This window comes from Paenibacillus sp. 05T425 (assembly GCF_056396205.1).
This window is the reverse complement of record NZ_JBFTLA010000023.1, coordinates 1-57,671: the sequence shown is the minus strand read 5'-3', so window position 1 is coordinate 57,671 and position 57,671 is coordinate 1. Positions and strand designations below refer to the sequence as shown.

The window sequence follows — 57,671 nt, the reverse complement described above, 5'->3', positions numbered from 1 at the left end:
GTGAGAGCGAATCGCGTCAAACGGGAAATCGGGCACCTTTTCCAGTATTTCAAGCATCAGAAACAAGCCGAGCGCCTCGCTCCGAGTCAGCTGCAACGGCGGCAGGATGCGGTTCTCCAGCGCACGGTATCCGCCATGGGCACCTTGTTCGCTGTAAAGTGGAAAACCGATTTGCTGCAGGTAATCCAGGTCGCGCTGGATGGTCCGAACCGAAACGTTAAAGCGTTCTGCCAGCTCGCGAGCCGTAAACTTTTTTCGGGAGTCGATGATCCGCATCATGGTTAATCTCCGCTCGTTCATTTCACCCTCCTAATTACGTCAAGTTTTGTCATAATTATATTGTAACATACAGGATGGCGGGGACAATGGGTATGAGAAGTGTTCGAGCGAATCGAAATCACGAAAGGAGCAACAAATCATGAAAAGAAGAATAATTTTGGATTTAGCGGTTACTTTAGATGGCTTTATTGAAGGGAAAAATGGTGAAGTCGATTGGTGCATTATGGACGCTGAGCTGGGGTTTAATCATTTTTTAAATCAAATTGATACCATTTTATATGGAAGAAAAAGCTATGATTTATGGGGACAATATACTCCGGAAATTGAACATGAGGCTTCTGAAAAAGAATTTTGGGAATTGATTCATAGTAAAGAGAAATATGTGTTTTCCAGGACGCAAATAGGGACTGATAAGAAAGCAATATTCATAAATGATTGTATTCTTGAAGAAGTAAATGCATTAAAGAATAAGCCGGGTAAAGACATCTGGTTATATGGCGGAGCAAGTCTTATTACAACTTTTATTAATTTAGGAGTTGTTGATGAATTTAGATTATCTGTTCACCCTGTTGTATTGGGAGAAGGGAAACCGCTGTTCGTGGATATAAAACAGAGGTTGAATTTAAAAATGGTTCATACAAGAACGTTCTCCTCAGGCGTTGTACAACTCATTTATCATTTGGATAGGAAGTAATACTATTCCACGTTCCAAGTGTCGAACAAAGAAAATAGAAATCGGAGGTGGAGTCTCTGAACGTCAATGATATCGTAATAAAGGGAGCTCGCGAAAATAACCTAAAAAACGTAAATGTCCGCATCCCGAAGCGAAAAATCACGATCTTCACCGGCGTCTCGGGATCAGGCAAATCTTCCCTGGTCTTCGACACCATCAGCGCCGAAGCTCAACGGCAGCTTAACGAGACGTTTTCCGCATTCATCCGCAATCGGCTGCCCCGGTTTAGTCAGCCGGATACGGATCTCATCGAGAACTTGTCTACCGCAGTCGTAATCGATCAGAAAAGGCTCGGTGGCAACTCCCGTTCTACGGTCGGCACGATCACAGATATTTATGCAATGGTCCGGTTGCTATTCTCCAGAATCGGTAAACCATTTGCCGGCAATTCGCATGTGTTCTCATTTAACGACCCGGCCGGCATGTGCCCAGAATGCTCCGGAGTCGGAAAGGTGGTGCAGTTCGAAGTGGACAAGCTGCTTGACAGGTCCAAATCGCTGAATGAAGGCGCAATTCTGTTCCCCGCATTTAAAGTAGGAAGCTGGTACTTGAATACGTATACTCATTCCGGCTTATTCGAAAACAACAAGCGGCTCGCCGACTATACACCTGCAGAATGGGATACCCTCCTCCACGGCAAAGAAAGCAAGATCGTATACCACACCAAAGGCGGCGATATTGAATCGGATTACGAAGGTCTGCTGAACAAGCTTACCCGCCTGTAACCCGCCTGAACCATCTGGTATCTATCGGGCTGGAATATTTGAGTCTGGACAGACAGACCGCAACTTTGTCGGGCGGGGAATCGCAGCGCATCAAGATGGTCCGTCATCTGAGCAGCAGTCTTACCGACATGATCTACATTTTCGACGAGCCGTGCGTCGGGCTGCATCCGCGGGATGTCCATCGTCTGAACGGCATGCTGCTCCAGCTCCGGGACAAAGGGAATACCGTTCTCGTCGTCGAACATGACCGCGAGGTCATGGAGATCGCCGATTACATCATCGATGTCGGACCTCATGCGGGAACCCGCGGCGGTGAAATCGTCTATGAAGGTAACTTTGCGGGTTTACTCCGAGCGGATACCTTGACAGGACGGTACTTAAAGCAAAGCCTGCCCTTTAAAACTTCAACCAGGGTGCCCAAGGGTTGGATGACCGTAACCGGCGCAAGCTTACACAATCTGAAGGACGTGACAGTCGATATACCCGTCGGTGTGCTGACCGTGGTAACCGGTGTAGCCGGCTCGGGCAAAAGTACGTTAATTAACGGAGCATTTCTACCATCGCACCCAGAGTCGATTGTCATCGACCAGTCAGCAGTGGGAACATCCACCCGCTCCAATACGGCCACTTATACAGGGATGATGGACGAGATCCGGCGGCTGTTCGCAGCCGCCAACAAGGTTAGCGCATCGTTGTTCAGCTTCAACTCCAAGGGAGCCTGCTCCAACTGTCAGGGTATCGGTATGATATACACGGATTTGGCCTTTCTCGAGCCAATAAGGACGACATGTGAAATATGCGCGGGCAAGCGGTTCAGCGATGAAGTGCTGCAGTATAAATTGAACGGAAAATCAATCAGCGACGTCCTCGCTATGACGGTCCGGGAAGCTTCGGCGTTCTTCAGCGGGAAGGAACTGCTCCGTCAAATACGGACGCTTGAGGATGTGGGACTCGGGTACGTAACGTTGGGCCAGCCTCTGAGCACCTTGTCGGGCGGGGAATGCCAACGCATCAAACTGGCGGGAGAACTTAACAAGGTAGGTAGTCTCAATGTAATGGACGAACCGACAACCGGACTGCATATGTCCGATATCACTCGTCTGATGGACATTATGAACCGCTTGATCGACGGAGGCAACACGGTGGTATTTATCGAGCACAACCATGACGTGATTAAGAGCGCGGATTGGATTATTGACATGGGTCCCGAGGGAGGCCACCGGGGGGGGCCGAATTGTATTCGAAGGCACTCCTGTCCAACTTGCAGATGCCGAGCATTCGATAACAGGGGAATATTTGCGCAAGGCAGTAACCGGACAGGGAGCATCTTCCTGACGGGGGACGTTGCAACGAGGGGGGAAGAAGGTCGGCCATTTACGGTCGACCTTCTTTTTTTACCTACTTTAGAGAAAAGAATGGCAGGTTGGAGGAAAACTACTAGGTTTATTTATTAATATTAAGTTTAAAATTAGAAGGTATGATTAGTTCAGTTTATCTGGATAAGAAAGAGGGGACTCTTAATGGAATTATTAATGACCATCATATTGCTGCTCGTATGTTTAGTCATTTCGAACATTATAAGCCACTATGTGCCTTTAATACCTACCGCTTTAACACAGATCGCTATTGGGGTCGGCATTGCTCTCCTATTTAAGGAATTCCATCTAGAGATCGAAACCGAGTGGTTCTTGCTTCTTTTTGTTGCTCCGCTATTGTACAACGACGGCAGATACTTCCCAAGAGATGAACTGTGGAAAATGCGAGCTCCGATTTTCGGTAATGCGATCATTCTCGTTCTGCTTACAACGATCTGCGGCGGCTACTTTATTCATTGGATCATCCCTGACATTCCCATTGCAGCGGCCTTCGCCTTAGCCGCCATTCTGTCACCAACAGACCCGGTCGCGGTTAACGGTATCGCAAAGCGTATTCATCTCCCGGAAAACGTATTGAATCTCGTACGAGGAGAATCGCTGATCAACGATGCCTCCGGGCTTGTAGCATTCAATTATGCGGTAGCCGCGGTTGTCACGGGGTATTTTTCACTGAAAGAAGCTATATTTGACTTTACGTATATGTTTGTCGCGGGTGCTTTCCTCGGGCTCGTACTCAGCCTGCTAATGACATGGATCCGTTATAGCTTGCGCAAAAAAGGGATCAGTGACGTTACCCTGCATTCGCTGCTTCAACTATTGACGCCATTCCTTATCTACATCATTGCAGAAGAGTGGTTCCATGCTTCCGGGGTCATTGCAGTCGTTGTAGGTGGAATTGTTTACTCACTGCTTAGAGAGAAAGCGGAACCTTTGCAAGCGGAGGAGCAGGTGTTAACGGAAAATATATGGACCACGGTATCCTTTATCCTGAACGGAACGGTATTCCTATTGCTCGGCTTGATCATTCCTCCGTCTATACGGTCAACTGTCGAGAATCCAAACATACATAATACTCTTGCAGTCGGTTATGTTTTGGCGATCGGGATAGCGATATTGACAATACGATTCGTCTGGTCGTACTTGTTCTCCCATTATGAGTATCGATTTAAAAGAGATAAAGAAATGGCTAAACCAACGGTTAAAATGACGCTTATGGTCAGCTTGACTGGCGTTCGTGGAGCTGTGACCATGGCCGGGGTGTTATCCATACCGTTGCTGATCGAGAGAGGCGATGCGTTCCCAGAGCGTTCACTCATCCTCTTCTTGGCTGCCGGCGTTATATTGTTCACTTTAATTGCAGCTACTTTGTTTTTGCCTCTACTTAGCAAGGGAGAAACGCCTGAAGGGGAGTCGGCTAATCATTTGGACATAAATATAGCTAAGAGTAAGCTGCTGCTTGCAGCAATGAAAAAGGTTCGTACGGAAATGAACGAAGAAAATGAAGCTGCTGCATATCAATTGATGGACGAGCTTAGAGAGTCGTTCAAACAAACCAATGTTGAAATGAGCTCGAAGGAGAAAGAAAACAATGAGTTTGTACAAAAATTAGTAAAAGTTCGATTAATGGCATTAAAAGCTGAGAAAAAATACATGGAGGAGGCCATGGAATCAGGAGAGATGGATGAAGAGTTATTCGAATTTTTCGCGAGAGCCTTCGAAATGCGCGAAGAGTCACTGTCTCGAAATGATAGATCCCGATTTGGAATACTCGTACGAAATGAATTACGGGACTGGAAACGTTCGAGCGCCAGACGCCGCAAAGCCGGCAAGGGCAAGGCGCGAATCGCCCAACGTCTAGCGGGGAAAGAAATCCTCCTCAAAGCTTCAAATGCAGCTCTGGCGAAACTGGAAGAAAAAGCGAGGGAGCATGAGGTTGGCGACGTCGTATATAATACCGTCATTTTCGACTATAAACGGGTAATCGATAAGCTTAAAGGTCCTGAACAATTTAATGCTGCCGTAGAAGCACAGAAAGAGGAGCTGCGGATCATTGTGATGGATGTGGAAAGGTCGGAGATTCGCCGCATGTACGAGAACGGAGAGATCAGTAAAGAGCAAGTCAAAGATTTAAGAAGAATGATTAATTACATCGAGAGCGCAACCCTTTATGAGCATGCGGAATAAAGCAAATTCGAACGAATTCGAATTAGACTTTTAACTTACCGTGACTATATGTGCAGCGGATTTCGCACTTGGACCGTCTAATAAGGTGAAGGTGGTGATCACGTGATGCCGACCGGCAGTCGACATAAGGATGATTTTGCGAAAGACCCCGCGCAAGCACTGGAGCAACTCATGAACGAATTCGGCACGATTGTCATACGGACCGCGTTTTTCTATACGGGGGATGCTCATCTTTCCGAGGATATTAGCCAGGAGGTCTTCCTGCGCGCGTACCGAAAGTGGAACGCCTTCCGCGGCGACAGCGCCGTCAAGACGTGGCTGACGACGATCACAGTCAACGTATGCCGCGACAAAATGAGCGTTCGTATGTTCACGGAGCAGCCGACCGAGCCAGGTAAGCTCGCACTCGGCCGAACGATCAGCGTGGAAGATGAGGCGCTTGAACGGCTGAGGAAGAGCGAAGTGCTGCAGTATGTGCTTCAACTACCGTTACCGTATCAGGAAGCGTTGTACTTGTATTACTATGCGGACCTCAATACGCGGGAGATATCAGAAGCCATTAGCACGCCGGAAGGGACAGTACGCAACAGACTGCATCGGGCGCGAGAAATGCTCGCCCGAGAGATCGGTAAGGAGGGAATCATTCATGAATGATAGGGATCATAATCTGCGTCAACAGTTTAGAAAGGAGTCGGATGAAATGTTATTTTCGAATATGGAGATGAGCGAGCAACTGAAACGGAAGATTCGTCAAGAAGCGGTCGCTGAGAAGGCAGGGCGTAAATCGAAGCTTGCGAAATCATGGAAGGTAGCGGCGGTTGGATTGGCAGCAGCGGTCTCAATCGTTGTGGCCATCCCGCTGTTAGGTACACCGAGCGTTCCGGCGCCTGTGGATAATACGACGGAGAATGTGTCTCCGCCACTGACGAACGGAGGCATCGCCGGTTCAGAGTTGAGCCAATTGACGACAACGACCCTTGGTTCGATCGAAGAAGCAAAGGCGTCTTTTGGAGAAGGTCTGCTTCTGCCGTCTTTTGTACCGAATGGGTATACGTTAACGGAGATGGCAGCGGTGGGAATGCCGGATCAACCAGCTAGAGATATCATTTTTACGTATACATCGGGCGAACATACAGTGACATTCATGGCCAGCCGCATGGAGTCCGTCTATCCGGCCGAACTATTTACGAAGACGAAAGTGGGCGAAGCGGACGGATTCGTATTCGAACAGCCAAACATGACTGAATTGTTCTGGACGATGGAAGATGTCCATTTTGGCATAACCGGGTCAATTACAGGAGATGAAGCGCAGAAGATGGCGTTATCGGCATCGCTTTAAGTGAGAAAAGCTTTAACTCGAATGATGTCTAGGAACAGAATTACTATCGGGCGACAAGAACATATTTCATTAATTGCCGCGTAAATCGCGGCTTTTTTTATGGGATAATGACAAGAACCTTATCCTATTCCCACGGACATACCGATTGTTTAGAAATAACGAGTGGGCCACCGTGCTGAGATACGGTAGGCAGATTAACTTAGATACGTGACTAACTTAAAAAAAAGTTACTTTACTCCTACATTAAATGGTAAAATCAGGGCGAAGAGAAGGCTGGGGAAGGGCAAAATGATTTAAACAGGATTTCAAAAAAATGAAAATGGGGTCGAATGCGAATGGCGACAACTGACTGGGAAAACAAAATTACAGAAATCACATTGTTTGTGGAAGATTTGCATCGGTCGAAGGCATTTTACCAAGAGACGTTCAAACTTGCTGTCATATATGAAGATGCAAACTGCGCGGTGTTCGATTATGGCAACACAAGCATCAATCTGTTAAATCAATCGAATGCCCGCGAATTGATTGAGCCTGCGCAGGTTGGTCACCACGGAGATGGCGCGCGGTTTCAATTCACGATCCAAGTGTCGGATGTTGACCGGGTATGCGATGAACTGGAAGTGCGTGGCGTTAAGTTATTGAATGGTCCGATAACGCGTCCCTGGGGGCGGCGGACGGCTTGTTTTGCCGATCCTGACGGGCATGTGTGGGAGATTGCGCAGGTACTTCATTTTCAATAGAGCAGTTGTAATTTAAATGMCAAGAAAACGCAAATACCTTTTAAAGAGTTGAATTTTATTATATAGAAAGTTTCCCTATAATTTGAGTGTCATTTTTAGGTAAAATATGCTCAAAGTAGTGATGTATTAATGTTAAACAAGGTAGTTAACATTTAAGTCCACAGATGGACTTTTCATTTTTGAATTTCCTCTTGTGGTAATGTCAATGTAGGATGAGTTTCAAGAATATGAACTGGAGGAGATATTATAAATTATATCGAGACTGTTAAAATAAGTGATGAATATTTACTACCATTAGTATCAGAGTTTTACGGATTAGAAGACTACGAAATCCAACTAATTCCGGCACACAAGGGAGGGCGCAATGTCGTTTTTACCTGTGTGAAAGCAGGCGCTGACGCCAAAATACTCAGAATCGCTTTCTTACCTGACAGGAATCGGGAACAATTTCTTGGTGAAGTTGAGTATGTCAGATTTTTATTCGAGCATGGTGGAAGTGTCTCGGACGTAGTCAGTTCTCGAAAGGGAAATCTGCTGAAAGAGATTAACCATAAAAATCATACTTTTTTTATCTGCCTTTTTATAAAAGCCAAGGGAAAAATGCTTGCGGAAAATCATTATCAGTACCGAGAAGGAGTCCCAATTACCGAATACTATTATAATTGCGGTAAAGTCCTGGGGAAACTGCATCAAATATCGAAAGGGTATACGCCTGTCCACCGCAGGTATAGTTTTTTTGATAAATACAATGCCGGATTTATCGATAAAGTGATCCCCAACTCATTGCCTCTGCTGAAGGAGAAGCTGATAGAACTCCTTCAAACCTTAGAAGGATTGGACAGGAACAAGGATATTTTCGGTATGATCCATTTTGATTTTAACGACGGGAATTATTCGATAAATTATGACACCGGGCAAATCACCGTATATGATTTCGATAATTCATGCTACTGTTGGTATATGTATGATTTGGCAGATCTCTGGACACAAGGAGCGGGCTGGATTCAATTCGAACCAGACGCCGGTAAGCGTAAAAAGTTCATGGACGATTATTTTGAAACCGTCCTCGAGGGATACAGATCCGAGACCAAGATCGAAGGTTTGATGCTGGAGCGGTTGCCTTTATTTATCCAAGTAACTCTTATGGAAAATATTGTTGACGCATTCGAGGGAATGCACAATATTGGCAAGGAACCAGAATGTGACGAGGAGCTGTCGTATCTCATAAAATGCATGGAAGACGATATCCCTTATAAGGGGTTTTTTCATGAAATTTACTCGTGTGATGAACCCTTTGAATATGAGGTAATACGTATTTAGTCTTTACGCAGCTGATGCGTAAAGAGCTATACGAACTTCTACACGGCTATCAACGAACAAGCGGATGGATTACTTGGTAAAAATAGAACTTTAAATTTCAAGGCAGCCCATTTCATGGGTTGCCTTGATTCAGTTTAAATCACATAGGGTGAACGTGGAATGTCAGAAAAGCCAGCAGGAGCAGCATCATGCCGGATAGAGATTCACACTACATGCCTTCCGGTCCCATGCGTCATTCATTTTCCTTTTGCAGAAGTTTCAGTTTGAGGTTCACCAATGAAATGCCTGCGATAATTAGTACGAGTCCCGCCACCAGTTTGGAAGTGATCGTTTCACCCAAGAAAAGAACACTGGTCACGATCGCAATGAGAGGGACTAGAAAATTAAACGAACCGACTTTGCCAGCTTCGCCCGATCCGACAAGCAGAAAGAATATGAGCCAGGTCAAGGCAGTGCAGAAAATCGAAATAATCGACAAAGACGAAAGGAATGACGGGTTCCAAACGATATCCGTCCAGCTTTCAACGGTTGAGCCCGCAACCAACAATACGATTCCACCAAAGATCATCTGAACAGTAACCAACCAGATGGCATCGACCCTTGTCGCTGTTTTCTTTATATAGATGGTACCGAACGTCCAAGTGATCGTGCTGGCTAAACCGAGCAGGATGCCGACGGTGGAAATACTACCAGAGCCTCCGCTTACGCTGACGACAGCAACTCCAATAAAGCCGAGAATCAAGCCGACCATTTTCAAACTGGTCATGGATTCACCCAGCCACAACCAAGCGCCGACGCCTAGCAGAACAGGCTGCAAGAATACGATCGTTGAGAACAGTCCGGCTGGCATAGCTTTAAGTCCGTATGTTTGAAAGACGAAAAACAGAATAATATTCAGCAATGCGGAGATTAGGTAGATATGCCAAGTATGCTTCAAATTAAGCTTTTTGTAGCGGGGTAAAGCGAAAGGAAGCAATATGAGACCCCCAATAAAGATCCTCAAGCCGGCGAAAAGCAACGGAGGAGCGAATTCGAGCGCATATTTGGAGAGCGGCCAGTTCACCCCCCACATTGTAACTAGAAACGTTAAATAAACAATAGTACGTGTTCGCGAAAGTTGCATCATGTGTCTTCAGCTCCTGTTGTGGATTTGTTTTTACCATGATACAATGCCTCATAAGATAAATGAAATGAATGTTTTCTATAGAGGTGATATCAAAATTGTTATGACACATTCACAACTGATGTTATTCGTGAAAATCGCCGAGACCGGCAATTTTACAAAAGCTGGAGAGCAATTGAATATGACACAGCCTGCCGTAAGCCGAGCCATCTCCACGCTTGAATCGGAATTGGGGGTCATCCTCATGATTCGGGATAAAAAGAAAGGGATCATTCTCACCGATATTGGGAAGCGCCTGACTGTCCTATTCAGAGAGATTTTGCACGGCTACAATAAAGTGGAGCAGGAGGTAACGGCCGAGAAAGGGTTTGAAGTCGGTACCGTTCGCATTGGGACGTTCCCGATTGTGTCCTCACAGTTCTTGCCGAAAATGTTAAAGGTGCTCGGGGAGAAACACCCTGGGCTGACGTTCGAACTGTACGAAGGAACGATTGACGAGATTAAAGAATGGTTGTCTTCTAGAATAATCGATGTCGGTTGGATTATTCCACCGAACGGTGAATTGGAAGGGATTCCGTTCTTCAAAGACGAATTGTGTCTGCTTCTTCGGGACGATCATCCGTTGCAAAGCCGTACGACAATCCATATCACTGATCTGGACAATGAACCTATGATTGTATGCAAAGGCGGGTTTGTAACGCCGATTTATGAGTTGTTTCAGCAATTCGGAATCGTTTTGCGCGTCAAATATGACGGACACAATATAAGCACGGCCTTGAGCATGATTCAAGAAGGGCTGGGTGTGGCGATCGTATCGACAACTTCGTTGTCGTTGTCGGTGCTGCCACCTAATGTCCGCGTCCGGACAATTGAACCGCAGCCGTTCAGAGAGATTCACTTGGCGGTTCCGTCTCTGAAGGAGGCTCCTCACGGGGTGAAGCTGTTCCTGCAAACCGCAAGGGAGCTTTATTTATCCGGAGACCGGAACCGCTAATGTGCAAATTTGCATAGAGTACTAGTTTATCTCGCTTAACTAACGGGAGACGCTAGTGGAACATTGAAAGGGCTGCCAATGTGGTAGCCCTTAATTTCGCTGACAGGATAGTTCCAATTTGATAGTTGGGTAGCTTACTGTGTTAGAATAAATAAAAATAAACCTGGATGATGGCTCAGCGGGGGAAACGAAAATGAACAAAACCGACCGGCAGCTCGCCATAATGCTTGAACTGCAACGGAGCAAGATATTGAGAGCAGAAGATATGGCTGCTTTATTTGAGACGAGCGTGCGGACAATCTATAGAGATATTCAAGCCCTGAGCGAAATGGGGATTCCTATATTGGGAGCCCCCGGACAGGGTTATTCCCTGATGGAGGGGTATTTTCTTCCACCAATCGGGTTTTCGGCTGAAGAGGCGGTAACCCTGCTCATGGGTACAGATTTTATTGAGCAGCGGTTGGATGGTGATTTTGGAAATATAGCTAAGGCGGCTCGGCACAAAATTGAAGCCATTTTACCCGAAGCAGTGCGCGGTGAGTCGATGCGCGTTCGGGAAACCATGAGGCTTCTTCAAGCTAGCGAATCGGTAACCGGCTTGAGGGAAAAAGACTATCTCGGACAAGCACGGCGCGCGATTTTGGAACGGCGAAAACTAAGGATTTCATACCAGAAAAATATGCCGGAGACGGACGGCAATCGAAAGAGTATGCGTGAGGTCGCTCCGTACGGACTGTCGCTCGTTGAAGGTTATTGGATTTTAATCGGGCACTGCGACCTGCGGCAGGATATCCGCCATTTCCGCTTGTCGCGAATGACTGAGCTAGTCGTTCTGGATAAACACTTTGCAATGCCGCATGGCTTTAACTTAAGCCATTACCGTCCGCCGGACGACCGCAACGAACGCGTACTGGTTCGAGCCAATCCAGAAATGGCCGATAAAATTTCCGAAACCGCTAACTTTTATACGGAAGCGGTCGAAGAGCGGACCGACGGAGTCTGGTTCCATTTTCGCGTTCGAACGCCGGAGGAACTGTTGCACCTTATCCTCAGCTGGGGAGGAGACGTCGAGGTTCTGGAACCAGAGTCATTACGTTGCCGGATTCGGGAAGAGGCAGAAAAAATTTTTAAACGCTACTGACATGCTGTTGTCAGTAGCGTTTTTTTATACTGGGGTTATACCCCAGATGAATGAGGAGTGTTGTTTAAATGAGAAGTACAGCGGAAGCATTGCAGGCGTTTGAAGTGACGGTTGGAGGATATTTAGTTGAACTGGAAAACCTCACTATGGAGCAATTACTTGCAAAGCCTAACGAGGAGGAATGGTCAATTGGGCAAATGTATATGCATTTGATTCAGTCGGCTCAATTCATGCATCTGCATAATGTTGACCAATGTTTAAACGGAAGCGAGGCTGTACTGAGGAACACGGGGGAAAAAACAGTGAATGGGAGAGCCGCGTTCGAGCTTGGAAGCTTTTCGCCCATTCGGATACGAGTCCCGGCTTCGCCGCAGTACACACCGCAGCAGCCGGATAGTAAGAAGCAGCTGATGGAAGGACTTCGTGGCGTAGTGAAACGGATGAAACGTACTGAAATCGCTTTGAGTCAGGCGCCCGAAGGGAATAGAATACTTCATCCAGGTTTCGGCGCGTTAAACGCTACAGAGTGGTTTTTGCTGGTAGAAATGCATTACAGGCATCATCTATTGCAGTTGGAGCGGTTGCGTTGCTCCGCAAACGTGGTCATTCGACCGAACTGAATAGTGCATATGGGTAAGGGCAATACTGGTAATCGAACCATAAAAGCACATGCGGGCCGGGTGATACGATCATGGAGAGCAACAGCGGAAACAGCGATACCAATGCACAGCAAAGCTCGCCTCAAGCTTCCGGCATCCCGAGCGACAGTACGATGGGAAGTACGAATCTTAAGCATCCCGCCATTCCCATCTCGCACTCTCTCCAAGATAATCTGCGTTTTCTGGAGGATGTGTTTCGGGACAGCTCGGACATTAATTTCAAGCACTGGAGCTATGGGCCGGGTTTGGGGGAGAGGGCATGCTCCGTCTACTATAATTCGCTCGTGCAGGAAGATACGATCAACTATATGAAGCTGTCCCTCCAGGATTTGACGACGCACGAAATCGGGCCTGGAATGAACGTAACCCTGCACGACATACAATATTTTTTTGGGCAGCAAGGCGTATCCGAGAAAAAAGCCGAGCTCATAAACGATATGGAGGCAGTCGTCGATGCCATATCGAGCGGTCGGCTCATTATTATTTTCGATGGATGGGATCACGGGTTAAATTATAAAGCGGAGTCCGTCGAGACGCGGCAGGTGATTGAACCCGTCAACGAATCGGTCGTGCAAGGGCCAAGAGAGAGCACGGTCGAAAATTTGCAAAAAAACTTAGGTTTGCTTCGGCTCCGTCTGAAGACTCCGAAGTTCAAAATCGTTTTAATGTCGGGCGGCGGCGATACAAAGACAACGGTCGCGTACGGATATATTGAAGGAACAGTCGACGGCGAACTGTTGAAAGAATTCAAAACGAGGATGGAACGGATCCGGGATGTAGAAATTTTAGAAACGTCTTATATCGAGCAGCTTATCGAGGACTCGACATTCTCGCCGTTCCCGCAGCATCGATATACAGAAAGAACCGATATGGCGGTCGCCGGACTCTTGGACGGTAAGATCATCGTTCTTGTCCAAGGCACGGGAGGCATGCTGTTATGTCCCGGCCTATTTACCGAGTTTTTTCAGTCGAGCGAAGATTATTACCAGCGGACCGTTATTTCCACCTTGGTGCGCTGGCTGCGCATATTAGCCTTTATTATTGCGCTCTCACTGCCAAGCATTTATATTGCGCTGTCGACTTATCATCCCGAGCTTATTCCGACGGTTCTCCTGCTCGCGGTGCTGAATGCCAGGGAGGGAATTCCGCTTCCGGCTTTCTTCGAGGCTTTGCTCATGGAATTTTTTTTCGAGCTCATGCGCGAGGCAGGGGTTCGTTTGCCCCGTCCCATAGGTTCCGCGGTAAGCATCGTAGGAGCGCTCGTAATCGGGGACGCGGCCATAAGCGCTGGAATCGCATCGCCGATCATGGTCATCGTGGTAGCTCTAACGGGTATAGCATCGTTCTCCATCCCGCAGTACGGCATTGCGATTGCGCTTCGTATACTGCGGTTTCCCTTGATGGTCAGCGCAACGTTATTGGGCGGGTTCGGCATGATGGTCTGTTTCATCATCATCCTGCTTCATCTAAGCAAGCTGCGCACGCTCGGCCAACCGTATTTGGCGCCGCTTGCGCCGCTCCGGCTCTCCGAGTTGCGCGACGTCGTGCTGCGCGCTCCGCTTAAGAAGATGCTTCGAAAACCCCGCAACTTGCATAATCAGAAGCCGTAATGGAAAGGAACCGTATGAGAAAGCTTGGACGTGCGTTTGTACTTTTCATCGTCTGCGTTCCGCTCCTATCCGGCTGCTGGAGCAAATACGAGCTTACGGAGCGAGGCTTCGTTATGGGCGTAGCACTCGATCTCGGAGAAGAGGGGGATATCGAGATGCTGACCCAGATCTATCGTCCGCTCTCTTCCGAATCCGGAAAAACAACGACGACATCGCCGCTTAGCATCAACGTTAAGACGACTGACGATACCGTCATGGAATCAATACGCGATATTCCGATCCACTTAGGGAGGAAGGCGCAATGGAGCCACATGCGCGTCATCATCGTTGGAGAGGCTTTGGCAAGAAGTGCGGATGTGAGTAAAATACTCGACCTGTTTTTACGGGACCATGAGCCGCGCAGCAGCGTCAGCTTGATGATTGCACGGGGGAGAGCTTCGAAAATGTTCGAGAAAAAGCCGCTCATCGAGCAAACGACCGCTCAGCAATTTCTTCGTACCGAGGAATCGTCCTACCGCAATTCAGCCAAGACGATCGATACCTCGCTCCTTGATTTAGTCATGCAATTGAAGAGCGCGCATCCGGATGCCGTCGTAGCCTATGTATACGAGAACAAGAAATCCGGAGAAATTTTCTCTGCCGCAGGGCTCGCTTTGTTGAAGGATGGCGTAATGAAAACCGTGCTGCCTTCCAGCAAAGTGGAGGGTCTGGTCATGCTGCGCAACGAGTATAAAGCAGGCGTCGCCCAGATTGCGTGTCCCGGGCTGAAAGGGTTCAAAGAAACGGCTGAAGTATTGTCCCTGCATGTGAAGACGAAGCCGATCGTAAATGGTGACGAAATAAAGGTTGCCGTGAAGATGCGAGGCGAGATTGCGATTACCGAGCTGAGATGCTCGAGAATCGAAACGATTCAGGATGAGCGGAAATTTGTCGCTGCCGTAGAGAAAGCGCTCAAAAAACAGGCAATCGACTCGATCGCATTCGTTCAAAAACAAAAATTGGACGTAATCGGAATCGGAAACAGCATATACAGAAAAAATCCGAAAAAGTGGGAATCGCTTAAGCAAAATTGGGACGAGCAGTTCGCCGAGCTACCGTTCGATATCCAAGTCGAACTTAAATTGGTTACCGGTGGCACGATCAAGAGCCGGCCGGCTTACTAGTGATCGGATAACGGGGGGAAACCGAATGTGGGAGCGTCTGATTGTCGTGATCGCAGCTGTTGGCGGGATGCTGCTATACGACGGCGTAACGCTAAGGAAGAAAATAACGAGACGGGAAAAAGGAGTGTACGCCGTTATCGTGGCGGGCTGTCTGTATATGGGGATCGATTACGTTGTAAACCGCGATTGGTTTGACATGTACGACATCGTCGAATTCGCGCTTGGCGAAGCAGCGAAGCAGGTTGAAGCGACGTTAGGCGTAAAATGGTAGCATCGCCGCATTAACGAAGGAGGAGCGCCCAGTATGGAAACGGATAAGCAAAAAATCAGCCATTTTCAATTGGGCGTGCTGTTTTTCGTATACATGACAGGCTCTTCCATTATCAATATTCCCGGTCCGCTCATCGGCAAAGCCGGCAATGGAGCCTGGATTTCGTTGTTGGTATCCGGAGCGCTTGGCTATATGATGCTAATGATGCTGCTTTTTCTTCATAACAGGTTTCCAGGATTGAATTATGTCGAGTACAGCCGGAAACTCGTCGGCAACGTCATGACGGTCGTTATCGGACTGCTGGCGATAAGCTTTATTCTGCAAGAGCAGTCGGGCATCGTCATGGACGTCGGCTTGTTTATGGTGAGCTCTATGTTAAGGGAGACGCCGATATACGTCTTTACCATCCTTGTTTTTCTCGTAGCCGCGTTGACGGCGAGGGCAGGACTGGAGGTTATGGCCAGAATGTTTACTCTTATTATGCTGCTGACTTCGTTCTTCATTATCGTCATCCTGCTATTGGCTATACCCGATTATAATCCATTGCAGTTGCTTCCCGTATTGCCAAAGGGATTAAAGCCGGTCTTGCATGGCGCGTATTTCACGTTCGGTTTTCCTTACTCGGAAGTTTTTTTGTTCGGTATGCTGATTCCGTTCGTGGAGCGCAGTCAAAGAAAGCGAGTGCCGAAGGCGCTGATGCTTTCGTTAGGCCTTAACATATTCACATTATGCATGGCGACGATTTGCTCGATTATGGTATTTGGCGCCTATGCGGGAGATCGGCCTTACGTGCTCTTCAACATGGCCAGGCTGGTTGAATTTCAGGAAGTCATCCAACGAATCGAATCGATTATCGGGATGTCGCTCATTCTCGGCTCATACATGAAGGTAACGGTTACTTTGTACGTCCTCAGCTTGTTCGTAAGCGGGTTGTTCGGTCTCAAAGAAAGCTCGGCCATCGTCATGCCGCTGGCTTTGGCCGGATTTCTAATGGGGCTTGTTACGTTCGACGGCGCAACGCAGTGGGGCAGCTTTATAATGTCGATTCATCCCCTCTGGACGGGAGCCGCGTATCTATTGCCGCTGCTGTTGCTGACGATCGTGGCCGCCTTTCGCAAGCCCGAGTCTTCTGCTTGATGCGAGACAAGGCGGTCTATTCTCTTTTAATGAGTAAGGAAAAAAAGGATGATGGGGTTTGCCGGAACGAAGATAAAATCGTCTATATTCAGACTAATAGAAGAACCGGGAAGTCCAAGTAATTGAATCCATAAAATCAAAGCAGCCTAACTTCAATGTTAGGCTGCTTTAGGTTAGCAACAGGTGGCCAAGGTTAGTCGAAACAATTGCCGGACAACAAGTACTTTTATACAGCCCTGTGATCCCCGAAAATGCACGATATATTAAGTTAGACGGGCAAGTTAGTTACAATATATGGTATAATTGAGCCGGTCATATTTATTTTCGAAGGGGCCTTGGGTCGGATCACGTTCCCCATTCTATTATTTAGTAGATCCAGAGGACCGGAGGACAATAAGAAATGGAGGGTTCATGCGTGATGGCACGCATGGTTGCCGCAGCTGACAAAGGAGAACGAAACAATGAAAAAGTACATACTCTTCGATCATGATGGTGTTCTGGTCGATACTGAATTCTGGTATTACAAAGCGGGAGAACGCGCTCTGGCTGACATTGGATTTACCTTGGATAAAGATCAATACCTTCGCGACATGACCCAGTCATTTGGCACTTGGTCACAAGCTAGGGCGGCAGGTATTAATGAACAGACCATCAGCAAGCAGCGTGAGGTCCGCAACGTCTATTATCAGGAATATCTTAGAACAGAAGCCATAGAGATTGAAGGCGTAGTTGAAACGCTAGCCGAACTGTCAAAGTACGTCCGCATGGCCATCGTGACGACTGCAAAACGTGAGGATTTTCAACTTATTCACGAAAAGCGCCAGATTATACAATTCATGGAATTCGTCCTTGTTCGCGAAGACTATGAACGCGCCAAGCCTCACCCGGAACCATACTTGACCGGCCTAAAGCGCTTCGGAGCTACCAAAGAAGAGACCCTGGTTGTAGAGGATTCAAACAGAGGGTTGAATTCTGCCGTAGCGGCTGGTATCGACTGTGCTATTGTCCATAACGACTTCACAAAAACACATGACTTCTCACAGGCCAGCTATCGAATCAAGACTCTGATTGAACTAAAGGACATTATCCTGAATGTAAACTGAGAGAGCATTCGCCAGCATGTCCCATACTCACTTTCATCATCATAAGCATCAAACATAAAATATTCAGTTAGAAAGGAGCAAGACATGGTAAATATCGAGCACTTGCAAACCGTACATGTTCCAGCGTCAAAGGTGTATGAAGCTTTAACCACCGCTGTTGGGCTGTCAGAAATATGGACCAATGAACTCATTATTCATAATCAGATTGGTTTTATTAATGAATTTAGATTCGGCAGCAATGACATAACGAAGATGAGAATAGAAGAATTAATCACAAACAAAAAAGTCGTTTGGCAGTGTATAGATTCAGATCCAGAATGGATTGGAACGATTATTTCTTTTGATATTCAAGAGAAGAACGGGAAGACTTTTATTACGTTACGTCATAAGAACTGGAAAGAAATAACGCCATTTTATCGTTCCTGTAACTATAACTGGGCAATTTTTCTTTATAGTCTCAAATCCTACTGTGAAGATGGCGAAGGTCTCCCCTATCAAAAACGTAAGTTTTAATAATTTAAGTCATAATGCTCATTTCGCTAACGGAGAACGTTAGCGGAATTAAATATCCAACGCGGCAACCGGACAAATACGGTCGGTTGCCTTTTTCTTGAACTAACAGGCTGTATAGTGGGGAAACTTACTATTGCTCGCAATGCTTGGCATGACCGTCAGCATGCTGTTCACGCCCGTCATCGCCAAAAGCATGACGTTGAAGGCGATTAATATTTATTCGGGGCCGGTCGGCATCGTCCTTATGGCGCCGCTAACCGGAGGCGAGCAGTCAAGCCAACGCTTGGGTGCTCTTGTTGTTTTTAGGGGTTATTACGGGCGTTGTCAGGGATATGGTGGACTCGCGGCGTTGCGGTTGCCGGACCGGGAACGGCAGATGTGACGAATCGAAAGGACGAAGGGAAGAAGCCAGGCGGCAGTGTTTCAACTTAATAAAGCTTTTATGATTAAAAAAAGTGGCTGCCGTGTAATCGGAAGCCGCTTTTTAGTTTTGACGGGCAATATAAAGGCATATACCAGGAGTTAAGAGTTTAATTGGAACGATTAATCTGCAGCAATTCTGGAACAGTTCGAAAAGGAATTAGTAAAGTTTGTTAGAATAAATATCAAGGTGATCGGTAATGAATTTTTGCACATAAGGAGATAAAACGATGGAAAATAACAAATTACTAAGAATGGACAATGTTGGCATCGTTGTAGAATCCCTTGATGACGCAATCTCTTTCTTCGAGGAAATTGGCTTGAAGCTCGAAGGACGGGCTACTGTCGAAGGGGAATGGGCTGGTCGCGTAACCGGGCTGGGTTCGCAGTGTGTAGAGATTGCTATGATGGTTACCCCAGATGGCCACAGCCGAATTGAACTTTCGCGATTTCTCACCCCGCCTACTATTTCAGATCACCGAACTGCTCCCGTGAATGCTCTTGGTTATCTACGCGTCATGTTCACCGTCGAAGACATTGACGAATTGGTATCCAGACTCACAAATCATGGTGCTCAGCTCGTTGGCGAAGTGGTTCAGTACGAGGACTCGTATCGGCTCTGCTACATTCGTGGAAAAGAAGGACTTCTAATCGGTTTGGCGCAACATCTCGGTAATAAATAAGTGACGTGCAATGTGCGAGTATCCTAATTTAATCTATAAGTAGTTCATTTCGTTCATAACAACAAACCGGCAGCAGATCAGAGATCTGCTGCCGGTTCATGGACGATCCGATAAGCAAAGCAAGGTTGGTGCAGAAAACAAAATTGGATTCGCGGTATCCAGCAGAGCATATTTTGTAGAATCAATATKGGTGGCATGTCCACAAATGACTATACTCGGATTTATCGCACGAGTGCAGCCGTGGAGGGTTTAAAACACTAGGCTGCATGTGCATTGCAGCTTGGCTGCTGCTGCTGTACTCGAAAACATGAAGGCGCATCATGCACCGTCTCCGCAACAGATCTAGATTCAGAAACAAAATTAAAAAAGATCACCTTCGTCAAGTCAACAAGTCCGCAAATACCAGGAACAAAATAGATGCTTCTTATGTGAGATCGTGGTTCAATACGTATAGTCCAAGCATAGGGTAAGTTAAATAACGTTTTGTCACCGACGGAAGCTTGAATGTATAGCGGAAAGTAGACAAAGGATTATCGCATGAAACAGACCGACTGTTCATTCGCATTGAATGAACAGTCGGTCTCTTTTTTAGGTTAGATATAAAATATGAAGCAATAGATTAGAACTTAAACGAATGATTTATTAAGGGTTTGTGGCTGAGGAAGGTCAACCCAGGTGCGGTTTTCTCCATTGAACTGGGGCAGCCAAGGTGCTAGTGCGTCCAGCATTTCGTCAACCATGCTCCATACCTGTTCGGTACTGCAAATGGCTGCCGTTAACGGATCGTGCAGAACGGCCTGCTTCACCAGTTCGCGATTACCGGTTAGAGCAGCTTCTACGGCCATCTCCTGAACGCTGATGCTGGCACGGCAGGTAGCCGCGCAAGCAAGTGGGAGATCTCCAATCCAGGTAGGCGCAATACCGTTCCGGTCTACGTAACACGGAATTTCAATCGTACTATGATCCGGTAGGTTAGTGATCAGTTCCTTATTCTCAATGTTAAAGTTCCCACGGTATACCCGGCCGGTCTCCAGTGCCTCAATAATGTAAGAACCGTGTTCCTCCGAACGCTGGCCGAGTGGAATTGACTCTAATTCCCCGCTTAACCACTTCGGATACATCGCTTTATAATCCTCCAGACGGGTTCGGCAATGCTCCAAATAACCTGCGGTCACTCCGCCGATCCACTCTTTATCGTTTATCCACTTATCCATGTCCGCCGATTTCTTGCGGTACCACGGCAAGTATTCGCTTAAATGTCCGTTTGATTCGGTTGAATAATAGCCGAACCGTCGTAGGACGTCAATACGGCAGGGTTCAGTTTGCGGAAGTGTCGGATGGTTTTCGAACGCTTCGAGCAGCCTTGGCAGCATATCTTGCCCCTTATGGGTAAGTTTGACGAACCATGTCTGATGGTTGATGCCGGCGCAAACCTGATCCAATTCCTCCTGCGGCAGCCCCAGCGCTTCGGCGATTTGCTCATGGCCGTGCTGTACGCCATGACATAATCCTACGACTCGTACACCGCCCGCGCGGCGAACGGCCCAGGTGTTCATGGCCATAGGATTCGAGTAATTGAGCAGCAGTGCATCGGGAGCTAGCTCTCGCATGTCGCGGGCAATGTCAAGCAGCACCGGAATCGTACGGAGAGCAAAGAAGATGCCTCCCGGCCCCAAGGTATCCCCAACGCATTGTTCGACGCCGTATTTTAAAGGAATTTCAATATCGTGCCGGTAAGCTTCAAGCCCCCCAACGCGTGCTAGGCAAATGACGTAATCAGCGTCTTTAATCGCTTCTCTTTGGTCTATCGTAGGCACAAGGGTAACCGACTTCAGTCCATTAATATCAAGCATATGCCGACTGAGCGTGGTCACCATGTCTAGATTTTCCTTATCGATGTCCATTAATCGGAATTCCGTATCACGAAACTCCGGAACGGCCATGAGATCCATAATTAATCTGCGGGTAAAGCCGATACTGCCTGCGCCAATCATTGCTATTTTTAACATTGCAAACACCTCCGTATAAAATAATTGCTCTATAATTCCTCTCGGGAATAATCATAGATCCATATAGGGAGGGAGTAAATAGCAATATCTTTTCGCGATAGTCTAACAATATTGCTCATCAATCCGAAAGTGTTGGACATTCCAATCAATCGATGAAGAGATGGTTAGCCGGAATGTCGTCGTCCGTGTTTTCCCGGAATTGCTGCGGAGAATCCCCCATCATCCTGCGAAATACTTTTCCGAAGTAGCTGCTGTTATCGAACCCAGTGGCGGCGGCAATCGCAGCTACGGACTGATTTGTTTGACGAAGCAGCTTTGAGGCTTCCTCAATGCGAATTTTGGTCAGTTGGTGAATAGGAGTCACGCCGGTGCTTTTGACAAAAAGTCTGCAAAAATGATATTTGGAGGTGCCTGCCGCCTCTGCGATTTCTTCCAGCGTAAGGAATCTATGATATTGGCCTTCCATAAATTTTATTGCCGCGGATACCGAAGCAGGAACGGGTTGACCAGCTTCAGGTTTGCCATCGATGATTCGGTGGCAGGCGACAATCCATTCATAGAGGCGAACGGAGATGTCGTATTTATCCTGCAATGTCTTCTCGTTGGCGCTCTGCATCATCTCCCAAAGCATGGCGATCGGCTGTGCATTCGGTTTTAAGGAAATGACAGGCCCGTTGGTCTCGATAATTTCGTTCCAATGGGCAAAAACATGCGAGCCTGTCGCGGTTAAAAAAATGAATTCCCAAGGCGTTTTGGATTCCGAACTGTAGTAATACTGATGATTGCCTGGGATTCGAACAAAAAAACCGTGGTTCTTAGGTACGGTGTAATGTTTGCCGTCGTATACCAAGTGTCCTTCACCCGAGAGTGTATATTGAAAAACCACAAACTTATCGTCACGCGCCAATCCGTTCCAACTATAGCTTTCGTTCACGGTGCTTTCCCAGCCGATCGTTCGAATAGCCATTAAAGGATTAGATTGATCCGAATATCGAAATCCGTAATTTGTTCTAAGCAAAATAATACTACCTCCTACTCAATATTTTTCTATTGAATTCAGTGATGATATGCCGTAAATTCGGAATGAAGATGAAAGTTGATTGTTAATATTGTACTACACGAAACATATGAATGCGTTTAAAAAATTCCAGAGGTGATGATAGACATGCCGCTTATTGATATGCCGCTCGATCAATTGAAGACCTACGGAGGGAGTAATCCGCGCCCTTCGGATTTTAACGATTATTGGGATAATGCGCTTAAAGAGATGAGAGCGCTGGATCCGCAGCTCGAACTCGTCGAGAGCGAGTTTCAGGTTCCGTATGCCGACTGCTTTCACCTTTATTTCACAGGTGTAGGTGGGGCTCGGATTCATGCCAAATATGTAAGGCCAAAGCATGCGGTTAAGCCTCATCCCGCAATTTTGCAATTTCACGGCTACGCACACCATTCCGGCGATTGGGCGGATAAACTAATTTACGCGTCCTTAGGCTTTTCCATCGTAGCAATGGATTGTAGGGGACAAGGCGGGCTGTCTGAGGATAAAGGAGGCGTGAAGGGAACGACCTATAAGGGACATCTCATTCGCGGATTGGATGATCATCCCGACCGGTTGTTGTTCCGTGATATCTACCTCGATACGGCCCAATTGGCCGGTATCGTCATGGCGCTGCCGGAAGTAGATGCGAGCCGCGTTGGCGCAACTGGAGGTTCGCAAGGTGGCGGACTTGCGCTGGCATGTGGAGCGTTGGAGCCCAGGCTGAATCGGATTGCAGCTAGTGTGCCGTTTTTGAGCGATTACAAGCGGGTGTGGGAAATGGATCTGGCAAGGGATGCTTATGAGGAGTTAAGAACCTTTTTCCGTCATCACGACCCTCAGCATCTCAGGGAAGATGAAATATTTACGAGACTTGGCTACATCGATGTCCAGCATTTGGCGGAGCGAATCCGTGGCGAGGTTATGATGGGCGTCGGTCTGCTGGATACGGTATGCCCTCCTTCTACACAGTTCGCTGCTTACAATAAGATTATTTCAAACAAGCAATTGGAGATTTATCCGGATTTCCTGCATGAGCGGTTACCCGGCTTCGAGGATCAGGTTATCCGTTTTATGCTTGAGATGTAAGAGGGGCTTATTGCCTCTCTTTTTGTTGTCTCCCGGAAGACGGACGAGGTATGATTTAGTTAGCGAACTACGAGGGGGGAAACATGATGATAAAAATAATGAAATCGCTTACAATTTATCCGAAACTCGTCTTGTCCTTTTTGCTTATGATCATTCCCATCTACGTTTCCAGCCTCATGATGAATCAATCCGGCCAAGACGTCGTTCAGAAACAAATATCCGAGTCAATGGCTTCTCGCGTCCACTTTTACATGACGTCTCTTGAAACCGAGCTGGCTCGGCTGACGAGACTAAAGCTGGAATATGTGAACGATGATGACCTGTTGACGCTGGGGACGGTAGCCGAGAGACTAAATGATTTTGAACGTTCCCGTACGATATTAGCGGTGAAAAACAAACTCTATTTGCTCAAAAGCTCCAGCCCTTTCGTGAAGAACGTGCAGCTCTATATACCGGCTCTGGGTAGGAGCATAAATGCAAACAATTACGATGACACGATTCCGGAGGAAGAACTGAATGCCATTCTCGATCCGGTCAATATGAACTCCCCGATCTTCAGCCTACAGAACCGACTGCTTCTAAGCGGAGTATATCCGGATGCGGTATACGTGAATCGACAGCCTGTGTTGGCCATGGAGATCGAGCTTTCCTTGCCAGAGATTGAACGCACGCTCTCCAGCATGGCTGGCGGCGAGCAAGGTGGAGGCGCAGCATGGGTGAACGCTGATCTGCGGTGGCAAGTTTCCTCTGGCATTGAGGGAAAGCTGCTGGAGGAGTTTACCGATACGCTTCGTTCACAGCATGGAGAAGCGCTGCTTGAGCCGGGGCAATTCATGTTGGATTTGAATGGCATTTCATATTTCGTCGCGCATGAGTATTCATCCGTGCTGGATACGACGCTTGCTGTATTCGTTCCGGCGAAGACGGTGCTTCAGCCGCTTAACAAGCATCGCGACTGGATATGGATTGTCTCATTCGTTTCCTTGCTGTTAACCGTTATTTTCTCGTATTGGATACACAGGCTTATTCATAAGCCCATTAAGCGGTTGATCGGATCATTTCGCAAGGTCGAGAAAGGTGACCTGACCGTGAGGGTCTATCATCGGAACCAAGACGAGTTTCATTATCTTTACAATCAATACAACAATATGCTTGAGCGCATACAAGTGCTGGTTCATGAAGTGTATGAGCAGCAAATTCGGTCCCAGCAATCCGAGCTAAAGCAGCTGCAATCGCAGATTAACCCTCATTTTTTTTATAATAGTTTCTTTATTCTGCAGGGGCTCGTGAGGATGAGGGAACATGAGCTGGCGGATCGGATGTTCCATCATTTAGGAAGCTACTTCCAGTTCATTACCCGCAGTGGAGCGGAAAGCGTTCAGCTCAAAATGGAGATTCATCATGCCGTTTCCTATGTTGAAATTCAGAAGATCCGCTTCTCCGGTACGGTTGAGGTTGAGCTTGGCGAGGTGCCGGAAGCTTGGGAGAGAGTCATGGTCCCGCGCCTAATCGTGCAGCCATTAATTGAAAATGCCTATATGTATGGGCTCGAGAACAAGATCAGCGGCGGAAAGCTGCGAATTCGGTTTCGCGAAGCCACAGCGATCGAGCTGCATATCGAAGTGGAGGATAACGGCGATTCACTGGATGAGGAACAATTGTTTCGTTTGCAGAAATCGCTGGCTTCATCTGACCGTGCCATGGAGACGACCGGAATACTTAACGTGCATCGCAGGCTGCAATTGAAATTTGGGCAGAATTGCGGTTTAAGCGTTTCGCGAAGCGAGTTGGGCGGATTAAAGACGCAGATCATCATTCGTAGGATGAAGGAGGATTGAACATGATTAGGCTGCTAATTGTCGATAATGAGCGATTGATCGTAGAGAGTCTGCTAGATTTGTTCAGCCAGTCAGGCAAGCTGGAAATGGAGGTGTTCGGTGCTTATTCCGGCGCAGAAGCTATGGATGTACTTGGCCGAATGAAAGTGGATATCGTTCTTTCTGATATTCGAATGCCGGGAATGGATGGCCTCGAGCTGCAAAAGGAGATTGTCAGGCAATGGCCTTGGTGCAAAATCATATTTTTGAGCGGTTATGACGACTTTGATTATATTCAACAGGTGCTGCGCAACGGCGGCGTGGACTACCTTCTGAAAACGGAAGGCCATGATGCCATTTTGCGGTCGGTAGAGCAGGCTGCTGCTCAATTATTTGAGGCAGTGGAATCCAAGCAGTTGATTCGCAATGCGGAGCGCCAAATAAAACTTGCGAGGCCTTTGCTTCTGAATGGCTACATGCTGGACGTCATTCAAGGAGATCCKGATTCGCTTAGGAAGCTGGAACAAAGGTTCGTAGAGCTTCAAATCCCGCTTAGCGCGAAGGGCAAGGTGCTGCTAGTTATCGGACGGGTAGACGACTGGCATGATGAGTTTAGCAACGGGGATAGGGATCTTATGCTGTATGCGATCCAGAACATAGCCGAAGAGTATTTCGGTAAATCGACAAATTGCTTAACAGTGAGTTACGAGAGAAATAAGCTGCTATTGATTCTTCAACCGCTGGATCGCGGCGAAGCAGAGAATTGGACGGTCCGATTCGTCCAAGGCACAATCGAGACGATTCAAATGGCTTGCAAGCAGCTGCTTAAGCTTAGCGTTTCATTTGCAGCGGCTGGAGAAATGAGGTCGTGGGAACAAGCCCCGGGGCAGTTTAGTGCATTGAAACGATTGCTCGGCCGGGGACTGGGCATGGGCAAAGAGCTGATTTTGTTAGATGGACAAGGCTCCAAAGGGGGAGCCCCGGAAATGGAGGTCCAAACTCATGAAGTCCGCAGCCAGCTGGAGAAGCTCGGTACATTAGCGGTCTATTTGGAAAACGGGCAAAGACAACATTTCCACACAGAGTACAGCAAACTCATGGGAGTGGTTCGAGGCACCATGAAAACGGATGACTCTCTAAAGCTGGAGATTTATTACTCTCTCGTTTCTCTCTTCCTGTCTTATATGAACCGCTGGGGCTTGCATGCCGAAATAAGCACATCGTTGGATATGAGCAAGCTGGCAAGGTACGATGCGCATCGCTCCTGGGACGAAGCGGATGACTATCTGTCGCTGCTGTCGGAGAGGTTGTTCGAGCAGAAGCATAACGATCAGATTTACCAGGAAGACGATTTAATCAAGCATGTCCAATTATACGTGGAGCATAATCTGGCAGGCGATTTGTCTTTAACCCGCATTGGCGAGGTAGTGGGCTACAATCCTTATTATTTAACGAGGTTATATAAACGAATCACGAACGAATCGCTGACCGATTTCATTACGGACGCTCGGTTGGCAAGGGCCCAGAAGTTGCTTTCGCAAGGGCAGATGATCGTTCAGGATATCTCCAAAGCTATCGGCTTCATGACGGAGCAATCCTTCTACCGTTTTTTTAAGAAAGAAACGAATTTGACTCCTCAGGAGTATAGGGACCGGCATGAGATATCCAAAAAGGATAATCGAAAGTGAAAATCGGCGAGTAGAGAGCACGGATTCGAAGGACCTATAATTAGGCTAGCAGAGCGGGATGAAGCATCTGTATATGATCATAGGGGGTAAGTATATGAAACAAAAGAGCTTTAGTATGCTGTTGACAAGCGTGCTGGTTTTTACGCTTGTTCTTACGGCCTGCAGTAACGGAGCGAATGAGAAGCCGGTGAATACGGACGGAACGTCGCAGCCGGGTGCATCTCAAGGAGAAACAATTGAAAAAGGAGATCCGTTCGAGAAATATGATCCGCCCGTTGAGCTTCATATCGCACGTCCAATAGAACAAACGTGGACATATCCGCAAGGCGACAGTATCGACAATAACGTTTGGTATCGGGAATATGAGAGTCTGCTTGGCATAAAGGTTGTGCATGACTGGACGGCTCTTGCCAGTGAATATAACCGAAAGCTGAACGTATCGATTGCATCGGGAAGCTTGCCTGAGGTGTTCTCTGTATCAGCGAGCCAACTGAAGCAGCTGGCGGACGCTGGACAATTGGAAGATTTGACTGGAGCTTATGAGAAGTATGCTTCCGACCATACGAAGGAGCTTCAAATGGGAGATGGAGGTGCTGCGCTCGCTTCTGCTACGTTCGGAGGCAAGCTGCTTGCCATTCCGGTCGTAAATGCCCCGATCTATGAGCCGAACCTGCTGTGGGTGCGAACGGATTGGTTGGAAAAACTAGGCTTGCCCGAGCCCAAAACGATTGAGGACGTATTTGCAATATCGGAAGCGTTTACAAATAAGGACCCAGATGGCAATAGCAAGAACGACACGTTTGGCATAGCGATTAACAATTATTTGTACGGCCCGATTACATCCATTACCGGATTCTCCAACGCCTATCACGCTTATCCCCAAACCTGGGTAAAAGACGACAGCGGCAAGGTGAGCTATGGCTCCGTTCAGCCGGAGATGAAGCAAGCGCTTGCGAAGCTGCAGGAAATGTATAAAGGCGGTCAGCTGGATCGGGAATTCGGCGTAAAGGACAGCAACAAAGTGGCAGAAGACATTGCCGCCAACAAGTTTGGCATGGCATTTGGAGCCAATTGGAATCCGTATGTGTTCTACGATGCCGTTAAGAAAAACCCAGGCATGGAATGGAAGCCGTTTCCCGTGCCATCGATAGACGAAACGCCGACTAAGGCAAGCGCAGGATTCTCGGCCAGCGGATATGTCGTCGTACGCAAAGGGTTCAAGCACCCGGAAGCGGTCGTCAAAATGCTGAACCTGCACGAAGAAGTCGTTCATGGCTCGAGAAGGAATGAAGGCCAATTTATTACGGTTGAAGAGGGCGGGGAACGAATCAACACCTCAAGGCTCTCGATCGTACAATCGGGTGTGTCCAATCAAGGCGTGCTGGATTCATTGGTGCTGCTGCGGGAAGCCATCAAAAACGAGGACGAGAGCCTGCTGAAAGATGCGCTGACGGAAACGGATAAATACGGTCCTACCGTTGATTATCTGAAGACCGGCAATATGGAAAATTGGGCAGTTGCGCACCAATACTTCGGCTTTGAGGCCACTATGGATAACTATACCGGCGATAGACTGCTGATGACGGCTTTCGGAGGGCAGACGCAGACCATGACGGATAAGTGGGCTACGCTTGACAAGCTAGAGAAAGAGACGTTTACCAAAATCATTATGGGAGCTGCATCGGTTGATGAGTTTGATACCTTCGTCGAGGACTGGAACAAGCTTGGCGGAGAGCAGATTCTGCAAGAAATTAATGACTGGTTATCCTCTCAGAAGCAATAAGCAGGAGAAATAGATTGAAGTTTGACGAAGGGGAAGATGAAGGGTTGTCATCCTCCCCTTCAAACGTTTGGAAGGGTGGTGCACAGAGAGAAATGAAAGCTGCGAAATGGATGCGGGAGCTGCCGTTGCATCTGCTGCTGTTGCCGGGGCTTGTCCTGGTTCTTATTTATTGTTATGTCCCCATGCTGGGGGTAGTTATCGCTTTCCAAAAGTTTACGATATTCAGTGGTTGGTTTGGTTCTCCATGGATCGGATTCGACAATTTTAAATTCGTGCTGGATATGCCGAATACGGGGCAAGTGGTATGGAATACGATTTTCATCGCCTGTATGAAGATCATTGCAGGATTATTCGTACCGATCCTCATTGCGATATTGTTAAATGAAGTTACCCGCTCCTCCATAAAACGGGGGGTACAAACGCTAATCTATTTGCCCCATTTTTTATCATGGGTCATTCTCGGAGGCATTCTGATCGATTTGTTGTCTCCGTCAGAAGGAATCGTGAACGCGCTCCTGGGTAAGCTCGGAGTAGAACCTATATTCTTTCTTGCAGATAACCGTTGGTTTCCGGCGGTGCTCATTTTCTCGGACGTTTGGAAGGAGTTTGGCTTCAGCACCATTGTTTATTTAGCGGCGATTACGAGCGTCAATCCAACGCTCTACGAAGCAGCCGTCATGGATGGAGCGAACAGATGGAAGCAGACCCTGCATATTACGCTGCCCGGCATGATGCCGATTATCGTACTAATGGTGACCTTGAGCCTTGGAAATGTGCTGAATGCGGGGTTTGACCAAGTATTCAATCTTTCTAATCCGCTCGTATACGAGAGCGGTGATATTTTGGATACGATGATCTACCGGATCGCGTTTAACGATGCACAGTACGGAGTAGCAACGGCTGTAGGCTTGTTTAAGTCCGTCGTTTCCTTTCTGCTGATTTCGGTGTCCTACTGGCTGGCTTACCGGTTCGCGAATTACCGAATTTTCTAGAGAGGAGAGACTAACTTGCAGCATATTTCCTGGAGCAGACGCCTGTTCTTGGCCGTAAATTCATCGTTTCTGATTTTTTTGGCTTTCCTATGTTTTCTTCCGTTGATTCACGTGATGGCGGTTTCCTTTAGCGACAGCGCCGCGGTAGCAGCCGGACAGGTAACCTTCTGGCCGGTCGACTTCTCGCTTAAGTCTTATGATTTCATAATAAGCCGGCCGGAATTTCTCCGTTCGCTTGGTATCACGGTTGAGCGAGTAGTGCTTGGCACCTTTATCAACATGATGCTGACGATCATGATCGCCTATCCCTTGTCCAAGGAAGCGAGATCGTTCCGCTTCCGCACGGGCTACGTCTGGATTTTCGTATTTACGATTCTGTTCAGCGGCGGCCTGGTACCTTGGTATATGACCATCAAAAATACAGGGCTTCTGGATTCGATCTGGGCGCTCGTTATTCCTGGTGCCGTTCCCGTGTTCAACGTCATTCTGCTGCTCAATTTCTTCCGTGGGCTTCCCAAAGAGCTTGAGGAATCCTGCTTTATAGACGGCGCGGGACATGTAAGAACCTTGTGKAGCATCTATGTGCCGTTGTCCCTGCCTGGACTTGCTACCGTAGGCTTGTTCACGATCGTCGGGCATTGGAATGGTTGGTTCGACGGTCTTATTCTCATGAATAAACCGGAGCATTACCCCTTATCGTCCTATTTGCAGACGATCATTATCAATTTCGATTTCTCGCAGGTTAAGCAGGAGGATATTCACAAGCTGTCGCAAATATCCACGCGAACATCCAAGGCTGCGCAAATTATTGTAGGAGCGCTGCCGATTTTGCTGGTTTACCCTTTTTTGCAAAAGTATTTTGTCAAAGGAATCGTGTTAGGGAGCGTGAAGGAATAGCATGGGTAATTTCTTTTATAAACCGGAGGATGGCTGGCTGGCGGATGTCATACCGTTTCATGAAGACGGGGAGTTCAAGCTGCTTTATTTGAAGGATTGGCGGGATAAGGAAACGTTTGGCGAAGGCACGCCGTGGTTTCTGATTGGCACGAAGGATTTTGTAACCTATACGGAGTATGGCGAGGTGCTTTCAAGAGGAGGGGAAACGGAGCAGGACCTTTATATCTATACGGGATGTCTGATTAAAGTAGGCGAGGTGTACCATATTTTCTATACCGGCAACAATTTTCATTATCCCGCTCAAGGCAAGAAGCAGCAGGCGGTTATGCATGCGGTCAGCAGTGATATGATTCATTGGGAGAAAATACCTGAAGATGCTTTTTATGCGCCTGCCGACCGGTATGAGGAGCATGATTGGCGAGATCCGTTCGTGTTCTGGAATGAAGAAGCGGGCGAATATTGGATGCTGCTGGCCGCCCGGTTAAAGGAGGGGCCTTCCAAACGCCGCGGATGCGTTGCTTTATGCGCCTCGAAGGATTTGAAGAGCTGGGAGGTTAGGGAGCCGTTCTGGGCTCCTTACTTGTACACAACCCACGAATGCCCGGATCTGTTCAAGATCGGGAAATGGTGGTATCTGGTCTATTCCACATTCTCCGACCGGACGGTGACCCATTACCGCATGAGCGAGTCGCTGCAGGGCCCATGGATTGCGCCAGAGAACGATGGTTTTGACACACGGGCCTTCTATGCGGCTAAGACGTGGACCGACGGAGAGCGGCGATACGCATTCGGATGGAATCCGACGAGAGAAGGGGAGCATGATGGCGGCACTTGGCAGTGGGGAGGCAGTCTTGTCGTTCACGAAATCGTTCAGCAGGGCGACGGAACCTTGCTGGTAAAGGTGCCTGAAACCGTAAATGCGGCATGGACCAGCGAGAGGCCATTCTCTTTCACGGAAGCGCTTGGCCGCTGGGAGTTGAATGGGGCAAGAGCCGCCGCTGAGGCTGAAGACTCCTTTGCCTGTGCCTATGCAGGGATTCTGCCTACGCAATGCAAACTCACGGTGAATGTTGCATTTGGCGCGAACACACGCGGCTGCGGAATTATTTTACGAGCGGACGAACAGCTGGAGCAGGGATATATGATTCGGCTGGAGCCGGGAAGGAACCGGATTGTACTGGACCAGTGGCCAAGAAAGGGAGATGTACCTTACGTCGTAGGCATGGAAAGGCCGGTGGAGCTTTTACCGGGAACCGATTACGAACTCCGCGTGTTTCTTGACGGATCGGTGTGCGTGGTTTACGTGAACGATGCGATTGCTTTGAGTACGCGGTTATATGATTTTCAGAAAGGGGGGTGGGGAGTATTCGTAAGCGAGGGAAGCGCAAGCTTCCAGACAAGGTTGCTTGAGTCTTAACCACGGAGAAGCAGGTATCAGGAGAGGGGATTCATAATGAAATTTCATGTCAAAAGGCAATTGGTGGCATGCATGGCATTGATCCTTGTATTCGGCATGCTTAATGGATTCGCTTCCGCCAGCAGTGCGCTGGTCACTTTGAATTCAAGCACAGGGGCCATAAACTTTACCTACGGCAGCGTMAGCCTGGCACTTGGCAATAGCAGCCCGTTAACGGGCATTCGTCACCTGTCTTTAACGAATCTGTGGAATAACTCCTCTGTTTCCAGTTCGGCTATCAAGAAAGGGCATACGACCTTCGGGCAAACCTGGGGAGCCGGCTCCACCAGAGCAGAATTAGAAACGACCGTTGCTGCGAAGTATGACGGCACGCTTACCGTCAGCCAACATGCGGATTCGGCCGCGCAGGGGATCTCGGGTATTCAATGGGGACTAATTGTGCCCGATTCGTATGACTTGATTATTCCGGTATTGGGGGGCATTCGCCTTACTGCGGATTCGCCCGATGCGGCCTATGGCTTCCAGCAGTTCGACTATCCCAACATATGGGAAGCGCAGATGTTTATCATTCAGGGCGAGGGCGGCGGCATGCTCGTGCATGCCAACGACGATGCCCGATTTTTCAAGACACTGCACGTCAAGCATGAAAACGGGAATTTCTACGTAGGCATGGAAACGCACAGTCCCGCGCCATTCCAGGAAACGACCCGTGCGGTGTCTACCGATTGGCGGCTCCGGGCTTATGAAGGAGATTGGGTGAATGGCGCAACAAAGTATCGCGAGTGGGCGGACAAGAAGTTTGATCTGTCCAAGCTGGCAAGGCTTCAGCCGGAGTGGGCGAAGGACATCGCGTTCACCGTTCTGACGGACTTAGAGGACAAACCGCTGCTAGAGTCATTGGCGCAACAGGTAAATGCTGAACAAACGCTCCTTGTCGTACCTGGCTGGCGATCCGATCCATACGATGTCAATTTTCCGAACTATTCGCCAAAACCGGACATTGCGGATAAAATCGATGCCGCACAAGCGCTTGGCTTCAAGGTCATGCTCTATGTCAATATTTTTGGCGTGACTCCTAGCAATCCTGCTTATGCAACCATGCAGCCTTATCAGGTTAAGGATCCGTTTACTCTTGATCCGATTTATTCGGAGTACACCGCAGGCTCGGATCAGATTAAATTCGCACAGATTAATCCGGCTTCGCAAGCCTGGCGCGATCTGTTTGTCGGCAAAATGGTCGATCTCGTCCAAGAGGTAGGCCCCGATGCGATCCATCTGGACCAATCGCTGCTGATGTATAATGACGCCAACGGCTTGATGGACGGCATGAACATGATGCAAGGGAATATTGCCCTGCATAAGGAATTAAGAGAAGAGCTGCCGACCAATATTGCGCTGGGTGGCGAGAGCCTGAATGAAATTACTACGCGGTACGAGGCCTTCGCGCAGCGCCACGCTTATGGCATTTTTGCTSCAACGGGTACTTGGGATAATAACAAGATCGACCAAGTCGTGCCGGCGAGCTCGGCTATTTTCGCTCCTTACACAACGATCTACGGTCATCCCGATCATGCAAACCCGTTGACCGAGGACTATTTTATCGCTTGGCATAAGGTTGTCCAGAACCGTCTGGGTGCCATTCCCATGCTTTCAAGGCCTAACTATGATCAAGTCGCGAATGCAACGCCACTCATGGAGCAGTTTCTGGATGAGGTTCGCTGGTACCAAGCCGAGAAGCCGGCTGCGGATTTTACGAACTGGTCGGATACCACGTTATTTGCGTTCCGAACAGCCGATGGGGAAGCGGCCAAATATGTGAGAGATGCGTACGGTGAGAAGCTTACCGATTACAGCTTGGGAGCTCCCGCTGCAGGAGAGGACGTGCTTCGCTATTTATACGGGAACGAAACAGTAGAGCTTCCTGGCCGGATTCCGGATTGGTATCTATATGACACGACAAAGCTGTTCGGCCTGAATCCGGAAAAAACATATCTTTATAGCAAAGAAGCCCGTGACCCCGATGCGTTCCATGTCTATGAATGGCCGTCCGACGTAGCGATGAAGCGGCTATCTCTCAAAACAAGCCACGCCGTATTATCGCTGGAGGACAAACAGCAGCCAGCCACCATCGATTTTCTGAATTATCCGGGCCCGATCCGGGCAGGCGAAAAGCTTGGCGACGGTACTGTTCATTAAACAAGCGCGCCTTTCTCGTCTGAAAACGGGTTTTCCCATACGTTTGCACAAGGCGGAACCGTGCAGCACTGGGGAGACCGAATGCTCGCCCATCCTCCTTATTCAGGGCAATGGGAAGGAGGACATACGTGGTTGGAATTCGACGTGCTGCTTCCAGAAGATCGTACGTCCGTATTTAAGACGGGCGTTCAACTAGGCTCCGAGCAGAATGTGCTAAGCAGCGACGGCGTAACCTTCAAAGCGTTCGCTTGGGAGAAAGCAGCTCCAGCTGCGACGCGTCCCGTTCTAAGCGAGGAACAATTCAGCAGAAGCGCGTCTCCTATATCCGTGGAGCTGGATTTGGCTTCACTCGCAGGCAAGGAAGTTACGATCCGGTTGGAGACACATCCAGGCACCACCGTAGACAACGACTCGGCCGTATGGGTAACGCCGCGCGTCGTGATTGATCCTGTGGCAGGTACTGCACGTACAGTAAATCTGAAGCTAGTGAGCCCGCAGACGATTACATCCGTGGAATCGTTATCCGGCTTGGCTCAATATACGGATCTTGGCAATCATCGTTACCAGGTTACGGCTCCTGCTACCGATATGCTGTATCTCATTTACGGTACTTCTGCTCCGGTACAGCTTCCGCTTGCTTTGTCCGATGAACCTTTCGATTCGAGTCTCCTGTTCGAGAATGGTACGGAAGGAGCACCGCAAGGTCCTTTCGGAGGAAGTGCCGGTGAAGGCTCGGTGCTAGGTATCGAAAAGCAGGGACTGGACGCCCACCCGCCTCAGCGGGGGCAGACGCATATCGACTACGCTTTAACGCTTCCGGCAGGCGTTGATACAAAAATTAGCGGATATATAGGAATCAAGGACGGCGCGGATGATTCGCAGGGAGTCGGCTTCCGTATTGCGGTAAACGGGCATGTGCTATGGTCGGAGGACCTTATGCCTGGAGGGGCATGGACGCCGTTTAGCCTTGCTTTGGACGATTATGCCGGAAAGTCCGTTGTCATTACCCTGATTACGGACTCCCTTGGGGATTACGGATATGATTGGGCTTTCTGGGGAGAACMAACACTTAGTCTGAATTAAAGGGGCTGGCATGCCGCGGAATAATTGAGGGAAGTTATCCTCTCTACAAAGGCAAGGCGTTACAAGCAGTGATATCAGGCTTGCTCTGACATCACTGCTTATTTCGTTACGGGGTAACACTCAAAAAAAGAAACATTCCGACATTGCAGCTTGGCTGCAGCATCCTGGAATGTTTCTTTTTCAAACTTATAAGGTGGAAATTGCTCGTGAAAGAGCTTTGTATTTCTCATAGCGCTCCTGATAGAGAGACGTATTAGGCTCACTTGGGTAAAACACGCGAAGCGGTTTGACAAGCACGTTCACGGCTTCCTCATATGACTGGTAAACACCGGAAGCTTTTCCTGCAAGAATGATGTTGCCCATCGTTCCAGCTTCGCTAACGTTTAATCTCTCTACTGGACAATTCATGATGTCTGCCTTGATCTGCAGCCACACGTCGGATTTAGCTCCGCCGCCTACCGCACGCAGCGTCTCAATAGGGATGCCTGCTTCCGCAAGGCATTCGAGGTTGTAGCGCATTTCGTACGTAACCCCTTCCATTAATGCCCGGTACAGATGGGTGGAATCTGTATCAAACGATAATCCATAAATGGTACCTTTGGCTTCGGGATTCATGTAAGGCGTACCCGATCCGGCAAAATGAGGAATTACGAGCAAATCGGTAGGCGAGGCTGCAGATGTTGAATTCAAAAAGTCGTAAACGTTAATGCCTAATTTGCGGGCTTCTGCTTCGGCTATTTGACCGAACTTGTCTCGGTACCACCGAATAAGGGAACCGCCGGTAAAATTGAAGGCATACGTCAAATATAGTCCTTCAATGACATGCGGTGCGCAATTGAATTGATACTGGAGCATCTTGGTATCCAGGATCGGTGAAGTATAGGCAGGCGTAATGCATTCCACGGTTCCAATGCCGTCCACCGCATKGTTGTTATGTAGAATGCCTGCACCGAGAGCTGCACAGGCTTGATCATGGCCGCCTGCTACGACTAACGTTTCTGAACGAAAACCTAGCGAATGTTTTATTTCATTGCGAACGTGGCCAATGATTTGGCCGGACTGAATGAGATCAGGAAATTTGTCTACTTCAATACCGGCGGCATCAAACATATCGGAGTCCCATTCTTTTTTGGACACATTAAAGGCCATAGTGCGGGAGGCTAAGGTGTAGTCCGTAACGGAAATACCCGTGAGTACAAAAGCGATGAAATCGCCAAACGGCATGAATTTCCATACTTTTTGGTAAATCTCAGGCTGGTATTGTTTGATCCACATGACCTTTGGAAGGGAGAACATCGGATGCAAGGGGACTCCCGTAAGCTCCATCGTCCGTTCCTTGCCGATTTTTTGTTCAATGATTGCAGCTTGCTCAATACCTCTTGGATCCGTATACAAGATGGCATTGCTTAATACATGTCCATCATGGTCAACGGGAACAACCGTCTCGCCCAAGGAAGAAATGCTAAGTGCGCGAACATTGATGCCGGGAACGGCTAAGAGCACATCTGCGATAACCCGTCTGACGGATTCCCAGACTCGTTCTGGATTTAACTCGAAAGCTCCTGGTTTCGGCTGTTCCAAAGGATATTCCATATAGGCGGCTGAAAGAAGAGTTCCTCCCTCATCAAAAAGCGAAGCCTTACATCCAGTCGTTCCAATGTCGAGTCCCATTAGTGACAATTTGTTATCCCTCCAATATAAGTATATGTTCATTATAAACAATTTTTGTTCATTTGCATAATATAAATTTTAAGAATAATATTTAAAATAAAACGGCTGAAATCTTTAGTTTTAATGGGGTTTTGATTGGAAGATTCCAATCGGTTGTTATTTCGAAAAAGAGAAACAGCGATTAATATTTTAATTTCGTAGTTGCGTATTACACTTCCATTAACTATAATATGTTTGAAACGAACATTTGAAATTAAAGACTGAACAGAAAGGCGGAAGGTAATTTGTCTAAAATCTCCATGGGTGAAATGCTGCGGGATGCCTCTCGCAGAGGCTATGCCGTTCCTTGCTTTAACGCAATAAATTTAGATATGGTTCGCGGAATCATTGAGGCCGCTGAGGAAGAACAGTCACCAGTCATCCTGTGCCATGCTGAAATTCATTTTAAGTATACGCCGCTCGAGCAGATTGCCCCCATCATGGTAGAAGCGATGAACCGTGCCAAGGTGCCGGTCAGCATCCTTCTTGATCACGGAAAGAGCTTCTCCGCGGTTACGAATGCGATGCATTTAGGCTTTAACGCAATCATGTTCGATGGCTCCGAGTATGAGTATGAAGAAAATGTTCGCAGAACCGCAGAGGTCGTTAAGATTGCTAAAACGCTTGGCGTTTCGGTTGAAGGTGAGCTTGGTTATGTTACTCGTCCCAAGAGCGGAGGAGCGGAAGGCGAGGACGATGATTCCATCATCGACGATGTTTCGCTCTATACCGATCCCGAGCAAGCAAGGGAGTTTGTTGAGCGAACCGGTATTGATGCGCTTGCCGCTGCATTCGGCACTGTCCACGGTGTTTATTTAAAAAAACCGGTTCTGGATTTAAAGCGATTGGAGCAAATTCGGAATACGGCTGGCGTTCCGATTGTGATGCACGGTGGGTCTGGGTTGTCGGAGGAAGACTTCCACAAGTCCATCGATCACGGTGCGTCTAAGATCAATTATTACACGGGGATGGCGCTTAAGGTTGTCGACCGGGCCAAAGAACGTTTTATCCAGTCGGAAGAAAAGACGTTTTATCACGAATTTATGATGAATGTCATTCAGGACTTTAAAGAAGACGCGCAAGAAATCATGCGTACGTTCCGCAGCAGCAACAAAGCGTAATTACCAATAAAACAATATATGAGGTGTGTCAAATATGTCCGTTACCGCTCGTTTAAATCGTTTATTTAGTGAACAAGGCAAGTGCTTTGATGTCGCGATCGATCATGGCTTTTTCAATGAATATTCATTTTTGGCAGGCATTGAGAATATGAAAGCAGCAATCGAGACGATTGTACGCGCCAATCCCGATGCGATACAGCTTAGCGTTGGTCAAGCAGAGCATCTTCAAGCTATTCCAGGTAAAGGGAAGCCCTCACTCGTGCTGCGCACGGATGTTGCTAACGTATACGGGACGAAGCTTCCCTCACACCTATTCAGTGAACTCATTCATAATCCGGTTGAACAAGCAGTTCGCTTGGACGCAGCTTGCGTCGTTGTAAATCTGCTGCTGCTGCCGGGACAACCAGAGCTTCATCGTCAATGCGTACAAAATATATCGAAGCTGAAAACGGAGTGCGAACGTTATGGCATGCCGCTTATGGTAGAACCGCTTGTTATGCTTCCGAATGAGCAAAAAGGCGGCTATATGGTCGATGGCGACATTACGAAGATCGTTCCGCTTGTTCGTCAAGGTACGGAGCTTGGCGCGGATATAATCAAAGCCGATCCATGCGATAACGTAGAGGATTACCATAAGGTCGTAGAAGCGGCATCAGGTAAGCCGGTATTGCCACGGGGCGGCGGACGGGCTTCGGACGAAGAAATTTTATCAAGAACTTATGCTCTTATGGAGCAGGGAGCTTCAGGAATTGTATACGGACGCAATGTCATCCAGCATGATAATCCAGAGGCGATGACTCGCGCATTTATGGCTGTCGTTCACCAAGGCGCGACGCCTGAGCAAGCGATAGCTATTTTGAAAGGAGCGTAATCGGCATGCCGAAAAAAGTCATTCGCTTCGGTGTCATCGGCTGCGGGTTAATGGGAAAAGAATTTGCAAGCGCCGCGGCGCGTTGGTGCCACTTGACCAATGTGGATTTTATTCCTGAAATTACACATGTATGCGATGCGCACCTGCCTGCGACAGAATGGTTCAAAAACAACCTGCCTAGCGTGAAGAAATCCACTTCCGATTACCGAGAGCTCATCGCCGATCCGGACGTGGATGCTGTCTACTGCGCAGTGCCGCATAACCTGCATGAGCAATTATATACAGATATCATTAAAGCCGGGAAACATTTGCTTGGCGAGAAGCCATTTGGCATCGATGCGGAAGCCAATCGATCAATCATGAAGGCAATCGCGGAGAACCCGGACGTGATCGTTCGCTGCTCCTCTGAATTTCCATTCTTCCCGGGAGCCCAGCGGATTGTCGAATGGGTTAATCAAGAAAGACTCGGAAAAATTATCGAGGTTGAGGCCGGGTTCTGGCATAGCAGTGACCTCGATCCAAACAAAACCATCAATTGGAAGCGTCGTATCGGAACCAATGGCGAATACGGCTGCATGGGTGATTTGGGGATGCACGTCGCGCATTTGCCGTTCCGGTTCGGTTGGAAGCCGGCGAACGTAAGGTCGCTGCTTAGTAAAATCGTAGAGGAGCGTCCGGATGGAAAAGGCGGCATGGCCGCTTGTGAAACATGGGATAATGCGATTCTGGCATGTGAGGTCAAAACAGAAAAGCATGATTTCCCGATGGTGCTTTCCATGAAACGGATTGCCCCGGGTCATGCCAATACTTGGTTTATCCGGATTAACGGCACAAAAGGGTCTGCAGAGTTCACGACCAAGAACCCGAAGCAGGTCGCATTCCTTCCATATGAGCCAGGCGGCGAGCAGGCATGGCATATTTCAGATGTTCCTTATAAATCAGCCTATGGAACGATTACCGGAGGTATCTTCGAATTCGGTTTCTCGGACTCGATTTTACAGATGTGGGCGGCGTTCTGTGATGAAATCGCAAACGGCAAAGACAATCAAGCTTCCTTTCAATGTGCGAAACCGGAAGAAGCGGCAATGAGCCATMATCTATTCACAGCGGCTTTGGAGTMAGAGAAAACCGATCAAACGGTTTCGCTGAACTGGGAATAGCACTGCCGAAGGGGGGAGGAAAACGTGAAGCTTTACGGAAGAGACTGGAAACGTCGCGAGCTGGAAGCGAGAGTCGGCCGCATCGAGCAAATTGGCGGTGTTGAGCGTTTTACCAGAAGTGAAGGGCCTGAAGCGGGAATAGACACGTTCCGAGTGCGAACCGGAGGCGGGTTATCTTACTGGGTTACGCCAAGCAAGGGGATGGACATCTCGCTTGCCGAAATGCATGGCGTACCCGTTAGTTGGTCTGCGAGCAACGGAGAGCCTCACCCTTCTTATTACGATCAGCGTGAAGCGGAATGGCTGCGAACGGCATCCGGCGGCTTGCTTATGACATGCGGATTATCACAGGTAGGATCGCCGGGTAAAGACAGCGACGGCGCATACGGTCTTCATGGTCGAATTCATCATACGCCAGCACGTCAAATTTCTTCTTGGTCAGAATGGGATGGCGATGAATATGTGCTGCGAGTCCGTGGAGTCATAGAGGAAACCTCGATTTTTGGTGAGCATCTACGCCTGACTAGAACAATTACTAGCCATTTAGGTGAAAATCGCATAGCGATCCAGGATTCCGTTCGGAATGTTGGATTCCGTCCTGCGCCTCATATGATGCTATATCATTTCAACTTCGGATTTCCGCTGCTTTCCGAGGACACGACAGTGGAGCTCCCCAAAGGAGAAGTTTCAACGCGCGACAACGATATGGATATGAGTAGGATAGGGGAATGGCAAGCGCCTGATCCTTCCTTTAAGGAACAAGTGTATTATCATAGGCCGGATGAAGGCAAGGAAACGGTCCGTGCACGCATTCATAGTCCCTCATTTCCGGCTCGTCCTGCAAACACCAATTCGCATGGCCTATCGGTAGAACTGGAATGGGATCCTGTCACGCTTCCGAAATTCGTTCAATGGCGCATGCCAGGATCAGGCGAGCATGTACTGGGACTAGAGCCTTCTAATTGCTGGACGAGAGGAAGGGCGGGCGAGAGGGAGCTAGGATCGCTCCGTATATTAGAGCCGAGTGAAACCGTAGATTATCGATTGGAATTGCGATTTATTTGAACACATATTAAGGAGGATACAGGTATGCTGCAGACTAAGCCTTATGTATTTTGGTTCGTAACCGGAAGTCAGGGACTGTATGGAGAAGATGTTTTGTCAAAAGTGGAGGACAATGCGAAGGAAATGGTCGCCGGGCTGGATCATGACGATGCTCTTCCTTATCAAATCATATTTAAAGCAGTCGTAACGACGCCGGAAGCTATACGTCGTGTCTGTCTGGAAGCGAATTCAGATGATCGTTGCGCAGGAATCATCACTTGGATGCATACGTTCTCGCCAGCAAAAATGTGGATCTCAGGCCTCACCCAACTGCGTAAGCCGCTGCTTCACTTTCATACGCAATTTAATGTAGATATTCCATGGGACAGCATCGACATGGATTTCATGAATTTGAATCAAGCGGCACATGGCGACCGGGAATTCGGATTTATTGGAGCCCGTCTTGGCATTGCCCGTAAAATCATTGCAGGTCACTGGAAAGACGTGCAAGTACGCGGCAGAATCGGTTCTTGGATGAGAACGGCTGCCGGCTTTACGGAAAGCCAAACGATGAAGATCGCTCGGTTCGGAGATAACATGCGTTATGTCGCCGTCACGGAAGGCGATAAAGTTGAAGGACAAATCCGCTTCGGGTGGTCGGTTAACGGTTATCCTGCGGGTGATCTGGCGGAACGCGTGCAGGATGTCACGGATGGACAAGTCAAGGAATTGATGGGTGAATACACAGAGCTTTATGACTTCACAGAGAACGGACAACGTGAAGGTACCGAACGTGATGCGATTCGAGAACAAGCTCGTATGGAGATTGCATTGAAAGCGTTCCTTCAAGAAGGCGGTTACAGTGCATTTGTAACAAGCTTTCAGGATTTACACGGCTTGAAACAGCTGCCTGGACTAGCAGCGCAGCGTCTTATGGCTGCCGGATACGGCTTCGGAGCCGAGGGGGATTGGAAAACGGCCGCTCTTGTTCGCATTATGAAAATAATGGCCGAAAACAAAGGCACGTCCTTCATGGAAGATTATACGTATCACATGCAGGAGGGCAATCAGCTTGTCCTCGGCGCTCATATGTTAGAGATATGTCCGACTGTTGCCGTCAGCAAGCCGAAAATTGAGGTTCATCCGTTGTTCGTAGGCGGTAAAGCCGATCCTGCCCGTCTCACTTTTAATGGAAATAGCGGTAAAGCAGTCAATGCTACCGTAGTTGATCTTGGTGACAGATTTCGTCTGATCGTGAACGAAGTAACGGCCGTGAAGAACGAGAAGGAAATGCCGAACCTGCCGGTAGCGCGGGTTCTGTGGAAGCCTGAGCCGTCGTTGTCGGATGCGGCGGAAGCGTGGATTTTGGCTGGCGGCGCGCACCACTTCGGTTTCTCTTTCCATGTTACAAGCGAGCAGCTGGCGGACTGGGCTAAGATGGCCGGTATCGAATGCATCATTATCAATCAGACGTCTACGATGACGAACCTGGAGAACGAGATTCGCTGGAATGATCTATATTACCGTTTGAATCATAAATAATAGATGTGTTTATGACGAGAAACAGACGCTCCTTACTGCCTGTACGCTATAAAGAGCCGTTTGTGTTTCTCGTCCATTTTCATTCCGGGGGGACTTGCAATGTTGAGCATCGAAGTTAAGGACGAATTAATAACGATAGTAGGCAACTCCTATTTTAAAGACGATCCCCAGTCGCTGATTACCCATTCCTATGACGGCACGCCGATGCAGCAAGCTCTGCCTGACGGTGTCATTTATCCGGAAACAACCGAGCAAATATCTGCAATCATGAAGGTTCTCCATCGTCATCGCATTCCCTTGATCACCCGCGGCTCGGGAACKAACTTATGCGGAGGAACTGTTCCTGTTACTGGCGGCGTTGTTATGGTTATGCACAGAATGAATCGGATACTGGAGATTGATCTTGAAAATTTGACGGCTGTTGTACAGCCCGGCGTGAACACGAAGCAGTTTATTACTGAGGTCGAAAATCTAGGGCTTTTTTACCCGCCTGATCCGAGCAGTATGTCCATTTCCACAATCGGCGGAAACATTGCGGAATGCTCCGGTGGTCTCCGCGGCCTCAAATACGGAACGACCAAAGATTATGTTCTCGGACTCGAAGCCGTTTTAGCCAATGGCGATATTTTGCGTTCAGGCGGAAAGCTGATGAAGGATGTGGCTGGTTACGATCTTACGAAGCTGCTTGTCGGCTCAGAGGGGACGCTAGCTGTGATTACGGAGGCCACACTTAAGCTTATTCCGCCTCCAAAAACAAAAAAAACGATGCTGGCGATGTACAAGGATATGAATGGAGCTGCTAGAACGGTATCGAAGATCATTGAAAACCGGATTATTCCCGCAACGCTGGAGTTTATGGACAATCCGACTATTCGGGTAGTCGATGATTATGCGAAGCTCGGATTGCCGAGGGACATGGAAGCGATTTTGCTTATCGAGCAGGATGGCGAAGCGGAGACGGTAGAGCGAGACATAGCCATGATTGAACAAATATGCCGAAGCGAGCAGGCTGATCGTATTGATGTTGCGGAAACCGCAGAGGAGGCACTGAAATTAATGACAGCGCGCCGCAGTGCGTTCACGGCGCTAGCGAGGCTGAGGCCTACGACGATACTTGAGGATGCAACTGTTCCTCGTTCAAAGATTGCCGACATGGTACTGGAAATTAACCGTATTGCCAAGAAGCATAATGTTCAGATTTGCACCTTCGGACATGCAGGCGACGGTAATCTGCATCCTACGGCGACTACGGATGCTCGTGATCTTGAAGAGGTACACCGCGTGGAGGCCGCTTTCGAGGAAATCTTCGAAGCAGCTATCCGTTTGGGAGGTACAATTACGGGGGAGCATGGCGTTGGTATCGTAAAGGCTCCTTTCCTGGAATGGAAAGTAGGTACTGCAGGTATTGAAGTGATGAAAGCGATCAAGATGGCTTTCGATCCGCTGAACATCCTTAATCCCGGAAAAATGTTCGCGAAGGAAACGAGGAAAAGGGTGGTAATCGGAAATGGTTGAGCAAAGCATCGAAAAAACGAGAAGTCCGATGGCTACTAAACTGGCAGCCAAACTGGACTATGAGCAGCTAACGAATTGCATGCGCTGCGGATTCTGCCTCCCTGCTTGCCCGACTTTCAGGGAAACCGGTATTGAAGCTGAGTCGCCAAGAGGGCGAATCGCATTAATGAAAGCGGTTGTTGACGGCATAATGGAGCCCGACCAGCAATTTGAGGAGCAGATGGATCATTGTCTCGGCTGCCGAGCGTGCGAACCTGCTTGTCCCGCCGATGTGAAATACGGGCAGCTTATCGAACAAACGAGGGATGCGATTGAAGAGCATACCGATCGGCATCGTTGGTGGGTGAAAGGGATTCGGCGAGCGGTACTAAAGGAGATGTTCCCTCATCAAAAACGGATGCGACTGCTGGGCGGCGCTCTTAAGGCCTACCAAAAAACAGGGTTGCGCAAAGTTGCTTACGCCAGCGGGATGATGAAGCTGCTCCCCTCGCATTTGAGGGAGATGGAGAGCATATTGCCTGACACATCCTATAAAGGAGTGGCCGAGAAAATCGGGACCAAGCACTTGGCAAAAGGGGAAAGAATTGCTACCGTCGCGCTATTTCGAGGCTGCCTCATGGATATGATGTTTACGCAAACCAACATCCATACCGTTACATTGTTAACGGAATCGGGATTTGATGTGATCATTCCCGTGACTCAAAATTGCTGCGGAGCCTTGCACGCCCATAGCGGGGAGTCCGAAGAAGCCAAATCCCTGGCTCGGGGGAATATAAGTGCCTTTAAGGATGCAAACGTCGATTATATCGTAACAAACGCGGGAGGCTGCGGAGCAATATTGGTCGAGTATGATCATTTACTCCAAGATGATGCCGATTGGAAAGCGGATGCCAAATGGTTTGCCGAGCGGATCATTGACATATCCGATCTTCTGGTTCGGATGGGCCGCAAGCTGCAGTTCTCGGAACGAGGCGAAAGCAAAGAGGAGGACTCGCTCCGTATAACCTATCAAGATTCTTGTCATCTCCGTAATGTCATGCGTGCATCGGATGCACCAAGAAAGCTTATGGGAGAGATTGATGGCGTAACCTACATTGAAATGAAAGAATCGGATCGCTGCTGCGGCTCTGCAGGTATTTATAATGTAACGCAACCGGAAATGGCAGGACAAATACTGGAGCATAAGATGGTGTACACGAACAATACGCAAGCGGAATATGTAGTGACCAGCAATCCCGGCTGCTTGCTGCAAATGAAGCATGGGATCGAGAAGCATGGCTCTCCTAAACGAATGAAAGCAGTCCATATCGTGGATTTTCTATATGATCGACTGAAACGTTGATAGCAATGAAGCAGTGACAAGCAGCAGAATGTTTGAAATAGACGAAAACATTATGAAATGAAACATAGTATGTTGATTTCCATAAATTCATCCCATACAATTAAAGTACAACCTAACGGAAATGGAATCGTTTATTGCTTTTGTTTAAAAACCATCTGCTGGAGATATGAGGGAGTGCCATGAAGGACGATTTGAATGACAGACAAAAACAAATTATTCAGCAGTTACAGACTAAAGGCGAGGTCAAAATAGCGGAATTGAAGGAATTTTTCGACGTAACGGATATGACTGTACGAAGAGATCTAGAGAAAATGGAACGCAGCGGCCTGCTTAAAAGAACATTCGGCGGTGCCATTCTTGCATCGAAAGACGTTGCGCTGAGAGAACGTTCAATTGTACGAGGAGTAGAGAAAGAGCGAATTGGGCGACTTGCAGCCAGCTTAGTACAACCTGGCGAGTCGATATTTATTGATGGAGGTTCTACCACGCTTCAAATTGCGCGGCATCTTCCTGAAGATGCCAATATCACTGTTGTTACGAATGCTATTAACGTAGCTGCCGAGTTGTCAGAAAAAAGGATTCCGACAATAGTTCTTGGTGGAATATTAATGGATACGACCAAGTCAATGGTAGGGCCTGTTACGCTGGAGACAATTTCTCGCATGGCATTTGACAAGGTGTTCTTAGGAGCAACGGGGCTTCATCCCCAGCACGGATTCAGCAACTCCAATATGCATGAAGCAGAAATCAAGCGTGTTGCCATTCAAAAGGCGAAAGAGTCGTATATCGTAATGGATCACTCTAAATTCGGTACGAGCATGCTGGTTTCTTTCGCGGATTTGAACGTCGTAACAGCCATAATTACCAACGAGAGTCCGAATCAAGAAATGGTTTCGATTTGTCAAACTGCTGAGACAAGCATCATCTTAGCATAATAATAATTAGCTTAAATTGAAATGTGGAGAGATTAAACAAAATCAACAATGTGTTTCCTGGGAATGGTACCAAGTTCTTGTCGTCCGATATTTAACTAACCTTGGCTGCCATTCCACTGAGCTAACTTTCATAGCTGCAGAAAATACTGGACTTATCGTTCCGGAAAAGGATATACTGTACCTACGGAAACGGAGGGAGAACCATGGGACGCTACAAAGAGTTTGATAAAGAAGCGGTGCTTCATAAAGCGATGCTCGTTTTTTGGAAGAAGGGCTACGAAGCGGCAAGCATTCCCGATTTGCTGGAAGCGATGGATCTTAGCAGATCAAGTCTGTACGAAACGTTCGGGGACAAACAAACGCTTTATATCGAGGCGATCAACTGGTATAAGAAGTGGAAGCAAGCCAAACGGGACATCCTCGTCCATGCGATATCCGCAAAATCGGGAATCAGGCAGTACTTCGAGATACACATCGATTCCGCATTGGACGGCGAGTCGCCGAAGGGCTGTCTCATTACTAATGCGGCAGTCGGCATGGATTCGCCAGATKAGCAACTGAATGCGTTGATCAGGGAGCGGTTTGACGAGTTGGAGAAATCCTTCTACGAGCTGCTCCGCAAAGGTCAGGAGTCGGGAGAAATCATGCCTGAGAAAGATATCAAGACTTTATCTTATCTGCTATTAAACCTGAATCATAGTATAAATATCGTTGCGAAGGTGCAGGKTGACCGCAGCAAGATGCAGCAGATGATAGACATGATGATGGAAATGCTATAAAACATTTTTTTTGCACATTCCGGAACGACTGTTCCAGAAAATTTCTGGTGAGCAAAGGGGACTTTCTATGAATTCAGCTTCCATTCCAACGGAAAAATCGGTTTCGCCATCGCTGATTTTTATCCTGGCAGCCGCTTGCGGTATCATAGCGGCAAATCTTTATTATGCTCAACCATTGATAGGCACGATCGGTTCGACCATCGGGCTCTCCTCCGGGGCTGCCGCACTCATCGTTACGTTGACTCAAGTCGGCTACGGGATCGGCTTGTTATTTATCGTACCGTTGGGAGACATCCTGGAAAATCGTAAGTTGATCCTTTCATCATTGCTCCTTACAGCCGCCGTTTTGACAGTTGCCGCTGTAATCAAAAGCGCCATCCTGTTCCTCACCGCTTCACTCGTGATCGGAGTAGGTTCCGTAGCAGCACAAATCCTTGTGCCGTATGCGGCTCATCTTTCGCCTGAAGCCGTGCGCGGTCGCAATGTGGGCAACGTAATGAGCGGGCTACTTCTGGGGATTATGCTCGCGCGTCCTATTTCAAGCTTGGTGGCGGAGTATATGGGCTGGCGCGCCATATATTTCATCTCCGCAGCATTGATTTTCGCGCTGGCTCTTGTATTGGCAAAGGCACTACCCTCAAGGAAGCCTTCGTCCGCTACAGCTTACCCGGCGCTGCTGCACTCCATGCTGCATCTGCTGAAGGCGACACCGGCATTGCGCCGCAGGGCAATTTATCATGCTTGTGTATTCGGAACGTTCAGTTTGTTTTGGACTACAGTACCGTTGGCATTGACAAGTCCGCCGTTCCATTTCACTCAGAAGGAGGTCGCTTTGTTCGCATTAGTCGGGGTAATGGGGGCAATTGTGGCGCCAGCGGCGGGCCGTATGGCAGACCGTGGATGGGTTCGCCCGGCTACGGGATGGGCTTTGGCCATCGTCATCTTTTCCGGGCTGCTTCCCTTGCTGGTTCCATCAAGTTCTGCACTCGCAGTTCCCATCCTCGTACTTGCGGCGATTTTACTTGACATGGGGGTTTCCGCCAACATGGTTCTCGGGCAGCGGGTGATTTTCTCTTTAGGAGCGGAATATCGCAGTAGGCTTAACGGTTTGTATATGGCCATTTTCTTTTTAGGGGGCGCTATCGGCTCAGCGGCAGGGGGATGGGCTTACGCAACGGGGGGCTGGGAGGCGGCACTGCTGATTGGAATCGCTTTACCGGCCATCGCCATGGCGTATTATGCGACGGAGTTTTCGAGATTAAGGAAGGAAAACCTCACTGATTGAGGAGTACAGTTGAGTAATCCACACGTTCTAGGCTAACGATGAACGTTAGTTCAAAACCAACACGACAGCAGCCGAGAGTAATCGGCTGCTGTTTTTGCTGAAGTAAAGGGCAGGATTGCTTAATCACTGCATGAATACCTTAGATATGACTGCTATTACTATGTTGCAAAAAAGACGACGTTATCTGAAAATGATTATTTTTTGATGCGTGATTAAATTGAAGCAAGGATTAATAGTTTTTCTAAATGGAACTTCAAGTTCCGGAAAGACATCCATATCGACAGAACTATTAAATCAAAATGCAATCTCATTTCGTCAGTTAAATTAATGTCGGCAAAAGGATCAATGTAGTTGTAGATACAGTAAATGATAGTGACGAGAGGTTTAATACATGTCTAAGTTCATTAATCGATCATCCTGTACTATTTGTAGGAGTAACTTGCTCTAAAGATGAACTTATTAGAAGAGAAGGACTAAGAGGAGATAGAGAGCGTGGATTAGCAATCTCACAATATGATAAAGTTTATTGCTCTAATGAGTATGACATTGAACTAAATACTGAAACCTTGTGACCAAACGAATGCGCCAATTTGATTTTAAATTTTATTAGATCAAATCGTGAATGCTCTGCTTTTAAGAAGATAAATAAAAGAAGTGTTGGTGTTTCATAGAAGCCGTATCCTTCAGAGAACAGCAAGTTCACGCTTCGGCTGCCGGCAAGATCGGTGGCCTCATGAATAATTTAACGAACGAGGTAGAAGCAAGGATGATGGATTAATTGAAGTTAATTGAAGTAACTGGGAACTTTGTTCAATGAGTAATGACAACAGCCGGTCAGACGATCGGCTGCTGTATCGATGTTCTTATAACATCGATCCCTTTCTATGCCTTGCCAAGCATTCGCAACATTATAGATAAAGTTGGGGAGAAAGTCGTCGTTGTAGACATTTCAAATTATTATCCTCAAATCAGCGGTAAAATCAAAGACGTGGTGGACGTAATGGTTGAAAGTGTTTGGGTGTCCAATCATTTGGGAAGACCATCATTAAAGCGTTCAACAATTTTTCAGCCTATACGCTAGAGCATCATGGAACTCCCGAAGGGACCGATGGACGCATTGCTATAGCGGTTGCTGGCGATGACCTATCCCATAAACAAATCATCATGGGTGTAGCAAACGATCTAGGCTTCGATGCCGTGGATAGCGGTTCTTTAAGCGATTCGTGGAGACAACAGCCAGGAACCCCTGCGTACTGCACCGAACTTACAAAAGAGGAACTAACCATAGCCTTAACGAAAGCGAATAAAGAAAAAGCGCCATTTCTTCGCGATAAGGTTATGGAAAAGCTGGTAGCTTCAGGTGGTACATTTTCCATTCATGATGTTGTTAAAACAAATAGAGAAGTATTCAATTCATAAAACTCTACCGACACATATCAACAAAAACTAGTCCTTGGTACATATTAACAAATTATGATCCAAGTAGGATAATAAACTCAATCTTTAGTTGGGGGAGAGTGAGTGTTGGATTTGAAGAGAATAAAAATGTTTATGGCCGCTGCGTTGGTTGGGTTTAGTCTGTTTTCGATGTCAGCGGGAACGGCTTCCGCTTCTTCTGGTTTATGGCTCGACGAGAAACCGGGAGATTACAATCCGGAAGTCCGCACCTCAAAGCACCGTACCATTGGGAGAATTGGGTATTTTACGGACTATGGCCCTATAGGTGATTGGACAAACATTAGCGGCAAGCCACTTAAGGTAACAATAAGAATTTTCCCACCACCAGGAGATTTGAAAATACGGGCTTGGGTTTATGATGCTGGAGGCATACTGGATCCAAATCCGAAGCCAATTTCGGGCGGCGTCGCACAAGTATATAACACCATAGTCCAGCCTAATGATAAACTTGTATATTATTTAGAGGCTTATGATTACGAAGAAATTGAGGAGCTAAGAAGAAAACCTATAATAGTAGTAATTGATGCCATACCGTTAAGCTAATGCAAAAATCCCCGCAGCCGAAGTCAGCGGGGATTTCGCTTTACAATAGACCGCGGGGCGATCCGCGGCCGGCCATTAAGTTTCGGCAAACATAGCAATATCTTCAGTGATTGTCATATTTGATATTCACATAGACGAAAACTTTCTTATCCGGACTATAATCTTTGTCCGTATGTCCCTTAATCCTCCACTCCGCAGTGTAACCTACGGGTACCTCAGTAGCACTGTACTCGGTACCATCTGGGAGTTCCGTCGTATCTTCCGGCAATCGGTTACCCTCGCCTACGTTCTCCAGACTAAGGTCATAATCTTCTCCTTCAGGGGATACCATGGAGACCTTAACGACTCCATGGAAACCTTCAGGAGGGCTCCAAGATCCGCTCAACTCTTGTCCTGAGGACGAAATGTACCCGTAATATAACGAATACTCATAATTTGATCCGCCGGCTTGATAAGATTTGGAATCGGAAAGCTGGAGTTGGTTCGGATCAACCTGATACAATGATCCGCCGTCAATCCGGTTCCATACGCCATCCCGGTAGTGCAACTCCCCCGGACCGCTGAAAGAATACAAGAGTCTGCCCTCTTGTGCGGAATAAAGGTAAGTTGTATCTTTAAACGTGTACGCTACCGTGCCGTCGGGTCCCAATTGCTTGATGGAGAGCGGAACGCCGGTCAACTGCCACCATTTAGGGGCCGCATAAACTTGTTTTGACTCGCCTTCCGGCGACCGGACTTTCAAAGTCCAGCGCTCTATTTCCTTGTTGTATTCCTTATAAGCAATCCATCCATTATTGATCTGGTACGATGTTCTCGGGTCGGTCAAATAATAATCCGCATTATCAATTGGGTTATAGGCTATCTTGGTAACCTGGCCATCGGCGCTGCGAACTTGGAGAGACCACTTAGAATAACCTTCATACTCCGTGTATGCATTGTAGAGTATGTTTTTTCCGTCCGTCAAAGGCCCGTTATATTTATTCGGGTATTCGGGTGAGGGCGGATAAAACGTCGTGAACGTATCGTCGGGGAGGTGGCGGCGAATACCGGTATGAAACTCATAAATTACCGTTCCGTCAGCCGACAGATCAAATGAGTTCCTATTATTAAAACTCGAATTAAGAAGGTAACGAGACTCTCTCGTCTTTACATTCACAATATTGTGGCTAAATACCGTAAAATTCCCTTTTACTTCGTATGGGCTCGCATTGTCCCAACTATTTTGAACCGCTCCGTCCTTCCAATAACGAGTCCCAACACCGGATATGGAATACACAACGCCGTCAGCGGATAACTTTGCTGTACTTAAGGTATACTTGGACCCGTTCGCATCGTAAACTTTTACTTGGCTTTTATCAGCACGGTTATACATCCAGAGCGCTTTATCGCCGGTCTCTTTCCAAATGATACGGCTTTGGTCAAAGTCGAGAATGGTACCGTTAAACCGGTAAAGCAGCGTTTCTGCTTCTGGTACCGGATGGTTTGCAGCAGTAGTGACCGTCTCTTCTTGTGTCACGCTTTGGTTGCCATCGGCATCGACGGCGACCAGTGATAAGAGGTAGGACGAATTAGAAGACAACCCATTCACTTCATAGCTGTGCACTTCCCCGTCAAGGGTGGCCAGCAGCGTGTTGTCTTGGTACACCAAGTACTTTTCTACACCTGTATCATCCGTGGCATGCTGCCAATTCAGCTGTACGCTGTTGTAGGTCACATCGGTAACCGTCAGCACGTCGTACTCAGGCCACTGTGGCGCATCAGTATTCGCAACTTGTACGGGAGAATAACGGTTTATCGTGGTTCCATCACCGAGTTGACCAGAATAATTATCGCCCCACGCCCAAACGGTTCCGTCGCTTTTCACTGCCAAACTATGCGAACCATCATTCGTCGAGATGGAGGACACCGAATCGAGCTCGGATACTTGAACGGGGGAAGAACTGCTGGTCGTGCTTCCATCGCCCAGTTGACCGGAATAATTATGGCCCCATGACCAGACGGTTCCATCGCTTTGCATCGCCAAAGTATGCGAATCACCCGAAGCGATGGCGGACACCGAACCGAGATTGGTTACTTGAACGGGAGTATAACGCGTTGTTGTGCTTGCATCGCCAAGTTGACCAGAAGAATTATATCCCCACGCCCAGACGGTTCCGTCGCTTTTGAGTGCCAAACTATGCGAATAACCCGCCGCGATGGCTACCACCGAATCGAGACCCTGTACTTGAACAGGAGTATCACGGTAGGGGGTTGTGTAGGGTCCATCGTAAATGATCAAGCCACCGGGCACCCCGTTTTGGCCTAATTCATTGCTTCCCCACGCCCAGACGGTTCCGTCGCTTTTAAGCGCCACACTATGGAGATGACCCGCAGCAACGTCGACCACCGAACCGAGGCCCTGTACTTGAACAGGAGTATCACGGTCTGTCCTGCTTCCATCGCCCAGTTGACCGTGGATATTCCACCCCCACGCCCATACGGTTCCATCGCTTTTTACCGCCAAATTATGATAATGCCCTGAAGCAATAGCTTCCACGGAGTTAAGATTGTTTACCTGAACGGGGGAAGTACTGGCCATTCCGCCACTCCAATTCCATCCCCACGCCCAGACGGTTCCGTCGCTTTTGAGTGCCAAACTATGCGAATAACCCGCCGCGATGTCGGCCACCGAATCGAGACCCTGCACTTGAACCGGAATATAATGATGGTCTGTCGTACTTCCATCGATGCCATATTCATTGCTTCCCCACGCCCATACCGTTCCATCCTTATTAAGAGCGAGAGAATGACCCGGTCCTCCTGTAACCATCGTTGCACCCGAATTCAAACTCTCTGCTGCCACCGCGGAACCGGCCTCAGCGGCTGCTGCCTGAAAGGGTACAAGCAGCGACAGCAACAGAAAGGCACAAACTAAAAGCATAAACCGTCGTTTCATCAATCTTCACTCCTATCTTTGATTTATCTTAAATCTACCATATTACGGAAACTTATTGATCTACCCGTTGCACTATACAAATCAGTACAAATCTGGTGCATTTGTCATAACAATAGTTTTGGGCGCATGGAAATTGGCAGTCTTGAAAATAACTTAGAAGCGCATATCCACCATCGGGACTAGGATATGGACATTCTTTTACATCGAGCCTTAAACCTGGTGATTTAATGGGGCACTATAGTTGAACACCGAGAGGGCTGTCGCGTGACAGCTTTTCGTTACGCTAATGAGGAACTTTAGTACAATGTACCATGGAGCAGATTGCGATCCGCAGCTGCTCCATTTTTATTAAGCTATCGGGCAGCATTCCTAGTTATGGAGAAATACGAGATTTGAGAAACAAAAAAGACTCCTTGGTATGATGTTAGTGGGTCCCAGAGCTGGCGAGCGAACGGATCCAATAACAAACCAAGGAGACTACAAGATGCATTCTACTCAAAATGAACGAATTGATCAAATCACTTCTTCAACTTTAGTTGTCGGTGTAGACATCGCTAAATTCAAACATGTGGCTCGAGCACAAGACTACCGCGGAGTCGAGCACGGGAAGCCCATCACATTTGAAAATAATCGAGAAGGTTTTGAAATATTCGTTTGTTGGTTCCAAAAGATTTTAACGGAGCAAGGGTTTAAGGACGTCATAGTAGGCATGGAGACTACCGGTCAATACTGGCTGAACCTTGCTCATATCCTTCGAGAAAAACAAGTGAAATACGGAGTGGTGAATCCACTCCACGTGAAGAAAAGCAAAGAACTCGACGACAATTTCGCCTACAAAGAATGACGTTAAGGACGCAAAAACCGACCTTTGTGTTGAAATGATGACCYAAACTAATGTGAGATAACAAGAAGCACGGATGAGTAGGAACGGAACTAACATACGGACGAAGATCCTGTCGGGCAGCATATCTGACCTCCACCTCATGGACAGGTTGAATGAAGGAATGTGGGAGCGTAGACTCTGTGAGATGTGGGAGGGTTGACCACCATGAGCTTATGTAGAGATCCAAAGGTGCAACCATACTTTACCGCACTAACCACTTTTTACTGAACAGTGGTCTGGGTAGAGATTTTTTGCGCATTAAGCAGCCCCACAAATTTCTTCATCTAAAATTTCGTTCCATTGAAAAGTTATCTTTTAACAATAACATTTGTTCAAAACCTAAGAAAACGTGAGCAATTAAGAGAAAAGCGATTCTCCATAGAGGGAGTTTAGTTAAATAAGGAATAGATAACTAAAATAAAGAAAACTCGCCGACACTGCGGCGAGTTTAGCTTTTTTATATGACAATGCGAAGTCAAAACAAACTGACTTTTTGATTAATAATTTCGGAAAAGCACCTACACAATGGTGGTACCTTTTTCGTGAGTGTAGTTATTCAATTGTGTATTTCGTGGCCTTATACATCTTTTCAGCGTACTCGTCGACTTCATCTCGTGACATGCGTAAGCGATTGACAGAAGTACCATATCCAATTTCCTTTTTACCCTCTTCTAATCCTTTGAAAATTCCATCTGCGAAGGCATCTAATGGTTCTCCTTGGATATGTAACCCCGCTCCACCTAAATTTGTATTCACTGCCGGAGGAGCAACTTCAATCACTTCTACAGACGTATCAGAGAGTTGGTGTCTTAGACTCATTGTAAATGAATGAAGCGCCGCTTTTGTTGCTGAATAAATCGGAGCAATCGCAAACGGCGTAAAAGCTAGCCCAGATGTCACGTTAATGATTGTCGCCTCTTCTTTTGTTGCAAAAAATGGAGAGAACAGCACAGAGAGATGGAAAGGTGCTTCAATGTTGGTTGTGATTTCTTTACTGAAATAACTCCAATTGTTCCTCACATCCGCCTTTAGCACATTAAAGCGTTGTTGGATTCCTGCATTGTTAACTAACACATTCACTTCTGGATAGTTCGCTGATACCCAATCAAACAATGCTACACGCTCGGATTCAATATCCAAATTACTTACACGAGTAATAAGGCTAGGGGATTTTTCTTTCGCTTTTTGAAGTACATTTTCACGTCGTCCACAAACAATTACTTTATTTCCAGCTTTTATAAAGCGCTCTGCAAAAGCTAATCCTATTCCAGAACTTCCGCCTGTAATAAGTATTGTATTTCCTGTAAGTTTCATTATAGTTCCTCTTCTCCATAGTTTTCTTAACTTACTTGTTTATCAATTTCAAAGCAATAAAGCCAATTCCTTTATATGCGCCAGTTACTAATACTTTTCAACTTATCATTCTTCTTTTCTTTCCTGAGTACGTTTTGTATAACGTGTAATTTTTACGTCAATTCCTTTTAAAGATTCGGTCATCAACGAAATTTCAGCTATCACAGCTTGCTTGTGATTCTTCATCATTCCAAGTCGGAGTTCAATGGTGTTATCTCCTTCTACTACCCAGTCAACATATTGCTTGATACCACTTATTGGCATGTGCGTGTTTTTTAAATAAATAACGATTTCAAGGAGCGTAATTTGATCTTCTGAAAATAACCGCCTCCCAGCTTCATCACGCTCGATTAGTGGTAGTAGTCCTTTTTTTTCATAATAACGTAACGTTGATTCTGGAATATCGAATTTGGCTGCAGCTTCGCTAATTGAACAATACTTCATCTGGAGGCCTCCAAAATTTTATCTTTCATTGTCGACAGGAATATGATACGACTTAAACCATGGTTTAAGTCAACAAAAAAATATTTTAGTCTGTCGAAGGAATAAAAACCAAACAATTCAACTTCGTATTTTCCAAATGGAATAAAACTTTACTTAATTCCGGGCATTAAACCCACTGAAGCTGTTGCTTATGAAACCTCTTATAAAAATATTTATGGAAAAGCTACTGCAGATAAAATTAATAAGTGATTGAAAGTGGCAGACGTCTTTAAGCTAACGAGGAACGATAGCACAACGACACCAGGCCGCCGGCACGCACGGCGGCTTCTTTATGTTAACAGGCAGAGTGCAACTTTCCATTAATTGGTGTCGTTTAAGAATTGAAATGGACGGGACGAACGGCTATAGAGTGAAGAGTGAGAAACTTTTAGGGAGTGAACAAATGTGAAGATGTATTCTAAAGGCAACAGAATATTGATTGGTGTGGTTTTTATCGTTTGTGTAGTGGGAGCTGTAACGGTATTCCAAATTACATATGCTAAAAGTACAACTAATCAAAGCCATACAAATCCTCTCAACTATCCTAAAAATGAACGTGGACAGACATTCGGTTCTGCTGATGAAGCCACCTCCATTGAAATGCTATCTGATTTAATCTATGGAGGAAGTGTGAATGGCATTAGAGGATATGTGCTTAAGAAAGATTATCTCGGTGATCTTAGTCGTACTGTCCCACTGTATGATGTTGATGGAGTAAACATAATTGGTTCTTTGTATATAAGCCCTAAGAATATGATCTATCCTAAAAATAAAAACGGACAGACATACGGTTCTGCCGCAGATGCTACTTCTCCAGAAACGGGACCTGAATTAATCAGTGCTATAAGTGTGGATGGCACAGAAGGATATGTGCTGAAAAAAGACATAGACGGTGAGCAGCCCAAGACACCCGAGGAAGCTCTAGCTATACAAAACAATAGACCCCCAGGCGGTTATGATATCCCGCTATATGACGTTGATGGTAAAACCGTTATTGGTGTCTTTCAAATTAGAGGCAATTGATAAAGAAAAATGTCTTTCAATTGTTAAGCTCCCTCGAAATGATTCAATTTCCTCACTCAGACTCATGAATTCGCAGGAGTTCATCCTGTAGTTAAATTGAAGAAAAGGATGATGGGAGAGCCGGTAGCTGGGAGATGGGGAAAAAGGCATGCGTAAATAAAGGGTGGAT

At 47.5% G+C, this 57,671-nt stretch carries 48 protein-coding genes and 3 pseudogenes (1 of these 51 running past the window's edge); 43 read left to right on the top strand and 8 right to left on the bottom strand.

Annotated elements, in window-relative coordinates:
- Positions 1–300, bottom strand: the 5' portion of a protein-coding gene (locus AC1DF0_RS30325; protein ID WP_477577224.1) for a helix-turn-helix transcriptional regulator. The gene continues 606 nt to the left of window position 1, outside the view; only the first 300 of its 906 coding nucleotides appear in the window; the start codon lies at positions 298–300; its stop codon lies beyond the left edge, outside the window.
- A gap of 118 nt (positions 301–418) precedes the next feature.
- Here AC1DF0_RS30325 and AC1DF0_RS30320 point away from each other — a divergent pair, with 118 nt between their 5' ends.
- The 7 genes and pseudogenes from AC1DF0_RS30320 (at position 419) to AC1DF0_RS30290 (ending at position 8,696) form a co-directional block, all read left to right on the top strand.
- Entirely contained in the window at positions 419–973 is a 555-nt protein-coding gene (locus AC1DF0_RS30320; RefSeq protein WP_442052831.1) for a dihydrofolate reductase family protein, read from the top strand.
- A gap of 47 nt (positions 974–1,020) precedes the next feature.
- Positions 1,021–3,072 (top strand): annotated as a pseudogene (locus tag AC1DF0_RS30315) (ATP-binding cassette domain-containing protein).
- A gap of 185 nt (positions 3,073–3,257) precedes the next feature.
- Positions 3,258–5,297, top strand: a complete 2,040-nt coding sequence (locus AC1DF0_RS30310; protein ID WP_442052832.1) for a Na+/H+ antiporter — start codon at positions 3,258–3,260, stop codon at positions 5,295–5,297.
- A 105-nt stretch (positions 5,298–5,402) separates the two neighbouring features.
- The gene (locus AC1DF0_RS30305; RefSeq protein ID WP_477577221.1) at positions 5,403–5,951 is read left to right on the top strand and encodes a sigma-70 family RNA polymerase sigma factor; all 549 of its coding nucleotides are present in this window, start codon (positions 5,403–5,405) and stop codon (positions 5,949–5,951) included.
- Positions 5,944–6,636 (top strand): hypothetical protein, encoded by a 693-nt coding sequence (locus AC1DF0_RS30300; protein WP_477577219.1) that lies wholly within the window; start codon positions 5,944–5,946, stop codon positions 6,634–6,636. The genes AC1DF0_RS30305 and AC1DF0_RS30300 overlap by 8 nt, the downstream gene beginning before the upstream one ends.
- A gap of 335 nt (positions 6,637–6,971) precedes the next feature.
- Entirely contained in the window at positions 6,972–7,376 is a 405-nt protein-coding gene (locus tag AC1DF0_RS30295) for a VOC family protein (RefSeq protein ID WP_442052835.1), read from the top strand.
- Positions 7,377–7,622: 246 nt separating this feature from the next.
- Positions 7,623–8,696, top strand: a complete 1,074-nt coding sequence (locus AC1DF0_RS30290; protein WP_477577229.1) for a phosphotransferase enzyme family protein — start codon at positions 7,623–7,625, stop codon at positions 8,694–8,696.
- Positions 8,697–8,928: 232 nt separating this feature from the next.
- On the opposite strand, the gene AC1DF0_RS30285 is transcribed toward AC1DF0_RS30290, so the two are convergent.
- Entirely contained in the window at positions 8,929–9,822 is an 894-nt protein-coding gene (locus tag AC1DF0_RS30285; protein WP_477577216.1) for a DMT family transporter, read from the bottom strand.
- A 100-nt stretch (positions 9,823–9,922) separates the two neighbouring features.
- Between AC1DF0_RS30285 and AC1DF0_RS30280 the strand changes: the two genes are divergently transcribed.
- The 11 genes from AC1DF0_RS30280 to AC1DF0_RS30230 all read left to right on the top strand — a co-directional run bounded on the left by AC1DF0_RS30280 (position 9,923) and on the right by AC1DF0_RS30230 (position 19,513).
- Positions 9,923–10,813 carry a LysR family transcriptional regulator gene (locus AC1DF0_RS30280; RefSeq protein WP_477577214.1) on the top strand — a complete coding sequence of 297 codons (891 nt, stop codon included), beginning with the start codon at positions 9,923–9,925 and terminating at the stop codon, positions 10,811–10,813.
- Positions 10,814–11,006: 193 nt separating this feature from the next.
- Complete coding sequence (locus AC1DF0_RS30275; protein ID WP_477577212.1) at positions 11,007–11,954, top strand: helix-turn-helix transcriptional regulator; 948 nt, start codon at positions 11,007–11,009, stop codon at positions 11,952–11,954.
- Positions 11,955–12,022: 68 nt separating this feature from the next.
- Positions 12,023–12,574 carry a DinB family protein gene (locus AC1DF0_RS30270; protein ID WP_477577210.1) on the top strand — a complete coding sequence of 184 codons (552 nt, stop codon included), beginning with the start codon at positions 12,023–12,025 and terminating at the stop codon, positions 12,572–12,574.
- A gap of 71 nt (positions 12,575–12,645) precedes the next feature.
- Positions 12,646–14,223 (top strand): spore germination protein, encoded by a 1,578-nt coding sequence (locus tag AC1DF0_RS30265; RefSeq protein WP_477577208.1) that lies wholly within the window; start codon positions 12,646–12,648, stop codon positions 14,221–14,223.
- Positions 14,224–14,237: 14 nt separating this feature from the next.
- Positions 14,238–15,386 (top strand): Ger(x)C family spore germination protein, encoded by a 1,149-nt coding sequence (locus tag AC1DF0_RS30260; RefSeq protein ID WP_477577206.1) that lies wholly within the window; start codon positions 14,238–14,240, stop codon positions 15,384–15,386.
- 25 nt (positions 15,387–15,411) lie between these two features.
- On the top strand, positions 15,412–15,657 hold the full coding sequence (locus AC1DF0_RS30255; RefSeq protein WP_442052820.1) for a hypothetical protein: 246 nt from the start codon (positions 15,412–15,414) through the stop codon (positions 15,655–15,657).
- Between the two features lie 33 nt (positions 15,658–15,690).
- Positions 15,691–16,794, top strand: a complete 1,104-nt coding sequence (locus AC1DF0_RS30250; protein ID WP_442052819.1) for a GerAB/ArcD/ProY family transporter — start codon at positions 15,691–15,693, stop codon at positions 16,792–16,794.
- A 461-nt stretch (positions 16,795–17,255) separates the two neighbouring features.
- Entirely contained in the window at positions 17,256–17,897 is a 642-nt protein-coding gene (locus AC1DF0_RS30245; protein ID WP_477577203.1) for an HAD family hydrolase, read from the top strand.
- Positions 17,898–17,981: 84 nt separating this feature from the next.
- Complete coding sequence (locus tag AC1DF0_RS30240) at positions 17,982–18,410, top strand: SRPBCC domain-containing protein (RefSeq protein ID WP_475820822.1); 429 nt, start codon at positions 17,982–17,984, stop codon at positions 18,408–18,410.
- Positions 18,411–18,543: 133 nt separating this feature from the next.
- Positions 18,544–18,792, top strand: coding sequence for a hypothetical protein (locus AC1DF0_RS30235; protein ID WP_477577201.1), 249 nt, complete (start codon positions 18,544–18,546; stop codon positions 18,790–18,792).
- Between the two features lie 268 nt (positions 18,793–19,060).
- The gene (locus tag AC1DF0_RS30230) at positions 19,061–19,513 is read left to right on the top strand and encodes a VOC family protein (protein WP_477577199.1); all 453 of its coding nucleotides are present in this window, start codon (positions 19,061–19,063) and stop codon (positions 19,511–19,513) included.
- 626 nt (positions 19,514–20,139) lie between these two features.
- Here AC1DF0_RS30230 and melA read toward each other — a convergent pair.
- Entirely contained in the window at positions 20,140–21,522 is a 1,383-nt protein-coding gene (gene melA / locus AC1DF0_RS30225; protein WP_477577197.1) for an alpha-galactosidase, read from the bottom strand.
- A gap of 145 nt (positions 21,523–21,667) precedes the next feature.
- On the bottom strand, positions 21,668–22,540 hold the full coding sequence (locus AC1DF0_RS30220; RefSeq protein ID WP_477577196.1) for a helix-turn-helix domain-containing protein: 873 nt from the start codon (positions 22,538–22,540) through the stop codon (positions 21,668–21,670).
- Positions 22,541–22,687: 147 nt separating this feature from the next.
- Between AC1DF0_RS30220 and AC1DF0_RS30215 the strand changes: the two genes are divergently transcribed.
- The 9 genes from AC1DF0_RS30215 to AC1DF0_RS30175 all read left to right on the top strand — a co-directional run bounded on the left by AC1DF0_RS30215 (position 22,688) and on the right by AC1DF0_RS30175 (position 35,520).
- Positions 22,688–23,647: an acetylxylan esterase gene (locus tag AC1DF0_RS30215; protein WP_442052812.1), complete on the top strand. Its 960-nt coding sequence runs from the start codon at positions 22,688–22,690 to the stop codon at positions 23,645–23,647.
- A gap of 83 nt (positions 23,648–23,730) precedes the next feature.
- Positions 23,731–25,485, top strand: coding sequence for a sensor histidine kinase (locus AC1DF0_RS30210; protein ID WP_477577194.1), 1,755 nt, complete (start codon positions 23,731–23,733; stop codon positions 25,483–25,485).
- Between the two features lie 2 nt (positions 25,486–25,487).
- Positions 25,488–27,152, top strand: coding sequence for a response regulator (locus AC1DF0_RS30205; RefSeq protein WP_477577192.1), 1,665 nt, complete (start codon positions 25,488–25,490; stop codon positions 27,150–27,152).
- A gap of 94 nt (positions 27,153–27,246) precedes the next feature.
- A complete protein-coding gene (locus AC1DF0_RS30200; RefSeq protein WP_477577191.1) occupies positions 27,247–28,935 on the top strand; it encodes an extracellular solute-binding protein in 1,689 nt (562 codons plus the stop codon).
- Positions 28,936–29,027: 92 nt separating this feature from the next.
- Positions 29,028–29,927 carry an ABC transporter permease gene (locus AC1DF0_RS30195; RefSeq protein WP_441943305.1) on the top strand — a complete coding sequence of 300 codons (900 nt, stop codon included), beginning with the start codon at positions 29,028–29,030 and terminating at the stop codon, positions 29,925–29,927.
- 15 nt (positions 29,928–29,942) lie between these two features.
- Positions 29,943–30,824, top strand: a complete 882-nt coding sequence (locus AC1DF0_RS30190; protein WP_477577188.1) for a carbohydrate ABC transporter permease — start codon at positions 29,943–29,945, stop codon at positions 30,822–30,824.
- Between the two features lies 1 nt (position 30,825).
- Positions 30,826–32,241, top strand: a complete 1,416-nt coding sequence (locus tag AC1DF0_RS30185; protein WP_442052806.1) for a GH32 C-terminal domain-containing protein — start codon at positions 30,826–30,828, stop codon at positions 32,239–32,241.
- 36 nt (positions 32,242–32,277) lie between these two features.
- Positions 32,278–34,437 (top strand): DUF6259 domain-containing protein, encoded by a 2,160-nt coding sequence (locus AC1DF0_RS30180; protein ID WP_477577186.1) that lies wholly within the window; start codon positions 32,278–32,280, stop codon positions 34,435–34,437.
- Positions 34,438–34,569: 132 nt separating this feature from the next.
- Positions 34,570–35,520: a hypothetical protein gene (locus AC1DF0_RS30175; protein ID WP_477577184.1), complete on the top strand. Its 951-nt coding sequence runs from the start codon at positions 34,570–34,572 to the stop codon at positions 35,518–35,520.
- Between the two features lie 186 nt (positions 35,521–35,706).
- Here AC1DF0_RS30175 and AC1DF0_RS30170 read toward each other — a convergent pair whose 3' ends face one another.
- Positions 35,707–37,191 carry an FGGY-family carbohydrate kinase gene (locus tag AC1DF0_RS30170; RefSeq protein WP_477577227.1) on the bottom strand — a complete coding sequence of 495 codons (1,485 nt, stop codon included), beginning with the start codon at positions 37,189–37,191 and terminating at the stop codon, positions 35,707–35,709.
- 284 nt (positions 37,192–37,475) lie between these two features.
- On the opposite strand from AC1DF0_RS30170, the gene AC1DF0_RS30165 reads away from it, so the two are divergent.
- The 14 genes and pseudogenes from AC1DF0_RS30165 to AC1DF0_RS30100 all read left to right on the top strand — a co-directional run bounded on the left by AC1DF0_RS30165 (position 37,476) and on the right by AC1DF0_RS30100 (position 50,825).
- Positions 37,476–38,351, top strand: coding sequence for a class II fructose-bisphosphate aldolase (locus AC1DF0_RS30165; protein ID WP_477577182.1), 876 nt, complete (start codon positions 37,476–37,478; stop codon positions 38,349–38,351).
- 34 nt (positions 38,352–38,385) lie between these two features.
- Positions 38,386–39,222: a class I fructose-bisphosphate aldolase gene (locus AC1DF0_RS30160; protein WP_477577180.1), complete on the top strand. Its 837-nt coding sequence runs from the start codon at positions 38,386–38,388 to the stop codon at positions 39,220–39,222.
- Positions 39,223–39,227: 5 nt separating this feature from the next.
- Positions 39,228–40,382, top strand: a complete 1,155-nt coding sequence (locus AC1DF0_RS30155) for a Gfo/Idh/MocA family protein (RefSeq protein WP_477577178.1) — start codon at positions 39,228–39,230, stop codon at positions 40,380–40,382.
- A gap of 24 nt (positions 40,383–40,406) precedes the next feature.
- Entirely contained in the window at positions 40,407–41,447 is a 1,041-nt protein-coding gene (locus AC1DF0_RS30150) for an aldose 1-epimerase family protein (protein ID WP_477577176.1), read from the top strand.
- A gap of 24 nt (positions 41,448–41,471) precedes the next feature.
- Positions 41,472–42,968, top strand: coding sequence for an L-arabinose isomerase (araA, locus tag AC1DF0_RS30145; protein ID WP_477577175.1), 1,497 nt, complete (start codon positions 41,472–41,474; stop codon positions 42,966–42,968).
- Positions 42,969–43,067: 99 nt separating this feature from the next.
- A complete protein-coding gene (glcD, locus tag AC1DF0_RS30140; RefSeq protein ID WP_477577173.1) occupies positions 43,068–44,483 on the top strand; it encodes a glycolate oxidase subunit GlcD in 1,416 nt (471 codons plus the stop codon).
- Positions 44,476–45,825 (top strand): (Fe-S)-binding protein, encoded by a 1,350-nt coding sequence (locus AC1DF0_RS30135; protein WP_477577171.1) that lies wholly within the window; start codon positions 44,476–44,478, stop codon positions 45,823–45,825. The genes glcD and AC1DF0_RS30135 overlap by 8 nt, the downstream gene beginning before the upstream one ends.
- 179 nt (positions 45,826–46,004) lie before the next feature.
- Positions 46,005–46,760: a DeoR/GlpR family DNA-binding transcription regulator gene (locus AC1DF0_RS30130; RefSeq protein WP_477577169.1), complete on the top strand. Its 756-nt coding sequence runs from the start codon at positions 46,005–46,007 to the stop codon at positions 46,758–46,760.
- Positions 46,761–46,963: 203 nt separating this feature from the next.
- Complete coding sequence (locus AC1DF0_RS30125) at positions 46,964–47,539, top strand: TetR/AcrR family transcriptional regulator (RefSeq protein WP_477577167.1); 576 nt, start codon at positions 46,964–46,966, stop codon at positions 47,537–47,539.
- Between the two features lie 67 nt (positions 47,540–47,606).
- The gene (locus AC1DF0_RS30120; RefSeq protein WP_477577165.1) at positions 47,607–48,824 is read left to right on the top strand and encodes an MFS transporter; all 1,218 of its coding nucleotides are present in this window, start codon (positions 47,607–47,609) and stop codon (positions 48,822–48,824) included.
- Between the two features lie 208 nt (positions 48,825–49,032).
- Entirely contained in the window at positions 49,033–49,152 is a 120-nt protein-coding gene (locus AC1DF0_RS30115; RefSeq protein ID WP_442053480.1) for a phosphotransferase-like protein, read from the top strand.
- A complete protein-coding gene (locus AC1DF0_RS30110; RefSeq protein WP_442053483.1) occupies positions 49,148–49,396 on the top strand; it encodes a phosphotransferase-like protein in 249 nt (82 codons plus the stop codon). Before AC1DF0_RS30115 ends, AC1DF0_RS30110 begins: the two co-directional genes overlap by 5 nt.
- Positions 49,397–49,677: 281 nt before the next feature.
- A pseudogene (locus AC1DF0_RS30105) lies at positions 49,678–50,243 on the top strand (NADPH-dependent F420 reductase); the annotation flags it as partial.
- Positions 50,244–50,345: 102 nt separating this feature from the next.
- Entirely contained in the window at positions 50,346–50,825 is a 480-nt protein-coding gene (locus AC1DF0_RS30100) for a hypothetical protein (RefSeq protein ID WP_477577163.1), read from the top strand.
- A 103-nt stretch (positions 50,826–50,928) separates the two neighbouring features.
- On the opposite strand, the gene AC1DF0_RS30095 is transcribed toward AC1DF0_RS30100, so the two are convergent.
- Complete coding sequence (locus AC1DF0_RS30095) at positions 50,929–53,760, bottom strand: RCC1 domain-containing protein (protein ID WP_442053473.1); 2,832 nt, start codon at positions 53,758–53,760, stop codon at positions 50,929–50,931.
- A 484-nt stretch (positions 53,761–54,244) separates the two neighbouring features.
- On the opposite strand from AC1DF0_RS30095, the pseudogene AC1DF0_RS30090 reads away from it, so the two are divergent.
- Positions 54,245–54,620: pseudogene (locus tag AC1DF0_RS30090) on the top strand (IS110 family transposase); the annotation flags it as partial.
- A gap of 575 nt (positions 54,621–55,195) precedes the next feature.
- On the opposite strand, the gene AC1DF0_RS30085 reads toward AC1DF0_RS30090, so the two are convergent.
- Positions 55,196–55,957 carry an SDR family oxidoreductase gene (locus AC1DF0_RS30085; protein WP_477577161.1) on the bottom strand — a complete coding sequence of 254 codons (762 nt, stop codon included), beginning with the start codon at positions 55,955–55,957 and terminating at the stop codon, positions 55,196–55,198.
- A 105-nt stretch (positions 55,958–56,062) separates the two neighbouring features.
- Entirely contained in the window at positions 56,063–56,440 is a 378-nt protein-coding gene (locus tag AC1DF0_RS30080) for a MerR family transcriptional regulator (RefSeq protein WP_477577159.1), read from the bottom strand.
- Between the two features lie 444 nt (positions 56,441–56,884).
- Between AC1DF0_RS30080 and AC1DF0_RS30075 the strand changes: the two genes are divergently transcribed.
- Positions 56,885–57,502 carry a hypothetical protein gene (locus AC1DF0_RS30075; protein ID WP_477577157.1) on the top strand — a complete coding sequence of 206 codons (618 nt, stop codon included), beginning with the start codon at positions 56,885–56,887 and terminating at the stop codon, positions 57,500–57,502.
- Positions 57,503–57,671 lie beyond the last annotated feature (169 nt).

What these genes read in the sequence shown, in the direction of transcription:
- AC1DF0_RS30320 (WP_442052831.1), top strand. Translation starts at nt 419, where the DNA reads ATGAAAAGAAGAATAATTTTGGATTTAGCGGTTACTTTAGATGGCTTT.
- AC1DF0_RS30310 (WP_442052832.1), top strand. Translation starts at nt 3,258, where the DNA reads ATGGAATTATTAATGACCATCATATTGCTGCTCGTATGTTTAGTCATT.
- AC1DF0_RS30305 (WP_477577221.1), top strand. Translation starts at nt 5,403, where the DNA reads ATGCCGACCGGCAGTCGACATAAGGATGATTTTGCGAAAGACCCCGCG.
- AC1DF0_RS30300 (WP_477577219.1), top strand. Translation starts at nt 5,944, where the DNA reads ATGAATGATAGGGATCATAATCTGCGTCAACAGTTTAGAAAGGAGTCG.
- AC1DF0_RS30295 (WP_442052835.1), top strand. Translation starts at nt 6,972, where the DNA reads ATGGCGACAACTGACTGGGAAAACAAAATTACAGAAATCACATTGTTT.
- AC1DF0_RS30285 (WP_477577216.1), bottom strand. Translation starts at nt 9,822, where the DNA reads ATGATGCAACTTTCGCGAACACGTACTATTGTTTATTTAACGTTTCTA.
- AC1DF0_RS30280 (WP_477577214.1), top strand. Translation starts at nt 9,923, where the DNA reads ATGACACATTCACAACTGATGTTATTCGTGAAAATCGCCGAGACCGGC.
- AC1DF0_RS30275 (WP_477577212.1), top strand. Translation starts at nt 11,007, where the DNA reads ATGAACAAAACCGACCGGCAGCTCGCCATAATGCTTGAACTGCAACGG.
- AC1DF0_RS30270 (WP_477577210.1), top strand. Translation starts at nt 12,023, where the DNA reads ATGAGAAGTACAGCGGAAGCATTGCAGGCGTTTGAAGTGACGGTTGGA.
- AC1DF0_RS30265 (WP_477577208.1), top strand. Translation starts at nt 12,646, where the DNA reads ATGGAGAGCAACAGCGGAAACAGCGATACCAATGCACAGCAAAGCTCG.
- AC1DF0_RS30260 (WP_477577206.1), top strand. Translation starts at nt 14,238, where the DNA reads ATGAGAAAGCTTGGACGTGCGTTTGTACTTTTCATCGTCTGCGTTCCG.
- AC1DF0_RS30255 (WP_442052820.1), top strand. Translation starts at nt 15,412, where the DNA reads ATGTGGGAGCGTCTGATTGTCGTGATCGCAGCTGTTGGCGGGATGCTG.
- AC1DF0_RS30250 (WP_442052819.1), top strand. Translation starts at nt 15,691, where the DNA reads ATGGAAACGGATAAGCAAAAAATCAGCCATTTTCAATTGGGCGTGCTG.
- AC1DF0_RS30245 (WP_477577203.1), top strand. Translation starts at nt 17,256, where the DNA reads ATGAAAAAGTACATACTCTTCGATCATGATGGTGTTCTGGTCGATACT.
- AC1DF0_RS30240 (WP_475820822.1), top strand. Translation starts at nt 17,982, where the DNA reads ATGGTAAATATCGAGCACTTGCAAACCGTACATGTTCCAGCGTCAAAG.
- AC1DF0_RS30230 (WP_477577199.1), top strand. Translation starts at nt 19,061, where the DNA reads ATGGAAAATAACAAATTACTAAGAATGGACAATGTTGGCATCGTTGTA.
- melA (WP_477577197.1), bottom strand. Translation starts at nt 21,522, where the DNA reads ATGTTAAAAATAGCAATGATTGGCGCAGGCAGTATCGGCTTTACCCGC.
- AC1DF0_RS30215 (WP_442052812.1), top strand. Translation starts at nt 22,688, where the DNA reads ATGCCGCTTATTGATATGCCGCTCGATCAATTGAAGACCTACGGAGGG.
- AC1DF0_RS30210 (WP_477577194.1), top strand. Translation starts at nt 23,731, where the DNA reads ATGATGATAAAAATAATGAAATCGCTTACAATTTATCCGAAACTCGTC.
- AC1DF0_RS30200 (WP_477577191.1), top strand. Translation starts at nt 27,247, where the DNA reads ATGAAACAAAAGAGCTTTAGTATGCTGTTGACAAGCGTGCTGGTTTTT.
- AC1DF0_RS30195 (WP_441943305.1), top strand. Translation starts at nt 29,028, where the DNA reads ATGAAAGCTGCGAAATGGATGCGGGAGCTGCCGTTGCATCTGCTGCTG.
- AC1DF0_RS30185 (WP_442052806.1), top strand. Translation starts at nt 30,826, where the DNA reads ATGGGTAATTTCTTTTATAAACCGGAGGATGGCTGGCTGGCGGATGTC.
- AC1DF0_RS30160 (WP_477577180.1), top strand. Translation starts at nt 38,386, where the DNA reads ATGTCCGTTACCGCTCGTTTAAATCGTTTATTTAGTGAACAAGGCAAG.
- araA (WP_477577175.1), top strand. Translation starts at nt 41,472, where the DNA reads ATGCTGCAGACTAAGCCTTATGTATTTTGGTTCGTAACCGGAAGTCAG.
- AC1DF0_RS30135 (WP_477577171.1), top strand. Translation starts at nt 44,476, where the DNA reads ATGGTTGAGCAAAGCATCGAAAAAACGAGAAGTCCGATGGCTACTAAA.
- AC1DF0_RS30130 (WP_477577169.1), top strand. Translation starts at nt 46,005, where the DNA reads ATGAAGGACGATTTGAATGACAGACAAAAACAAATTATTCAGCAGTTA.
- AC1DF0_RS30120 (WP_477577165.1), top strand. Translation starts at nt 47,607, where the DNA reads ATGAATTCAGCTTCCATTCCAACGGAAAAATCGGTTTCGCCATCGCTG.
- AC1DF0_RS30095 (WP_442053473.1), bottom strand. Translation starts at nt 53,760, where the DNA reads ATGAAACGACGGTTTATGCTTTTAGTTTGTGCCTTTCTGTTGCTGTCG.
- AC1DF0_RS30085 (WP_477577161.1), bottom strand. Translation starts at nt 55,957, where the DNA reads ATGAAACTTACAGGAAATACAATACTTATTACAGGCGGAAGTTCTGGA.
- AC1DF0_RS30080 (WP_477577159.1), bottom strand. Translation starts at nt 56,440, where the DNA reads ATGAAGTATTGTTCAATTAGCGAAGCTGCAGCCAAATTCGATATTCCA.